General features: G+C 58.6%; 50 protein-coding genes and 1 pseudogene (1 of these 51 running past the window's edge). 36 read left to right on the top strand and 15 right to left on the bottom strand.

All coding sequences use genetic code 11. The features are described from left to right. Together SMC7_RS01140 and SMC7_RS01135 are read right to left on the bottom strand one after the other, a co-directional pair. A protein-coding gene (locus SMC7_RS01140; RefSeq protein ID WP_119088545.1) for an SLC13 family permease crosses the window boundary here: on the bottom strand, window positions 1-1,054 show its 5' portion. 218 nt of this gene lie to the left of the window's left edge; only the first 1,054 of its 1,272 coding nucleotides appear in the window; the start codon lies at window positions 1,052-1,054; the stop codon falls past the left edge of the window. A gap of 23 nt (window positions 1,055-1,077) precedes the next feature. After that, entirely contained in the window at window positions 1,078-1,881 is an 804-nt protein-coding gene (locus tag SMC7_RS01135) for a universal stress protein (protein WP_119088544.1), read from the bottom strand. Between the two features lie 378 nt (window positions 1,882-2,259). On the opposite strand from SMC7_RS01135, the gene SMC7_RS01130 reads away from it, so the two are divergent. Continuing rightward, window positions 2,260-3,387: a winged helix DNA-binding domain-containing protein gene (locus SMC7_RS01130; protein WP_119088543.1), complete on the top strand. Its 1,128-nt coding sequence runs from the start codon at window positions 2,260-2,262 to the stop codon at window positions 3,385-3,387. A 1-nt stretch (window position 3,388) separates the two neighbouring features. Here the strand turns inward: SMC7_RS01130 and SMC7_RS01125 are convergent. Beyond that, window positions 3,389-4,660: pseudogene (locus tag SMC7_RS01125) on the bottom strand (PTS ascorbate transporter subunit IIC). Window positions 4,661-4,849: 189 nt separating this feature from the next. Between SMC7_RS01125 and SMC7_RS01120 the strand changes: the two are divergent. From SMC7_RS01120 to SMC7_RS01025, 20 genes are all read left to right on the top strand, one after another. Then, window positions 4,850-6,322 carry an RNB domain-containing ribonuclease gene (locus SMC7_RS01120; protein WP_119088542.1) on the top strand — a complete coding sequence of 491 codons (1,473 nt, stop codon included), beginning with the start codon at window positions 4,850-4,852 and terminating at the stop codon, window positions 6,320-6,322. A 190-nt stretch (window positions 6,323-6,512) separates the two neighbouring features. Further along, window positions 6,513-7,433, top strand: coding sequence for an aspartate carbamoyltransferase (gene pyrB / locus SMC7_RS01115; protein WP_119088541.1), 921 nt, complete (start codon window positions 6,513-6,515; stop codon window positions 7,431-7,433). A 1-nt stretch (window position 7,434) separates the two neighbouring features. Then, a complete protein-coding gene (locus tag SMC7_RS01110) occupies window positions 7,435-7,866 on the top strand; it encodes an aspartate carbamoyltransferase regulatory subunit (protein WP_119088540.1) in 432 nt (143 codons plus the stop codon). Window positions 7,867-7,941: 75 nt separating this feature from the next. After that, window positions 7,942-9,099 (top strand): dihydroorotase, encoded by a 1,158-nt coding sequence (locus SMC7_RS01105; protein ID WP_207798680.1) that lies wholly within the window; start codon window positions 7,942-7,944, stop codon window positions 9,097-9,099. Continuing rightward, the gene (gene pyrF / locus SMC7_RS01100; protein WP_119088538.1) at window positions 9,096-9,971 is read left to right on the top strand and encodes an orotidine-5'-phosphate decarboxylase; all 876 of its coding nucleotides are present in this window, start codon (window positions 9,096-9,098) and stop codon (window positions 9,969-9,971) included. The genes SMC7_RS01105 and pyrF overlap by 4 nt, the downstream gene beginning before the upstream one ends. Continuing rightward, window positions 9,968-10,720, top strand: coding sequence for a dihydroorotate dehydrogenase electron transfer subunit (locus tag SMC7_RS01095; protein WP_119088537.1), 753 nt, complete (start codon window positions 9,968-9,970; stop codon window positions 10,718-10,720). The genes pyrF and SMC7_RS01095 overlap by 4 nt, the downstream gene beginning before the upstream one ends. Continuing rightward, window positions 10,713-11,630: a dihydroorotate dehydrogenase gene (locus SMC7_RS01090; protein WP_119088536.1), complete on the top strand. Its 918-nt coding sequence runs from the start codon at window positions 10,713-10,715 to the stop codon at window positions 11,628-11,630. Before SMC7_RS01095 ends, SMC7_RS01090 begins: the two co-directional genes overlap by 8 nt. 18 nt (window positions 11,631-11,648) lie before the next feature. Continuing rightward, window positions 11,649-12,221: an orotate phosphoribosyltransferase gene (gene pyrE, locus SMC7_RS01085; protein WP_119088535.1), complete on the top strand. Its 573-nt coding sequence runs from the start codon at window positions 11,649-11,651 to the stop codon at window positions 12,219-12,221. A gap of 239 nt (window positions 12,222-12,460) precedes the next feature. Continuing rightward, the gene (gene asd, locus SMC7_RS01080; protein WP_119088534.1) at window positions 12,461-13,537 is read left to right on the top strand and encodes an aspartate-semialdehyde dehydrogenase; all 1,077 of its coding nucleotides are present in this window, start codon (window positions 12,461-12,463) and stop codon (window positions 13,535-13,537) included. Then, window positions 13,534-14,946, top strand: a complete 1,413-nt coding sequence (locus SMC7_RS01075; protein ID WP_207798679.1) for an aspartate kinase — start codon at window positions 13,534-13,536, stop codon at window positions 14,944-14,946. Before asd ends, SMC7_RS01075 begins: the two co-directional genes overlap by 4 nt. Window positions 14,947-15,159: 213 nt before the next feature. Next, on the top strand, window positions 15,160-15,549 hold the full coding sequence (locus SMC7_RS01070) for a desulfoferrodoxin (RefSeq protein ID WP_119088628.1): 390 nt from the start codon (window positions 15,160-15,162) through the stop codon (window positions 15,547-15,549). 549 nt (window positions 15,550-16,098) lie between these two features. Further along, window positions 16,099-19,002, top strand: a complete 2,904-nt coding sequence (locus SMC7_RS01065) for an ice-binding family protein (protein ID WP_119088533.1) — start codon at window positions 16,099-16,101, stop codon at window positions 19,000-19,002. A 145-nt stretch (window positions 19,003-19,147) separates the two neighbouring features. Beyond that, entirely contained in the window at window positions 19,148-21,739 is a 2,592-nt protein-coding gene (locus SMC7_RS01060) for a CHASE4 domain-containing protein (RefSeq protein WP_119088532.1), read from the top strand. 178 nt (window positions 21,740-21,917) lie between these two features. Further along, window positions 21,918-22,313 (top strand): hypothetical protein, encoded by a 396-nt coding sequence (locus SMC7_RS01055; RefSeq protein ID WP_119088531.1) that lies wholly within the window; start codon window positions 21,918-21,920, stop codon window positions 22,311-22,313. Window positions 22,314-22,438: 125 nt separating this feature from the next. Next, window positions 22,439-23,272, top strand: coding sequence for a hypothetical protein (locus SMC7_RS01050; protein WP_119088530.1), 834 nt, complete (start codon window positions 22,439-22,441; stop codon window positions 23,270-23,272). Window positions 23,273-23,415: 143 nt separating this feature from the next. Then, window positions 23,416-25,194 (top strand): ATP-binding protein, encoded by a 1,779-nt coding sequence (locus SMC7_RS01045; protein WP_119088529.1) that lies wholly within the window; start codon window positions 23,416-23,418, stop codon window positions 25,192-25,194. Between the two features lies 1 nt (window position 25,195). Further along, entirely contained in the window at window positions 25,196-26,431 is a 1,236-nt protein-coding gene (gene tcmP, locus SMC7_RS01040; protein ID WP_119088528.1) for a three-Cys-motif partner protein TcmP, read from the top strand. 4 nt (window positions 26,432-26,435) lie between these two features. Next, window positions 26,436-27,296: a radical SAM protein gene (locus SMC7_RS01035; protein ID WP_207798677.1), complete on the top strand. Its 861-nt coding sequence runs from the start codon at window positions 26,436-26,438 to the stop codon at window positions 27,294-27,296. A 148-nt stretch (window positions 27,297-27,444) separates the two neighbouring features. After that, window positions 27,445-28,329, top strand: coding sequence for an AbiJ-NTD4 domain-containing protein (locus SMC7_RS01030; RefSeq protein ID WP_119088527.1), 885 nt, complete (start codon window positions 27,445-27,447; stop codon window positions 28,327-28,329). Between the two features lie 31 nt (window positions 28,330-28,360). Then, entirely contained in the window at window positions 28,361-29,080 is a 720-nt protein-coding gene (locus SMC7_RS01025; protein ID WP_119088526.1) for a hypothetical protein, read from the top strand. Between the two features lie 787 nt (window positions 29,081-29,867). On the opposite strand, the gene SMC7_RS01020 is transcribed toward SMC7_RS01025, so the two are convergent. The 5 genes from SMC7_RS01020 to SMC7_RS01000 all read right to left on the bottom strand — a co-directional run bounded on the left by SMC7_RS01020 (window position 29,868) and on the right by SMC7_RS01000 (window position 36,429). Continuing rightward, window positions 29,868-31,385: a HEPN domain-containing protein gene (locus SMC7_RS01020; protein ID WP_119088525.1), complete on the bottom strand. Its 1,518-nt coding sequence runs from the start codon at window positions 31,383-31,385 to the stop codon at window positions 29,868-29,870. Continuing rightward, complete coding sequence (locus tag SMC7_RS01015) at window positions 31,378-34,530, bottom strand: type ISP restriction/modification enzyme (RefSeq protein ID WP_119088524.1); 3,153 nt, start codon at window positions 34,528-34,530, stop codon at window positions 31,378-31,380. The genes SMC7_RS01020 and SMC7_RS01015 overlap by 8 nt, the downstream gene beginning before the upstream one ends. A gap of 81 nt (window positions 34,531-34,611) precedes the next feature. Beyond that, window positions 34,612-35,340, bottom strand: a complete 729-nt coding sequence (locus SMC7_RS01010; RefSeq protein WP_119088523.1) for a nitroreductase family protein — start codon at window positions 35,338-35,340, stop codon at window positions 34,612-34,614. Window positions 35,341-35,381: 41 nt separating this feature from the next. Beyond that, complete coding sequence (locus SMC7_RS01005) at window positions 35,382-36,047, bottom strand: nucleotidyl transferase AbiEii/AbiGii toxin family protein (protein WP_119088522.1); 666 nt, start codon at window positions 36,045-36,047, stop codon at window positions 35,382-35,384. After that, entirely contained in the window at window positions 36,037-36,429 is a 393-nt protein-coding gene (locus SMC7_RS01000) for a DUF6922 domain-containing protein (protein WP_119088521.1), read from the bottom strand. The genes SMC7_RS01005 and SMC7_RS01000 overlap by 11 nt, the downstream gene beginning before the upstream one ends. A 100-nt stretch (window positions 36,430-36,529) precedes the next feature. Between SMC7_RS01000 and SMC7_RS00995 the strand changes: the two genes are divergently transcribed. Then, the gene (locus SMC7_RS00995; RefSeq protein WP_165845029.1) at window positions 36,530-37,069 is read left to right on the top strand and encodes a cysteine hydrolase family protein; all 540 of its coding nucleotides are present in this window, start codon (window positions 36,530-36,532) and stop codon (window positions 37,067-37,069) included. Between the two features lie 135 nt (window positions 37,070-37,204). Here the strand turns inward: SMC7_RS00995 and SMC7_RS00990 are convergent, their stop codons facing one another. After that, on the bottom strand, window positions 37,205-37,900 hold the full coding sequence (locus tag SMC7_RS00990; protein ID WP_119088519.1) for a cysteine hydrolase family protein: 696 nt from the start codon (window positions 37,898-37,900) through the stop codon (window positions 37,205-37,207). 299 nt (window positions 37,901-38,199) lie between these two features. Between SMC7_RS00990 and SMC7_RS00985 the strand changes: the two genes are divergently transcribed. The 3 genes from SMC7_RS00985 (at window position 38,200) to SMC7_RS00975 (ending at window position 40,972) form a co-directional block, all read left to right on the top strand. Next, window positions 38,200-39,249 carry a Fic family protein gene (locus SMC7_RS00985; RefSeq protein WP_119088518.1) on the top strand — a complete coding sequence of 350 codons (1,050 nt, stop codon included), beginning with the start codon at window positions 38,200-38,202 and terminating at the stop codon, window positions 39,247-39,249. 171 nt (window positions 39,250-39,420) lie between these two features. Beyond that, a complete protein-coding gene (locus tag SMC7_RS00980; RefSeq protein ID WP_165845028.1) occupies window positions 39,421-40,527 on the top strand; it encodes an isochorismatase family protein in 1,107 nt (368 codons plus the stop codon). Continuing rightward, window positions 40,505-40,972, top strand: coding sequence for a DUF3795 domain-containing protein (locus SMC7_RS00975; RefSeq protein ID WP_119088516.1), 468 nt, complete (start codon window positions 40,505-40,507; stop codon window positions 40,970-40,972). Before SMC7_RS00980 ends, SMC7_RS00975 begins: the two co-directional genes overlap by 23 nt. 37 nt (window positions 40,973-41,009) lie before the next feature. Here SMC7_RS00975 and SMC7_RS00970 read toward each other — a convergent pair whose 3' ends face one another. Continuing rightward, window positions 41,010-41,414 carry a cupredoxin domain-containing protein gene (locus SMC7_RS00970; RefSeq protein ID WP_119088515.1) on the bottom strand — a complete coding sequence of 135 codons (405 nt, stop codon included), beginning with the start codon at window positions 41,412-41,414 and terminating at the stop codon, window positions 41,010-41,012. A gap of 185 nt (window positions 41,415-41,599) precedes the next feature. Between SMC7_RS00970 and arsM the strand changes: the two genes are divergently transcribed. From arsM to mgtA, 9 genes are all read left to right on the top strand, one after another. Next, complete coding sequence (gene arsM / locus SMC7_RS00965; protein ID WP_207798676.1) at window positions 41,600-42,442, top strand: arsenite methyltransferase; 843 nt, start codon at window positions 41,600-41,602, stop codon at window positions 42,440-42,442. Between the two features lie 147 nt (window positions 42,443-42,589). Continuing rightward, complete coding sequence (locus tag SMC7_RS00960; RefSeq protein WP_119088514.1) at window positions 42,590-43,351, top strand: SIMPL domain-containing protein; 762 nt, start codon at window positions 42,590-42,592, stop codon at window positions 43,349-43,351. 305 nt (window positions 43,352-43,656) lie between these two features. Then, entirely contained in the window at window positions 43,657-44,406 is a 750-nt protein-coding gene (locus SMC7_RS00955) for an SIMPL domain-containing protein (RefSeq protein WP_165845027.1), read from the top strand. A gap of 191 nt (window positions 44,407-44,597) precedes the next feature. Further along, window positions 44,598-45,065: a hypothetical protein gene (locus tag SMC7_RS00950; RefSeq protein WP_119088512.1), complete on the top strand. Its 468-nt coding sequence runs from the start codon at window positions 44,598-44,600 to the stop codon at window positions 45,063-45,065. Window positions 45,066-45,177: 112 nt separating this feature from the next. Next, on the top strand, window positions 45,178-45,639 hold the full coding sequence (locus SMC7_RS00945; RefSeq protein ID WP_119088511.1) for an EVE domain-containing protein: 462 nt from the start codon (window positions 45,178-45,180) through the stop codon (window positions 45,637-45,639). A 50-nt stretch (window positions 45,640-45,689) separates the two neighbouring features. Next, a complete protein-coding gene (locus tag SMC7_RS00940) occupies window positions 45,690-46,313 on the top strand; it encodes a hypothetical protein (protein ID WP_119088510.1) in 624 nt (207 codons plus the stop codon). A gap of 116 nt (window positions 46,314-46,429) precedes the next feature. Further along, entirely contained in the window at window positions 46,430-46,822 is a 393-nt protein-coding gene (locus tag SMC7_RS00935; RefSeq protein WP_119088509.1) for a hypothetical protein, read from the top strand. Between the two features lie 99 nt (window positions 46,823-46,921). Beyond that, entirely contained in the window at window positions 46,922-47,272 is a 351-nt protein-coding gene (locus SMC7_RS00930; protein WP_126850685.1) for a hypothetical protein, read from the top strand. Window positions 47,273-47,335: 63 nt separating this feature from the next. Next, window positions 47,336-49,966 (top strand): magnesium-translocating P-type ATPase, encoded by a 2,631-nt coding sequence (mgtA, locus tag SMC7_RS00925; protein ID WP_207798675.1) that lies wholly within the window; start codon window positions 47,336-47,338, stop codon window positions 49,964-49,966. A gap of 113 nt (window positions 49,967-50,079) precedes the next feature. On the opposite strand, the gene SMC7_RS00920 is transcribed toward mgtA, so the two are convergent. After that, window positions 50,080-50,730 (bottom strand): phosphoribosyltransferase, encoded by a 651-nt coding sequence (locus tag SMC7_RS00920; RefSeq protein WP_119088506.1) that lies wholly within the window; start codon window positions 50,728-50,730, stop codon window positions 50,080-50,082. Window positions 50,731-50,861: 131 nt separating this feature from the next. Beyond that, complete coding sequence (locus SMC7_RS00915; RefSeq protein WP_165845026.1) at window positions 50,862-51,410, bottom strand: GNAT family N-acetyltransferase; 549 nt, start codon at window positions 51,408-51,410, stop codon at window positions 50,862-50,864. 477 nt (window positions 51,411-51,887) lie between these two features. On the opposite strand from SMC7_RS00915, the gene SMC7_RS00910 reads away from it, so the two are divergent. Then, on the top strand, window positions 51,888-52,352 hold the full coding sequence (locus SMC7_RS00910; protein WP_119088504.1) for a YbhB/YbcL family Raf kinase inhibitor-like protein: 465 nt from the start codon (window positions 51,888-51,890) through the stop codon (window positions 52,350-52,352). Window positions 52,353-52,428: 76 nt separating this feature from the next. Here SMC7_RS00910 and SMC7_RS00905 read toward each other — a convergent pair whose 3' ends face one another. After that, complete coding sequence (locus SMC7_RS00905) at window positions 52,429-54,684, bottom strand: GH25 family lysozyme (RefSeq protein ID WP_119088503.1); 2,256 nt, start codon at window positions 54,682-54,684, stop codon at window positions 52,429-52,431. Window positions 54,685-54,840: 156 nt separating this feature from the next. Next, window positions 54,841-55,347, bottom strand: a complete 507-nt coding sequence (locus SMC7_RS00900; RefSeq protein ID WP_119088502.1) for an AAA family ATPase — start codon at window positions 55,345-55,347, stop codon at window positions 54,841-54,843. Between the two features lie 180 nt (window positions 55,348-55,527). Between SMC7_RS00900 and SMC7_RS07245 the strand changes: the two genes are divergently transcribed. Next, window positions 55,528-56,775: an HAD family hydrolase gene (locus SMC7_RS07245; RefSeq protein ID WP_165845025.1), complete on the top strand. Its 1,248-nt coding sequence runs from the start codon at window positions 55,528-55,530 to the stop codon at window positions 56,773-56,775. Between the two features lie 144 nt (window positions 56,776-56,919). On the opposite strand, the gene SMC7_RS00885 is transcribed toward SMC7_RS07245, so the two are convergent. Then, on the bottom strand, window positions 56,920-57,369 hold the full coding sequence (locus tag SMC7_RS00885) for an OsmC family protein (RefSeq protein ID WP_119088500.1): 450 nt from the start codon (window positions 57,367-57,369) through the stop codon (window positions 56,920-56,922). Between the last annotated feature and the right edge of the window lie 302 nt (window positions 57,370-57,671).

Below are 57,671 nucleotides of genomic sequence, written 5' to 3'. Positions count from 1 at the left end.
TGCTTGCTGGAGCAAGAAGCTTTACTACGGGCACCATAGATGCTGCAAAGGGAACGTTATCGATAAATCCAGAAAGTATACCTGACATCCAAAGAAGGATTCCTTTCGTAAGTAGGCTGCTTCCCTTTGAAACGTCTACGATACCTTTACTAATTGATGCAATAACGCCGGTCTTTTCCAACGAACCTATTATTATGAAGAGCGTGGTGAAGAACATAAGCACTTCCCAGTCAATAGACTCCCAGATATTTGCAACCTTCTTCCCGTTGAGCACAAGCCCCAGAGAAGCGCCTATGAGTCCTGCGTATGCTACTGGCAGGTTGATCTTTTCATGCAGTATCAGCAAAACTATTGCCACAAGGAAACTGACAATCGACGCTATCATCATATAGAGGTCTTTTACATGCTCCCTGGGGTTCAGATTCTTTAAGTAATCTGTATCAACATTTTCCGACTGTTTAAACATTTTCTTGTAGAAGAGAACAAAGTACAACGTATTCAACACTAGAATTAGAATTGAAATTGGCGCAAGGTACTTAACAAACTGAACAAGAGTAATCCCAAGGCCTGTCCCAAGGATAATGTTTGGAGGGTCTCCCATGAGCGTTGCGCTCCCTCCGATATTTGCCGCAGTAATCTGTGAGAGTACAAATGGGATTGCACTCATCTTCAGTTTCTTGGCAATTGTTATTGACAAAGCGGTCATAAAGAGAAGGACTGTAATGCTATCCATAAATGCTGCAAGCAATCCAGTAAGAAGAGCAAACGCAATCAATATATTGATGGGTACGCCCTTCGTAAGCTTTAGAACTTTGACGCTCAGGAAATCAAAGAAACCGCTATCTGTTAACATTCTTACCAGAATAAACATTCCAAAGATAAGCCCAATTGCGTCCCAGTTAACTAGAGTAACAATTTCTCGTGGCTCAAGAACACCAAGTATGACAAGCAAGAAGGCTCCCACCAGCGAAACGCTTGAGCGTGGCAGGACGTTAAAAATGATGAAAGCATAAACAACAACGAATATGCTCAGAGAAATAATTTGAGGAGCCATAGGTATAGGTTATCTCCTTTGGATCAATCGCAAACCAACAGGAAAGGCTTTGGAAGAAACGCAACTACAAGTCTGATATGGGGATCAAGCGCAAGAGGACGGAATATGAATCTCAACTTATAACTCTTTCTTGGAGAACCTCTGCTTCCGATAATTATATCGGCGTTTGAGGCTTGAGAGATAACTGAAGAGACTTCTTTCCCGCGCTCAGCGAAACTGAAGTTCCCCTTTGCTTTCGAATTTGCCAAGATTCCCTGAACCCTTGTCTTGACGCTCTCTTTATCATCGCTCAATACAAGGACGTCAATAGTGCTCTTCCATTTGGCAGCAACTTCGCCTGTTATCCGGGTTGCAAGTTCAGAATATTTACTCCCAGTAGTAGGATGCAGAATTCTTGGACTAGGGTTGGACTTCAGATCTTCTCCAAGAAGCAAAACGGGAATACCGGAGTGCATGATCATGGAGAATGTCGTCTTGCCAAGCTTAATCTTGTTGGCAGTTATTCCTGCATGGGTTTCCATGACAATGAGATCAACCCCATTGTCTCGGACAAAAGAAAGGACCTCACTTACGGGATCTCCGACCTCAGTCCTTGTTGTGAATTGAATCGACTTCTTTTCGAGAAGACCTTCAAGCATCAAAAGCGTTTCCTGGCTCAATTGGTTCATTTCCTTGTAGACCGCCTTTGTATAGTAACCTGAAAACGAGCCGAGGTTAATAATACTAAAAAGGTAGAAAAAGGCATCAGGGAACAGTGTCGTAGTGTACTCAACTACATCCTTCATAACTTCGGAGTTATCAACCACTATGAGGATCTTCTTAAACATACTATCTGCCTCCTTACCTAATCAATACCTGGAACGAGCGATTCTTCAAAATGCGCGTAAATTCTAGACTTTTCCGGGCAAGTTGCAAGCTTCTCGAGTATGCTCTTCCTGGTTCCACTTCTGCTATGTCTAGGATTGCTTTGCTCCTCTATATTCGTCCTCCTTGTTTCTTATGAATCACTCCTCTGCAACCCACGCTCCACTTTAGAGAGCCTATTCCGGGTAATGGCATGAGAATTCGTAATGTCGTTTGCAGCCGTCCGCGCGATGGGATATACTGACAAGATATCGTGTGACTGGAGGAGAAATGCCACATCCAGAGCAGCCGAACACCTGCAGTAAATGTGAGCCGAGCCGTGTCCGGCTCCTAGTGGTCTCGTGAAGCCCGCAGCACTGCACATCACTGCACGGCAGGCAACCGATTTCGCGCTGGCACGGGGCGGCATCTCGCAGCCGTTCGGTGAGCCGCTTACGGCTGTCCGCGCCATGGTCGCCGTCCAGGCACAATATGCCGCCTCCGTCCCATTTGCCGTCCACGCACGCTGCCCATCAGCCCCGCACACATGGACCGACCATGCGCTTGCACGCGAGCGCTCGCTGGTCAAGACGTGGTGTCTCCGTGGCACCCTGCATGTGCTGGCAGCCGAGGACCTCGCCCTCATGGTTGGTTCATTCGGCGAACGGTACCATCTGGCGATCGAGCGGGTGATGCTGCGCATGTGTGACATGGATACAGCTGCGTGGTATCGTGTCGAGCAGGACGTCCTGCATGCGCTCGCAGGGGGACCGCTGGACCGTACGGCGCTCCACGCGGCCGTTCCACGACTTCGGGACGTGCCGTGGGTGGGCTGGGGCGAAGACGTGAAAGGGCTTGCCTACCAGGGAGATCTCCTCATGGTCGGCAGCAAGAGCACGCGACCCGTCTTCGCCCGCCGCGACACGTGGCTCCCCCACCTGCACTTCCGTCCACGCACGCGCATCAAGTCCCTCGAGGAATTGCTGCTCCGCTACCTGCGGACGTTTGCCCCGGCGACCCTCACTGACTTCGCGCACTGGACAGGTCTGCCCATAGCAACGGTGCGAGAGACGGCCACCCGGGCGGGCGGGCTCCTAGCGCCCGTGACGGTCGAGGGCCGCAGTTCGCCCCTGTTGGCCCTGGTAGAGGACGTCGACGTCCTCCAGAAGCCCCTGCCCGACGTTCCACCGGTCACGCTCCTGCCCAAGTTCGACGCCATGCTACTCGCCTGGAAGGATCCGTCTCGCGTACTGGACGGCGGAGACCGTGGCGCCGTGTTCCGCCCGGCAGGCCAGATCGAGGCCGTCATTCTTCTGCACGGACACGCGGCGGCAACCTGGCGCGTGAAGCAGACGCCGAGCAGCATGCACGTCACCATCACGCGTGTCCAGCGCGTGGGCGTCGTCCCTCGGCGACAGATCGAAGCCGCGTTCGAGCATCTGGGCGCCTGGACAGGAGCGCACAGCACAACGGTGACCTGGCAGGATTGACTTAGTGGAAGAGGCGCGCGATGTTTCCGACCACGACGCCGACCCAGAGGAAGTCGGCATCGCTCCAGGTCGTATTCAGCGTGCTCAGCTCTGGCCCAAGCAACGGCAACAACAATGCAGGCAGGATGCTGATGATGACGCCGTTGGCGAATCCACCTATGACCGCGCCTTTGCGCCCGCCGGTCGCATTGCCGAAAATGGCAGCCGTCGCACCGGTAAAGAAGTGCGGAACAAGGTTCGGGATGATAACCGGCAGGTGCAGCACCTGCAAAAGAAACATACACAGAACGCCGGCGGTCAGTGACGACAGGAACCCGATCATCATCGCCGTTGGCGCTTTTGGGAACGTAATAGCAACGTCGAGTGCAGGTTTAGCGTTGGGAACGATCTTCTCGCCGATCCCCCGGAAGGCGGGCGTGATCTCGGCCAGTGTCATGTTGACGCCGATGACGATGATAGCCATGCCGGCGGCGAACGTCATCGCCTGGACAAACGCAAAGACCAGCGGATGCTGGGTGACCCCCAGCGTATCCCGCACGAAGGTGGAGCCTGCTTTCAGCGTGACCGCCATGAACAGGACCGTCATGACCAGTCCCGAGGAGATCAGCGAATCGCGCAGGAAGTCGAACCCTTTGGGCAGCCTGATGTTCTCGGTCGACTGAATCCTGTCGCCGAACCACTTGCCCAGCAGCCCAGCCACGACATACGACAGTGACCCGAAATGGCCCACGGCGACCTCGTCACTTCCCATCACCTGCCGCATGAACGGTTGAGCCAGTGCAGGCATCAGCGTCATGACCGTGCCCAGGAGAATGGAAGCCACAACCGTGACCCAGATACCGGCCATCCCGGCGGCTGTCAGCACGGCGACCAGCAGGATCGCCATATAGAGCGTGTGATGACCGGTGAGAAAGATGTACTTCCACTTCGTCACACGCGCCAGAAAGGTATTGAACAGGAAACCGAAGATCATCACCCATCAGGGCTGCGAACCCAGAATCTTGAGCGCGACCGCAATGACGGCTTCGTTGTTCGGCAGGACGCCTCGGATGTGAAACCCGAATTGCAGCATCTGCCCCAGATAGCTCAGTGAGCTGCTGAGCGTGGCCGCGCCGACGCCGAGCACCAGAAAGCCGACAATCGTCTTGACAGTGCCCATCAGCACCTCACTGAACGATTTGTGCAGCACGACCAGGCCGACGAGTGCGACCATGCTCACCAGTACCGCCGGTGTGCCCATGAAGTCTCTGATGAACGTGAATACTGACTGCATTCCTGTCTCCTCCACTCGTCAACGTCTATAGATTGTCACCGATACTCCCTCATTGTACAGGCGCTGCCGCGCGCGGCAACCCATGCCCTGTTCGTGGGACACGCAACCATGAAGTGATTTGCGTCGACGTTGCTATACTGACAGCAAGACTCAGGCAGAGTCTCACTCTGGAATAAAGGAGCTCCTGCGATGATAAACGAAACCAAACACCGTAGTATTCTAGAAAGCATCGCTCACCGTGCGATGCTCGAGCGAGGATTGCTTCCCGACTTCTCGCCCGAGGTACTGGCCGAAGTGGACAAGATCCAGGAACCCACCCTGACCGGCGACGCACCCGCGCATGACCTCCGGACCCTGCCGTGGTGCTCTATCGACAACGACGACTCCATGGACCTCGACCAGCTGACGGTCGCGGAGGCCATGCAGGATGGAACCACCAGGATTCTTGTCGCCGTGGCGAATGTCGATGCTCTTGTCAAGATTGGGTCCGCAATCGACGACCACGCGCGCACCAACACCACGTCGGTGTACACCGCTGCCGAGAAGTTCCCCATGCTTCCCGACAAGCTGTCTACCGACCTCACCTCGCTGAACCAGGACCAGGACCGTCTTGCCATCGTCGTCGACATGGTCGTTGCCGCCGACGGCACCGTGACAGTATCCGACGTCTACGAGGCCATCGTCCGCAGTCATGCCAAACTGGCGTATAGCAGTGTCGCAGCATGGCTGGAGAAAACCGGACCAATGCCGCAACCCGTCGCCGCCGTGCCCGGCCTGGCCGAAAATCTGTCGCTCCAGGACAAGGCTGCCCAACTCCTGAAGGGTCACCGCCATGTCCTTGGAGCACTCAGTCTGCAGACCATCGAGGCAAGACCGCTGTTTGAGGGCGACACGATCAGCAATCTCCAAGTACAGGAGAAAAACCGCGCCACGGAACTCATCGAGGACTTCATGATCGCAGCCAACGGCGTTACGGTGCGGTTTCTCAGCGCTCAAGGGTTTCCCTCGGTCCGCCGCGTCGTACACACGCCAAAGCGCTGGGACCGCATCGTCGAAGTGGCCACCGAGCATGGATCCAAGCTTCCCGAGACTCCCAATTCGAAGGCACTCGAGGACTTCCTGACCAGCGCGAAGGCCGCTGATCCGGTGACGTTCCCTGATCTGTCCCTCACGATCATCAAGCTCCTGGGGCCCGGTGAATATGCTGCAGAACTGCCGGGAGCGAATGCCGAGGGACACTTCGGTCTTGCGGTCCGGGACTACACGCATTCCACTGCTCCGAACCGCCGGTACCCCGACCTCATCACCCAGCGCCTGGCGAAAGCGGCGATCGCGAAAAAGCCCGTGCCATACAGCATGGACGACCTGACAGCCCTTGCGAAGCACTGTACGGATCAGGAAGACGCCGCCAACAAGGTCGAACGGCAAGTCGAAAAGTCCGCCGCGGCACTCCTCCTCGAATCCCGGATCGGGGAACAGTTCGACGCCATCGTCACTGGCGCTGCCGACAAGGGAACGTGGGCACGGCTACTGACCGTACCGGTTGAAGGCAGGGTGGTCAAAGGCTTCGAAGGGCTGGATGTCGGCCAGCGCACGCGGGTCCAGCTTCTCTCGGTAGACGTCGACAGGGGATTCATCGATCTCAAGAGAGTTCGTGGCTAGGAACGGGGGTTGAACCATCGGCTGGCGGGTGACGGTCTGGCATCGGATCGTCGTCCGTCAGCAGCGGCCGTGCCTTCTTGCCGGCAGGACCATCTCATCATCTGTGAAGGAAAACGCTTGCACGAAAAGACGACCTTCGTATACTTTCAAAGGGTCACGTGCCCCGTTACTCAGACAATGGGGGAACAGTATGCTCAAAGGCAGGCACCTGCTTGACCCGACGGACTTCAGTCCTGGGGAGCTCGACGAGATTTTCGACTTCGCTGACCAGATCATTCAATCTCCCGCTCAATTCAATCACCTGTGTGACTCTTCCATTCTCGCAACACTCTTCTACGAACCCTCCACCCGCACCCGTTTCAGCTTTGAGGCTGCCATGCTCCGTCTCGGCGGCAACGTGGTCGGCTTCTCCGAACCCACCTCCAGTTCAGTCGCCAAGGGCGAAAGTGTTGCCGACACCATCCGCACGGTGGCGTGCTACGCTGACATCATCGTCATGCGTCACCCCAAGGAGGGGGCACCGCGCATCGCGAGCCAGTACTCGCCCGTCCCTGTCATCAACGCGGGCGACGGCGGCCATCTGCACCCGACGCAGACGCTGACAGACCTCCTGACCATTCGCTCGGTAAAGCACCAGCTGACGGGGCTGACCATCGGCTGCTGCGGGGACCTCAAGTTCGGCCGCACGGTTCACTCGCTCATCAAGGCCGCCTCACGTTACCCGGACAACCGGTTCGTGCTCATCTCGCCCAAAGAGCTGCGCGTCCCCGACTACGTCACCGCAGACCTGGCCACCAAAGGCATCGCATACCAGGAGGTCGAACGCCTCGACGATGTCATCGGCAACCTGGACATCCTGTACATGACTCGCGTCCAGAAGGAGCGCTTCTTCAACGAAGACGACTACGTCCGCCTCAAGGACGTCTACGTCCTGAACGCAGAGAAGATGCGGCTGGCACGTCAGGACATGATCGTCATGCACCCGCTGCCCCGTGTCGGGGAGATCTCCTACGACATCGACGACGACCCGCGCGCCTACTACTTCAAGCAGGCCAAGTTCGGCATGTTCGTGCGCATGGCCCTGATTTCGAAACTGCTGGGGGTGAGCTGAGATGTTGACCATCACGAGCATCAAGAACGGCATCGTCATCGATCACATCCATGCAGGCCTGGGCATCCGCATGTTCTATCAGCTGGGCCTGGACAAGGCCGACTATTCGGTCGCCCTCATCATGAACGCGGCCAGCACACACATGGGACGCAAGGACATCATCAAGATCGAAAACAACGTCGACTTCGATGTCACGATGCTGGCGCTCATCGATCCGAACGTCACCGTCAACGTTATCGAAGACGAACACATCGTGCGCAAGGTGAAGCCCGAGTTGCCCGAGCGCGTCGAGGACATCATCAAGTGCAAGAACCCGCGCTGCATCACCTCCGTCGAGAAGTACATACCGCAGGTCTTCACACTGGTGAACCGTGAACTCGGCCAGTACCGCTGCCAGTACTGCGACGAAATCTACACGGTCGGCAAGGACTGAGGAACAATGACTTCTGACACCAAATCACTGCTGATACGCGGGGCACATGTGGTCGATTCCGTCCAGGACGGAGTAATGGATATCCTTGTCCGGAGTGGTGTCACCACCGCCGTTGGGAGGGGACTCTCCTCTGATGGTGCCGCACTCGAAGCGGGCGGGCTTACGTGCCTGCCTGCTTTTTGCGATCTGCACGCGCATTTCCGCGACCCGGGACTGACGCACAAGGAAGACCTGGCAAGCGGAAGCCATGCAGCCGTGCGTGGTGGCTATACGGCCGTCAACCTCATGGCGAACACGAAGCCTGTCATCAGCAGCAGACTTCAGGTGCAGGACGTGTTGGACCGCGCGGCTTCCATCGGCCTCGTGAACGTGCACCAGTGCGCCTCCATCACGAAGAACATGGACGGCGTGACAGTCGACCACCTCGAGGCCCTGGGTCATTCCGTGCGCATCATCAGTGATGACGGACATGACGTCATGGACGCCCGCGTCATGCTGCAGGCGATGACAGCCGCCGCAAGGCTGGGCCTGACGGTCATGTGCCACTGCGAAGACATGAATCTCTCTGGCACCGACTATCGTCTGGCCGAAGATCTGATGACGCACCGCAACATCGAGCTGGCGCGCGCAGCCGGCTGTCGTCTGCACATCGCACACGTGAGCACCGAAGGCTCCATGCGCGCCGTCATCGCAGCCAAGGAACGAGGGCAGGCGGTGACCTGCGAGGTGACCCCGCACCATCTGGCACTGACCAGCGCAACCAACTACCGCGTCAACCCCCCACTGCGGACACAGCAGGATGTAGACGTCCTGATCCATGCCGTGGAACAGGGGTGGGTCGATGCCATCGCCACCGACCACGCACCCCACACGGCGGATGACAAAGCTGCCGGCGCTCCCGGCATGGTAGGTCTGGAGACCGCCTTCGGCGTCTGCACCACGGCGCTGGTCCGCCCAGGACACATCACGCTCGCACGGCTTACTGAGCTCATGAGCAGGAATCCGGCACGCATCCTGGGCCTGAACAAGGGCTGCATCGCCCCCGGCTACGATGGGGACCTCGTGCTCGTCGACCTCAACACGCCGTGGACAGTCGACGCAACGACATTCGCAAGCAAGGGGCACAACACCCCATTCAACGGCCAGACGCTAATCGGCCGCGTGATCATGACCATCAAGGCGGGGGAAATCGTCTATGATGACACCACATCGAACCAGGAGGCACGCCAATGATCGTCGACAAGCTGTTTGATGCCGTGGCGACGCGCGGCCCCGTCTGCGTCGGCCTGGATACGTCGCTCGACTATCTGCCGTCGGAGTTCCGCGCAGGGTTCGCGGGTCCCGGCGAGGCCCTGTTTCAGTTCAACCGGCGTATCGTGGACGCCACGATACCAAGCTGCGCATGCTTCAAGCTGCAGATCGCCTACTACGAGGCACTGGGGCTGGAGGGGCTGCGCGCCTATGCCAGGACGCTGCAATACATCCGCGGCAAGGGCTGCATCGCTGTCGCGGACATCAAACGCGGCGACATCGCCGCCACCGCCCAGATGTATGCCAAGGCTCACTTCGAGGGCGAGTTCGAGGCCGACTATGTGACCCTCTCGCCGTATATGGGCATGGACAGCATCGAACCCTGGCTGCCCTGGGTCCAGGACCACGACAAGGGCCTCTTTGTCCTCATCCGCACCAGCAATCCGGGGGCCGTCGACATCCAGTATCTCGAACAGAAGTCCGGCGCCCGCGTCTACACCGAGGTCGGCCGGCGCGTCGCCGAGCTTGGGGCACACACCATCGGCACCTGCGGCTACAGCAGTGTCGGAGGCGTTGTCGGCTGTACCCACGTGGAGGAGGCACAGGTTCTGCGACAGCAGCTGAGCACTGTCTTCTTCCTCGTCCCCGGCTACGGCGCTCAAGGCGGCACGGCTGCAGACGTTGCGCTATATCTCACAAATGGCAATGGCGGTATCGTCAACTCCAGTCGCGGCATCCTGCTGGCGTGGAAGAAGCAGGAGGCTGGTGCTGCACACTTCGACGACTGTGCTGGGGCCGAAGCGGAACGCATGCGGGATGATATCCGCGCGGCCGTGGCCAAGTTGCAGACGTGACCGTCCCGTCGCCTGCACACGTGGAAGGGGTGACGGTCCTCTCGCAGGAACACCTGACCGACGACGTCTACCGTCTGACTGTCGCGACCACGACCGGCGGCACCCCCGGTCAATTCTACATGGTCCGCGCCTGGGAACGTGAACCGCTGCTGGCACGCCCCATCAGCGTCCACAGCGTAGACGAGGACACCGTCAGCTTCCTCTACCAGGTGCGCGGAAGGGGAACCGAACTGCTGTCGCACCTCCAGCAAGGAGGCACGGTGGCACTGACCGGACCGCTCGGACACGGCTTCCACACCGAGGAACTGCGCGGAAGGATAGCCATTGTGACCGGCGGCATCGGCATTGCCCCCATGTTCTGCCTTGCACGCACGCTGCCTCCCGGTGACGTCACCGTCATCGCGGGCTTCAAGAGCACCCCCTACGCGGTTGCCCAATTCACGGACCTCGGCATGGACGTACGAATCGCAACGGAAGATGGGTGTGACGGCACCAGGGGATTCTGTACCGAGATCTTTGACCCACATATATATGACATGGTGGTGACATGTGGACCCATGCCCATGATGGCGCGCGTGGCACACCTGTGCGCTGAAGCCGGCGCCCCCTGCCAGGCTTCTCTCGAAGCACATATGGCGTGCGGCGTCGGCGCTTGCCTGGTCTGTTCGTGTGCGACGGTCCTCGGCAACAAGCGCGTCTGTGCCGACGGTCCGGTGTTTGACGCAGCGGAGGTGATCTGGCATGCTTGAGACAACCCTGTGCGGCGTCACGCTCAAGAATCCTGTCATCGCAGCGTCCGGCACTTTTGGCTTTGGCGCCGAGTACAGCGAGTTTTTCGACGTCAGCAGGCTGGGAGGCATCTGCACCAAAGGTCTGACCCTTCATCCACGCGAGGGCAACCCTGGTCTGCGCGTCTGGGAGACGCCCGCCGGCATGATGAACTCGGTGGGGCTCCAGAACCCGGGCATCCCCGTCTTCCTGGAGCGCGAGCTGCCGCGCATGCGTACGCTGGGCACAGCCATCATTGCCAACGTGGGCGGCGGCGACCTGGAGGAATACGTCGAAGGTGTCCGTCTGGTCTCGGGTGCCGATGGCGTCGACATCATCGAACTCAACATCAGCTGTCCCAATGTGCGCGAAGGCGGCATGGCCTTCGGCATCAAGTGTGACGTAGCCGCCAGTGTTGTAGCCGCTGTCCGGCCTGTCTGCGCCAAGCCGCTCATGGTCAAACTGTCTCCCAACGCCGAAGACATCACGGCAATGGCCGTTGCCTGCGAACGGGCGGGAGCCGATGCCGTCTCGCTGGTCAACACATTCAAGGCCCTGGCAATCGATATTCACACTCGCAAGGCTGTCTTCGACAATGTGACTGCCGGTCTGTCCGGTCCGTGCATCAAGCCCATCGCCCTGCGCATGGTCTGGGAGGTAGCCAACGCCGTCCACATCCCGGTCGTCGGCATCGGTGGCATCGCGACCTGGCAGGACGCGCTCGAGTTCATCATGGCAGGCGCCACCGCGGTGCAGGTCGGCACCGCAACCTTTGTCAAACCGACCGCCATGCTCGACATCGTGGACGGTCTGGAACGCTACCGCGCAGACGAGCACCTGACCAGCCTCGCTACCGTCTGTAACATTCTCGGGACGGTTCCAAAACTGTAACACTCTCAGGAGGAGAATATGACAACTGACGAACTGGTTCTGAACGAACTCAAGGAAACCGGAGCCCTGCTCCAGGGGCATTTCCTGCTCTCGTCCGGCAGGCACAGCGATCGCTACGTCCAATGCGCGAGACTCCTGCAGTACCCAGACCGTGCGGCCCGCGTTCTGGCAGTCGCGGCCGAGCAGTTTCGCCCGGTACCCTTCGACCTCATCGTAGGGCCCGCCATGGGTGGCATCATCGTTGCGTATGAGCTGGCGCGTCAGCTGGGCAAGCCCGGCATCTTCGTGGAACGCGAGAACAGCGTCATGTCCCTGCGCCGTGGGTTCGCCATCGCCGAAGGAACGCGGTGCATCATCAGCGAAGACGTCGTCACGACCGGCAAGTCTTCGGAGGAAACCGCGAAGGTCATCCGTGAATGTGGCGGCGAGGTCGTCGGCATCGCGTGCATCGTCAACCGCAGCGCCGAACTCATCCAGTATCCTGTCTGGAGCGCCGTCCGCCTCACCATCGAGACCTGGCCCGCAGATGACTGCCCGCTCTGCAAACAGGGTATCCCTTGGGTGAAACCCGGCAGCAGGGGGAATGCCTGACCTGCCGCGAAATCCAGACATGCTTCTCCTGAACGCATTTGTCTGAGAGTGTTACACTTTGGAACCCCCCGAGCCCTTTTGTTCAAGGCAAGGGGGTCTCTGTCCCGAAGTGTAACAGACTCGGAGAATGAGAGACAGTTGACGCAGTTTGCGCTTGACAGAAACGTCCGCTCCGCTACGCTACCTCTCAACTCCTCGGCGGCGCAAGCCCTGGGGGATTCGTAAACGAGGGGACAACGATGGAACGAACGAAAGCAGTTGTGTGTGGAGCAACAGGGATGGTCGGTCAGATCTACGTCGCGATGCTGTCGGACCACCCCTGGTTCGAGCTGGTCGGCGTCGCTGCCAGTGAACGGTCGGCCGGCAAGCAGTACAGGGACGTCGCACGCTGGTACATCCAGGGAGACATTCCGGCCCGCGCGCGCAGCATGACCATCCTTGCCTGTACGGCCGAGGCCATCGCCGCAACCGGCGCCACACTGGCTTTCTCCGCGCTGCCCAGCGACGTTGCCGGCCCCGTCGAGCGGTCGCTTGCGGACGCAGGGATGGCGGTCGTCGCCGACTCTGCATCACACCGCATGGACGGGGACGTCCCACTCATCGTACCCGAGGTCAACGCCGACCATCTGGAAGCATTGTCCGTACAGCGTAAGGGGGGCAAGCGAGGATTCATCGTCACCGGCCCCAACTGCAGCACCGCAGGACTGGTCCTCTCGCTCAAGCCTCTCCAGCTGGCGTTCGGTATTCGACGGGTCGTCGTCGTGACGATGCAGGCCCTGTCGGGCGCCGGGTATGCCGGGGTGCCTTCGATGGCCATCGTCGACAACCTCATCCCATACATCAAAGGCGAAGAGGAAAAGATGGAGTGTGAGACCCGGAAGATGCTGGGCTCCTGGCTGGACGGGACCTTCCAGCCGGCGGACATCCCCGTGAGCGCTTCGTGCAATCGCGTCGCGGTGCTGGAGGGACACACCGAGTCCGTTCTGGTGGAACTCGACCGCCCCGCTTCCCCCGAAGAGGTTGAGAGCGTCATGCGCAGCTTCCAGGGAGAACCCCAGCGCCTGCACCTCCCCACGGCTCCCGACCACCCCATCATCGTGCGCTCCGAGTCTGACCGTCCCCAGCCGCGCCTCGACCGTCTGGCGGGCGAACCGGCACGAGCCCATGGCATGGCGGCCGTGGTCGGGCGCGTCCGCAGCGATCCCGCATTCGCAACGGGGATCAAGTACACGGTCCTGTCCCACAACACCATCCGCGGCGCCGCGGGCAACGCCGTCCTGACCGCCGAACTACTGGCGGCGAAGAGTCTTCTGTGAAGACCATCGTGATGAAATTTGGCGGCGTCCTCGTGCAGGACGCCGCGGCCATCATGCACTCGGCCCAGCTGGTCGTGCAGACGGCACACAAGAACACCCGTGCCGTCGTCGTGGTCTCCGCCATGGCCGACGTCACCGACGGACTCCTCGACCTGGCCGAGCAGGCTCGCCAGGGCCATGGCGACGAGGTCGCTCAGGCAGTGGACCTCCTCGAGAGACGGCACGAGGACGCGATCCAGACGGTCTTCAGCTCGTCCCCTGCGATGGCCGTTCAGCCGGTCGTGGACGAAGAACATGCACTGTTTGTGTCACTCAGGCAGGCACTGGCGGGCGTCGCCATGCTGCACGAACTCACGCCCCGTTCGCGTGATCTCATCGTCTCGTTTGGCGAGCGTTGCTCCGCCCCCATCATGTCTGCGGCCCTTCGTGCGGCGGGCCTGACGTCCAGGTCGCTGACCGGCGGTGAGGCGGGGATCGTGACCGACGACACGTTCGGTAGCGCCGTGCCTCTGCTGGACATCGCCCGGAAAACCATTCCACGCGCGCTGACGCCTCTGCTGGACCGTGGACTCACCCCTGTCGTCACCGGGTTTGTCGGAGCCAACGAGGAAGGCGTCATCACGACGCTCGGCAGAGGCGGATCGGACTACACTGCCACCATCCTGGGCGCATGCCTGCTCGCCGACGAGGTGTGGATCTGGAAGGAAGTCGACGGCGTTATGACCGCCGATCCGAAGCTCGTCCCGGACGCCGTCCGCGTACAGGCCCTTTCGTATCGCGAGGTCATGGAACTGGCCTGGTTTGGCGCCAAAGTCCTCCACCCCATGACGGTCGCGCCCGTCCAGGAGGCCGGCATCCCAATTCGCATCCGAAGCGCCTTCCTGCCGGCGTCTCCCGGCACCATCGTATGTGCCGACGCGCCCGAAGCGGGTCCCGTCAAGGCGGTGACCTCGATCCGGAAACTCACGGCGTTGACGATCGGTGGAGCAGCGATGATCGGCACGTCAGATGTCGTCAGCAGAGTCTTCAGCCTCCTTGCAGCTGCTCAGCTCCCCGTCCTGATGATCTCGCAGAGCTCATCGATGGCCAATGTCTCACTGGTCATGACCCAGACCGACGCCGAACGCGCGACAAGGCTGCTGCGCAAGGAGTTCGCCGGCAGCATGGTCATCCGGGACATCACCGCCACGCCGCATGTCGCCATCGTCGCCATAGTGGGTGACGGCATGCGCGGCACACCCGGCGTCGCCGCCCGTCTGTTCACCTGCCTGGCGTCCGAAAACATCAACCTGCTCATGATCGCCCAGGGCTCCAGTGAAGTCAACATCTCAGTCCTCATCACCGAGAAAGAGGCTCAGCGGGCCGTGCGCACGGTTCACGCCGCATTCGGCCTGGCGGGGGCGACGTAGCCAAACGGCGGCCCGCACATGCCGCTGCAACCCCCTGGTACTTGACACCAAAGGAGGCGAATTCCCGGACAATAGTGATACACTGGGCACTGGACGGATTGAGCGATCCCACGATTCGTCCGAAGACAAGGAGGTAACGGAATGATGCAGAAGTACAAGTTTTGTTGTGGTGAATGGAGAGGGAAGGATGGCCTCAACCAAGGAGGTAACGGAATGACACAGAAATATGAGATCTACAAGTGCGAAATCTGCGGCAACATAGTTGAAGTGACCCATGAGGGTGGGGGCGAACTCGTCTGCTGCGGACAACCAATGACAAAGATGGTCGCAAAATCCACTGAGGAAGGAAACGAGAAGCACCTGCCGGTTGTCGAAAAGGCAGAGCGTGGAACTGTAATCAAAATCGGATCTGTTCCACACCCGATGGAAGAGAAACACTACATCGAGTGGATCGAAGTATTCATGAAAGACGGTAAAGTCATGAGAATACCGCTGCATCCGGGAGACAAGCCCGAACTGCATATCGGCCACGCCATCGAGGACTTGCTTGAGGTAAGGGAATACTGCAACGTCCATGGGCTCTGGTCCAAAAAGCTGGTGTAGAGCCCAACAAATCCTTAGGGTAGGCATTCTACAAGCAATTCAGGAACAGACGGCAGAAGGTTCTGTTCCATATACCATCGTGCAGTGGCCAGCCCCTTGAGACACAAACCTCAGCAGGCTGGCCATACGCATGTCTGCGCAGTGCAACCAAGCGGCTTCATGTGCAGGCGATTTCGAGCCGCCCGCATGAGGCACTTGATATTATTGTTGCAAGTTTCATAATTGTTGTGTAGTGATCTCGAGTGGTCAACGTGAAACTGCTTTGTCGCATGCTTCGTAAAGGAGGGAACGCATGGTAAGCAATGATCGAAGGTTTGCTGGAGTGTTCCTTCACTGGTCACGCCTTCTCTGTCGTCACGGCGGACAGTCTGTTCGTCGTGGGGAGCCCATCCCGCTTCAGTTGTCCAGAATCTGCGGTAGGCCCTCTATAGCCGGCGACATTGGATAATCGTCACAGGTTCGGCGTATATCAGAGTCTGGGTGGGCCTATGTCCACGAGTGTCGCCATCATTCTCGATGCTGGCGGCGCATCCTAGAGGGGAGGAAAGTATGAGGAGAGTTCTCGCAACACTTGTCGCACTAGCCTTGGTCATGTCCATGTTCACCGGGGTCTTCGCACCGATGCCCGCAACCAGGGCAGCCTCAGTCGTGAATCTCGGCACGGCCGGTGACTTCGTGATTCTGGCCAAGACAGCCATCACAACCACTGGAGCCACTTCGATCAGTGGGGACATTGGTATCAGCCCGGCGGCGGCGAGCTCCATAGCCGGCTTCGGACTGGTCATGGACAGCACGAATACCTTCTCCACGTCATCCCTGGTGAATGGAAGGGTATACGCGTCCGACTATGCGTCGCCCACTCCGACGAATATGTCCACGGCCGTATCCGACATGGAAGCAGCATACACGGCTGCCCATGGACAGCCATCCACCGTTACTGAGCTGGGTGGTGGGACGGTCGCCCTTCAGACTCTGGTTCCCGGCGTCTACAAGTGGTCTACACCAGTGACGATAACCACGGACCTCATACTGGCAGGTGGGCCAGACGATGTCTGGGTCTTCCAGATGGCCCAGACTCTCGACCTTGCTGCCGGCATGAAGATCCTCCTGAGCGGTGGAGCTCAGGCCAAGAACATCTTCTGGCAAGTCGCGGGGACTGTGAACCTCCTGGCGGGCTCGCACTTTGAGGGGATCATACTTGCCCAAACCAATATTGCCATGAGAGCAGGCGCAACGTTCAACGGCAGGCTGCTGGCACAGTCCGCAGTCACATTCATCAGCACCACGGGCGATGCTCCTGCGGCCACTGGGGCACCCGGCACCATCACCATCATCAAGAACACGGTCCCGAACGGGCCACAGGACTTCAACTTCGCTATTGTGGGCCCCACTCTGAATACTTCCTTTGCTTTGGACGACGACGCTGATCCCACCCTTCCCAACTGGGAACTCTTCGGTGGTCTCGTGCCCGGCACCTACACCATAACGGAGCAAGCAGTTGTCGGCTACAGCCTTATCGGCATCGCCGGCGCCACAACGTTCGACCTCAGTACGAGCACGGCCACCGTCATGCTGGTCGAGGGAGCCGCGGTCTCGTCGGCCACGGTTACCTTCACCAACATGCAGAGAAGCGGGACCATCAGGATCACCAAGGACACGGTTCCAGACGGGCCACAGGTCTTCAGCTTCACGATGACACACGACCCGTATCAAACGGCCTTCAGTCTTGACGATGATCCTGTTTCCCCCCTCCTCAACTGGACGCTATTCGGTGGTCTGCTCCCCGACACGTACACGATAACCGAAGCGCCTGCTGTCGACTACGTCCTCACCGGTATTGCCGGCGCCACGTCGTCTAACCTGGGCACGAGGACTGCCACCGTCACGCTGACCCTGGACACGCCCTCGGCTGCGGTCACTTTCACCAACACGCTGGGCGTCCCCGACATTCACCTGGTCAAGTCCGTGAGCCCTGTGGGAGCAGTCTTCCCCGGTACTCGCCTGACGTATACGCTCAGCTTTACCAATACGGGGACGGCGGCGACTTCGCCCGACACTCGTGTCACGGACGTCCTAGACGGCTGGCTGGATGAAACGACCCTCAGCAATATCAGTGGCTGGGGCGGATCATACAACAACACCAACAGGACCATCACTTGGACCGTCGGGTCGATTGCGGCTGGAGGCAGCTGGGGCGTCACCTTCGCTGCGAACGTCCGGTCAATCCAGAACGTATTCCTGCTCATCCACAACACCGGCTTGTACAGCGCGACGCTGGGAGGCACGGGCCAGTCCAATACCGTCGAGACGCCTGTCCTGCCGATTGTCCTGACACCTGAGGAACCACCCGTGATCCCGCCTCCCCCTCCCTCCATCGCTATCACCGTGACGGCTCCGGAGCCTCTGTGCGTGGAAGCCTACCTGCCGTACCAAATCTGCTTCACCAACGGGGTCCCGCCCTACAAGTACACTGTGGACTTCGGTGACGGCACGCCGATCGTCACCGGGACGACGTCGTCCTCGTGCGTGACGCTTGAACACGCGTATCTGGCAATCAAGCCATATGCCTTCTCTGTCGTAGTCCACGACAGCAAGGGCATGGAGAGCACGCACACCGAGACCTTCACACCCATGGATTGCACCAAGAAGGTCGTCGTGTATCACCACAACTTCTTCATCGGGTATCCGGACGGCACGTTCCAGCCGGATGGTAACATCACAAGAGCTGAGGTTGCCGCTGCCATGTCACGCGCACTAGGCCTCGGCTGGACTACTGACCCATCCGGCTTCTCCGATCTGAAGGCCACCCACTGGGCAGCTGGATTCATCACGCTCATGACACAGGAAGGCTTCATGACGGGCGACCCTGCCGGGACGTTCCGGCCGGACGACCCGATGACGCGTGCAGAAGCTGCTGCCGCTTTCCTGCGCATCGCAGGCATGTCGCCGGTCCTCAACCCCAGCTCGTCATCCTTCAAGGATGTGCAGCCGTTGTCCTGGGCTGCTGGGTACATCGAGGCGGCCCGTCAAGCAGGACTCCTGGCCGGCTATCCTGACAACACGTTCAGGCCTGCTGACCTCCTGTCCCGCGCCGAGTTCGCAACACTCGCATGCAACGCGCTCGGTCGAGTACTGACCACCACGAACACACGGGAAAACGCGCAGTACGAGGTGAAGTGGCCGGACGTGACTCCTGACTTCTGGGCATACAACTACATCCTCGAAGTGTCGACACCGCACACAGTCACCAACCCTGCACGTCTGACACGTATCATCACGCTGAAGGACCGCAAGATCCCGCTCTTTTCCGAAGGAGACAACGGCATCATCACGTTCCTGCAGCTGGGCAACACGATCACCGCCATCGTCCCGGTCGACGGTCTTCAGGCGGACGGCTCCGATCCTGCTCCACGCGAAGTAAAGGTGCGCATCATCAATCACGAGCGGCCATAAGGGACAAGCACAAGATCTGACCAGCCGGTCTGCCCTTCGGGCAGACCGGCTTTCCTATTGAACGGAAGTCTCCGTGTCGTGGTCGGACAGCAGCTGATTCGGCTCAAGCGTTTGTACGTCGCGCCTTCACTTCTATACTGATCCTGTGAAGCTGCGCACCAGACTGCTCATAGTTACTCTGATTGCTTTGACCGTCTTCGTCGCGGCGTTCTACGTCTTAACTAGTGTGACCATCGACAGAACGTATGCCCGCCTCGACAGTCAGAACGTCGAACGCCAGGTCCTGCGAGCACATTCGTACTTGAGCTACTCTCTTGACACGCTGGGGCGCACCTGCTCCGACTGGGCGTATTGGGATGACACATACCAGTTCGTCGTCGACCGTAACGCCACGTACATAGACTCCAACCTCACTCCCGACAGTCTCACCACTATAGGTGTAGATATCATGGTGTTTCTCGACACAAGCGGCAAGGTCGTCTATGTCGGCTCCGCCAAGACCACAAGCCAGACGCTGGATGACGTTCCACCGGACTTCATCGCGCAGTTCGGACCCGGGACTACGGTGTTGACGCAGGCACTGCGTTCTCCTGGCCTTACTGGCTACACGCTTGTCGGCGGACACGTGGCGTTCGTGGCTGGGCGCCCTATCCTGACAAGTGCAGTGACCGGCCCGGCACGGGGAGTGCTGATCTTCGTGCGATATCTCAATGACGCGTTCTTTGCCAGCATGGCTGAGACGGTCGGCGGCAACGTGACCTTCCAGCCTGCCGATCAAGTCCAGCCAGAAACTGTCGAGTCGCAGGCGCTCGCCCTGCTCGCGGCCGGACAGCCCACCGTTGGTCTGCCAGCAGGAACAGATGACGTCCGCGGATTCACGAAGCTCACTGATCTCTCTGGAAGTACTACTCTCCTCCTCTCGACCACCGCAAAGCGCACTCAGTCTGCCGAGATCGCCCGGCTGAAGAGCATGCTTGTTACAATCACCAGCATGATAGTTGTTCTGCTGTTGGGCCTCGGCCTGCTCGTCCTGAACCGTACCTTCATGAGAAGAATCGCTTCGCTGGGTCGTCAGGTGGCAGACGTCGGACACACCAGCGACCTTGCACTGCGCGTGCGCCTGCCCGGATCGGACGAACTCTCGCAGCTGGCCACGGATGTCAACACAACCCTGGAATCGCTGCAACAGACTCAGCGCGACAAGGACCGGATGGCTGAGGAATTGGAGCGGGATCGGAAACGATTGCATGACTACTTCGATCATGCACACGACCTCATCTTCGCGCTGGATACAAGTGGCAAGGTAACCCTGGTCAACCAGTCCGCATGCTCGGTTCTTGGGTACGAAGAGAAGGACCTGCTTGGTCGCAGTATGCTCGACATCGTCAGCCCGGACAGCCGCGAATTCATGCTCAGGGCCAACGATGAAATCGGAAGCGGGGACAGTGTGGCAAGGACCATCGACGTTCTGACACGTGACGGGAACCGCCGAACCCTCGATCTGAGCGGCCAGCGCCTCTGGTACAACGGACAGCCGACAGGCACTTTCTACATTGCCCGGGACGTCACCGATCGGATTCGCATGGAACACGAGTTGCTGCACAATGAGGCCCTGGCATCGCTGGGCACGCTGGCCGCTGGTATCGCCCACGACTTCAACAACGTTCTGACAGTCGTCAAGGGAAGCATCTCCCTGGCAGACTCGTCTCTGGAGAAACCTGCTGAGTCGCAGCACCACCTGGAGGTTGCGCGCGAAGCAGTGGACCGCGCTCAGGCTCTAGCCGGCCAGTTGTTGACCTTCTCCCGTGGTGGCGCTCCAGTCAAGGAGAACGTCGACGTCGAGTCTATCGTCCAGGAAGTGGCGAGATTCGTCCTCAGCGGCTCGGGTATCGCACTACAAGTGAGCCTCGATGGAATCATACCTGCCGTAGAAGCAGATCGCAACCAGTTGTTTCAGGTGGTGCAGAACATCATCCTGAACGCGCGGGACGCGATGGTATCCGGGGGCACGCTGGACATTGCTCTTCGCTGTCAGACGGTGTCGGAGGAGCATCCCTTCGGCATCGCCGCACCCGGAGACTACGTCGTCATCCGCATAGCAGATAGCGGTTCCGGCATCGCCCCGGAAGATATGAAGCTCCTGTTCGACCCCTTCTTCACGACAAAGCCATCAGGACATGGGGTCGGTCTCTCAACAGCACGGTCCATCGCCAGGCGACACGGGGGAGACCTGCTCATCGAGTCGGTTGCAGACAAGGGAACGATGGTCTGGTTATGCGTACCGGTCGCCCATGGACCTGTGACCCAGACCCAGCTCGCGAAGTCGGAGGGGAAACCTGTCTCTGCCACCGGCCGCCTCCTGGTCATGGATGACGAGCAGACCGTAGCTGACGTAACATGCGCCATGGCCCGGCATCTTGGCTACGAGACGACCGCCGTACCAGACGGGGAAGCCGCACTCACAGCCTATGCGCAAGCAGTGACCGAACAACACCCCTTCGACCTGGTCATCATGGACCTGACGGTCCCTGGCGGCATGGGGGGTCGAGAAGCGGTCCAGAGACTGCACGAACTCTATCCCGATGCTCGCGTCATAGTCTCCAGCGGCTACTCCGACGACGCTTCGATCGCCGAGTACGCCCAGCGCGGCTTCATCGCATCCCTCGCCAAACCCTACACGATGGAGCAACTGGAGCACGTCCTGCGCAAATCATCCAGGCCCCCGCTGAGTTCATAGCAGTCAGAGCCTGCCTTCGTCCAGTCACGTCCGGGCTGGTTTGTCTCCGTTGTTCCCGCGAAGGTGGAAACCCACCCTTCTCCTTGCGGCACCTGAGACCGTACCATACGCGCCCTTCTTGTAACGAGATTGGGAACACGGCATACTGAGACAACTCATTGTGATCCAGGAGGTTTCCATGACACAGAACGTTCTGTTCCACATCATCCTGATGGCCCTGGGCATCGTTGTCCTGCTTGGCGCTGGATTCGTCGGCAAGACAGACAAGGGCGGCAAGAAACTAAGCACGCACAAGGCATTAGCCGGCATCGGCGTGATCCTCGTTCTGGCTGGGGCTATTGGACTGGTCGTAACGAGAGCCCTCATACCGACACTGCCGCACTTCTACATTGCTGTAGTGGCAATCGTCTTCATGCTCCTGACACTGATCGGAGGATTGCTCTATGTGAAAGCCGTCCCGGCGAAGAAGGCGGCCCTGCGCAAGTCACACCGGTTTGATGCGATGATCTTCTTTGGACTGGCCGGACTCGCAGCCATCTTCGGGATCATCACCCTTCTGGCGATGAGAAGGTAGCCCAGCACAAGTGGTTTCATCGTTCGTGGCGTGGTTCAGGGGGGCAGCAGACGACTCGTCCACCTGTACATGACATCAGCTCGCCAGGCACTTGGACCCAAGGGCTCCTGGCCCGGTTGAGTATCGTGACGGTATGCTTTGCCGTCATCTATGGCTGCTTCTTCTTCCTCTGCAAACGGGGTGCCGTCCTGCCTGCGCTGTGCGCCTATACAGCGGACCCCTACGATGCTGTCGGATCCTTCGGGATCCAGCTTGCGGCCATTGTCTGCTTTGTCGCGTTTGTGCGCGCCATGCGCATGCGCCAGTCTGCAAACGATGGGGAGGTGCTGTTCTTTGCCCGCAGTCTTGCCGTCGTGGATCTTACCGTGCTCGCGACGATGGTCTCCGATGTCATCGCAATGTTGCGAACGGTACCGTCATGGGGTCATGCGGTCCTGGGCTGGTCCATATTTGCCGACAACCTCGTGATGGCCGCAGCTTCCGCCATGCTGTGTGCGCTGGCCGCGCGGGCGGGGAGGGCTCCGGCGCCCGGAGTTCACCTCTTGCCCTGGCGCACAACGCTCCTCGTGTGGGTTGTCGTAGCAGGCATGCTGGCTGTGTATCCCAGCACGTGGGAGAGCGGCATGCTCGGAGGAGTCCTGACGGCGCTTGTTGGCATGCTTGCGTTGTTTGCCCTGGTCGCGACGGGCGCGCGGTCACTTCTGGGCTATGCACAGAGTATGGATGCCGGGTATGGCACGACCATCCTGGGATGGCCCGGACGGTCCGTCCCCTGGCGGCGACTGGCGCCCGTCACGTTCGCCTTGCTGGCTGCAGCAGGTTTTGCCACGTGGACTCTGGTTGCCGAGGCAGTACCATCCTCCAGGGTCGTAACGGTGCTGGGTGTCTACGCTCTCCTCGAGTTCTGCGGTGTCCTGACCGGCCATGTCACACTCACTCGGTTCCTCGAGCTGATATGAACTGACTGGAGTCCCTCGCGTCCGTCCACGGTGGACAGACCCCCAGTACGCGGGGTATCGCGCCGCCCTCGTTTGTACATCCTACCGGCTCGTCCGTTTCGGGCTATACTGAACGCATTGACAAACGAACTGGAGGAGTTGGCATGGCTGAAGCAGCACCGATTGGGTTCGTCCTGGGCACCAAGCCCGCATCGTCGCTGGAGTTTTATGTCCTCGTCGACCAGCACAACTACCTGGAGATGGATGATGTCGTCTTCGTGCGGTCGGCCGTCGAGGGGTATGCCGGCGTCGAGGCCGTCACCTTCTATGGCACCGTCATCGAGGTCCAGCAGTACCATGAGGGCATCCAGTTCGACAGCGACACCACCATCGTGCGCCAAGGCATCATGCCCGCAGGCGTCGCCTACGTGGGCAAGGTGCAGGTCACCAAGCTGGAACCCGAGGTCTTTGTCGCCCCGCACCCCGCCGACTTCGTTTACCGCGCCACCGGCGCCGACCTGGACAAGGCGCTCAGCTTCGACGTCATGAAGCAGCGCGTGCCCGTGGGCATCATGCGCAACAAGGAGCCCTTCTACGTCAACTTCGAGTTCCTCAACGGCGCCAAGGGTGCGCACGTCAGCATCAGCGGCGTCAGCGGCGTGGCTACCAAGACGTCGTTCGCCCTTTTCCTCCTGTACTCTATCTTCCACTTCGAGGGCACGAAACAGGGTGACCAGCAGGTGCAGGACGGTATGCCCTTCGCCGACAAGGCCGCCGCACGCAGCATCGTCTTCAACGTCAAGGGCGAGGACATGCTGTTCCTCGACAAACCCAACAAGGGCCTGACCGACGACCACCGCGCCGTCTACGCGAAGATGGGCCTGCCCACCACACCCTTCACCGACCTGCGCTTCTTCACGTCCCCCAAGTCCGACAGCGAGGTCCCCTCACCCAGCACCGAGCAGCGCCAGGAGGGCGTCACCCCCTACGTCTGGACCATGCGGCAGTTTGCGCAGGACCGCCTGCTCCCCTTCCTCTTCGCCGAGGGCGACCAGGAGACGACCAACCTCTACGGCCTCATCCAGCACCTCACCAACCGGCTGGACTACCTGGCCTCCGACCGCAACATGGAGAACGACACCCACAGCGGGGCCCTCGTGTACCAGGGCCAGACCATCGGCGACCTGCACGACCTCATCACCATCCTGGAGACCGACATCATGGGACCGGCCGATTCCGAGGACGAGGGCAAGAAGGGCAAGCGCCCGTCATCCGGCGGCTGGTTCACCTCCTTCGACAACCAGGGCACCCAGCTGGCCTTCCTGCGCCGTCTGCGCGTGGCGGCCGACGCCATGAAGGGCGTGATCCGCAGCGACGTGGACCACCCCGACAAGTACCGCTTCGAGTTCAACCAGCACCGCGTCACCGTGGTGGACATCAGCAAGCTCAAGCCCGTGGCGCAGAAGTTCATCGTGGGCAGCACCCTCAAGATGCTGATGACGCAGAAGGAGGCCCAGGGCCGCAAGCCCTACGTCTTCGTCGTCCTCGACGAGCTCAACAAGTATGCCCCGCGCGAGGGACACAGCCCGATCCAGGACATCCTACTCGACATCGCCGAGCGTGGCCGCTCCCTGGGTGTCATCCTCATCGGTGCCCAGCAGTCCGCCAGCCGGGTCGAGAAGCGCATCACCGGCAACGCCAGCATCCGCGTCAACGGGCGCCTCGACTTTGCCGAGAGCCAGAGCCCCGAGTACGACTACCTGCCCGAGTCCTTCCGCCTGCGCAGCACCATCATCAAGCCCGGCACGATGATCGTGCACCAGCCCGACATCCCCGCCCCCGTCCTCATCAACTTCCCCTTCCCCGCCTGGGCCACCCGTGGTGAAGAGGTCGACGACCAGGACCTGGACAAGGCAGCAAGAGAGTTCGCAGGAAAGTTCTGAGATGCATCGAAAGGCCGAGATTCTGACACCAAGAGTCGAAGGGAAACCTACAATCTGTGTCACAGCAGTCGACGTCTTTGGCTTCGAGAGCGTTGCAGAGCAGGGGTTGGCCACAGTGTCAGTAGTCTGTGAGCCCGACGAGAATCTCAGTTTTCATGTGAACTCTCAGCTCAAACACTACATTCTCCAGGACTATCTCTCGGCTTGGCTGCCCATTATGGGCAGTTTCGCAGACACCCTCACCTATGTGGATTGCTTCGCTGGAACGGGCATATGTGATTTCAACGGAACCCTGGCCGATGGCTCCCCGCTCGTTGCATTACGAACAATCAACCGTTTTCTTCGTGAAGCCCCGCCGACTGTTCGCAGGCCAAGTAAGGTCAATGTCGTGTTCGTTGAGGTCAAACCAGAACGACATGGACAACTTGAAGCTGCAATACACAAGTTTGCCGAAGCTGAGCAGTTGGATAACAGAATTTCCTGTTCCGTGCTGAGAGATGATGCTCAAAGCGCCCTGTCACAGATCCTGCCGCAGACTTCGCCAACGGCCCCAGCATTCTACTTCATCGATCCAAACTATCGACTGCCCGACATGAAACTCATGCGCCAACTCATATCACGCAAGAAGACAGAGGTCTTCGCCAATTTCATGTTCTACGAGATAGTTCGCAATATGGCAAACCCGCTTGACAACGAAAACATGATTGCCCTATTTGGAGACGACCAGTATCAGACAATCGACTTTGGTGCTGGTTCTGATCACTATGCATGGAGCAAGGTAATTGACTTCTATGCCATGAGAACTGGTGCGCAGTACTACATTCCGTTTCAGGTCTGTTTTGGTCCCGACGAAAATGCCCGGCTTCAAGGCAGAATCAAGTATGCGCTCATTCATCTCTCAAATCATTTTACTGCATTTGACAAGATGCTGACCGCCATGCATAAGAACAGTGAACCAGGCAACTCGCTGAGGGTAAGTCTGGGGCCAACACTCTTCCCAACCCTCGACGACAACGAACTGACCAACAGAGTAGAAACCAAGTACCAACGAACAGGCATAAGAATCCCGTTTGATGTGCTCAGAAAAGAGAACTGGCGCTTCTATGCAAGCGAGAAGTCGTGGCGACATTGTCTGAAGGACCTAATGAAGAAGAAGCTCGTTCAGTTTCATCCAGTGTCAAGCAAGAGGCACGGGGCCGTTAGTGGCGATGACATTGTTGAGTTTCTCAAGGAGTAACATCATGCAGACGATCACACGCAAGTCTCTCCTTTACAAGACCGGCGTCGAGTACGGCGACTATACGATCAATCATGTAGAGGGGTGTGCTCACGGATGCAAATACCCTTGCTATGCGATGCTGATGGCTCGCAGATTCGGGCGGATTGCATCTTATGAGGAATGGACACAGCCCAAGCTGGTGAGCAATGCCCTGGAACTGCTGGATGCTGAGTTGCCCCGACTGCAGTCGCGTATCAACTTCGTGCAACTGTGCTTTACAACAGATCCGTTCATGTATGGCTACCCCGAGATCGATGCAATGACACTCCACATCATCGAACGCATCAATCGTGCAGGAATCAAAGTGACGGCACTTACGAAGGGGCTGCTGCCTCATGAGTTGATAGAAACGTCTCACGACAATGAGTTCGGGATCACACTCATATCGCTGGATGAGAATTTCCGCAAGCAGTACGAGCCAGGCGCAGCTCCCTACCTTGATCGCATAGCACATTTACGTTTTCTGCACAACAAGGGCTTCAAGACCTGGGTCAGTATCGAGCCGTATCCAACGCCCAATATCATCACGCAAGATCTGAAGGTCGTCCTGCGTCGTGTTGCTTTTGCAGACAAGATCATCTTCGGACGGCTCAACTACAATCGCCTTGTCACCCAGTATCCTGACTATCTGACGTTTTACGACCAGATGGCTCAACTGGTATCAGATTACTGTGAGAAGCATGGACAGGAGTATCACATCAAGAAGGGCACATGGAGCAATGGACATGCCAAGCGACCGGCGGGCAAAGACGGCGACTCGATCCGCTTGCTTTACAATCGGGTTGATCCACGTGTCGCGGCTGGGCCTCGAGTAGGGGACTAGTCATGCCCGTGAACGGAACGCCAGAACTCAAATACCCTCCTCGCGGCGGGTGGCCCAAGTAAAGAGGCCGACGACCAGGACCTAGACAAACAGGCACGATAGTTCGCGGAGAAGTTCGAGTATTTCGACCTGACCGAGGAGAGCAACTATGACTGACCAACTACCATTTGAGCAGAAGCTCCTATTCACCCAGCGGTATGGCCTCGCTCCTGTTCCCGCTCTGCTGTCTTTCAGCGATGTCTCAAAGGATCTCTGGAACGATCTGTTCAACACCCTGCAGATTGCCTGCTCCAAGGAGGCAGAACAGGGGAACCTAGGTCAGGACATCTGGACGCATTTCCTCCATGAACCACTCGGTAGGATTCCGAGAAGCGATTTCTCGTACAAGGTCTCGACTACAATGGTGATCGAGCATGTCAGATATGACTGGGAGAGCCAGCAACGGGGGTACCTATACTGCCCGCGTCACCGAGTTTATGATCTTGTTGAATTCGTGTATGCAAGCCAACACTCGGACTCCATACGAGAAGCGCTGCAGACAGCAGTCAACCTTGACCTCAAGAGAGACTTCGCCTCAGTTAGTATGATTGACGGCCTCATCGTGCCTATATCGGATGATGAGCAGCGTCACACGCTGGAGATAGCCATGCAGGGACCCCTGCCGGAAGTGTATGCCCAGTTGCACAATGCCTTGGCTTTCTTGGCAGACCGTGAGAAGCCCGCCTATGGGGACTCGATCAAGAATGCCATCAGTGCCGTCGAATCGTTATGCAAGCGTGTTGTCAAGAACCAGAAAGCCACCCTGGGCGATGCACTCAAGGAACTGAAGAAGGCTGGAGTGACAATCCACCCTTCGTTGGAAAGAGCGTTTGGAGAGCTGTATGGCTATACAAGTGATAAGCCGGGTATCCGGCATGCCCTGATGGGATCTGATGATACTGACCAGGAGGACGCAAGGTACATGCTGGTAACCTGTTCAGCTTTCATCAACTATCTCATGGTCAAGGCCGGCAAGGTCAAAATAAGGCTCTGACAGCACATAACGCATTCAGCAGAGACACAGGATGGAAGGAGGAGTTACATGGAAAGTCGAAGCGGCGAAGGCGTTGGACATAGAAATCGTTCAATTACGTCGGGGGCCGCCGCGGGTTCTGGTCGTCGGCTGGGCTGAAACAGATAGGATAGAGCGATACTTGATGACCAAGGAGGACCAGTACATGAGCCATTGTGCAGATAATATCAGCGCACGCGATTCCGAGAACGAGGTCGATTCCAAGGGATTTCCTCTACTCAACCAGTTGCGGCAGCAGAACGCCGAAACTGGGTTTCAGGTAGCCTGTGACAAGACTAATCGGTTGAACCAAGCATTTCAGGCTCTTGAATCAAAGGCGGGAACCCTCGCTGGGTTTCTTGGAGCCATCTTGGCAACCATCTTTGGATTCGTGATCTCCAGGCCAACATCAACACGGCTCGACGGGATAGCTGCAGTCTTCTTGACTGGAATATGTCTGTTCATGGTGAGCCTGCTGTTCCTGACTCTGTGTCTGACCACCCGACGGTGGTCAGACGCCCCAGGTTGGCAACAATTCGACGATACGGATGAATACGGGAGAGACCCTGCGCGATACCGCTGCCAGCAAATCGCCGGCATGGGCAAGTCATGGCAAACCAACAGCTCCACGCTTACTGCAAAGGCAGGGTTGTTCGCACACGCTCTATGGTTCATGTTTGCGGGCATGCTGTGTCTTGCCGCTGCCGCACTATTAGCGATATTCACGCACTAACTTAGGAGGAGAGACAATGATCCTACAACAATGCTCCACGTACTGTGAGAAACAACCACCCTTTCCGGATGACCCAGACAGCATTATCTGGCGACAACCGACACCGACACCTCCACCTAACAGGGATCCTGCCAGACCAAGTGTCCCGCCAGAGACGACAACCGTCCCTGACACTCATCCCACCAAGGGGGCCAAGCCCGTACCAAGCCACCAGAAACTCCACAAGCTGAAATGAGCTGGTCCAGAACCTGAACAACAGCCTTGTTTGTGGTTGACGAAAGCGACGATACTGAGACGACGGCCGCGGAGGATGGAAGTCGAGCGATCTGAAGCCTAGTTCATCGTCCTTGCTTGTCGTAAAGCGTCACTGTCGGCTGGCCACGGATCGGACGATCACCGCGACTCGGTGCATGTCGTCGACTGTCTATGCCAGGCGAGAGACATCCAGAGCGCGAGCAGATGGCGTTTCCTGCCACAAAGAATTGACTGCAAGCTGAATGTACCTATCCGCACGTGACTCCTTCGCAACCTCTCCACGGGGGCGCTTCCCGGCGAGATCCTCGTGATTATGAGGTTGGCGATCTGGACCACCATTCGAGGACAGCTACAAAACCGTTCTCAGAAATCGGCACTGGCCCGAGGGTTCATCGACCACTGTGGGATTGCAGTTCCGGGGCAAGTTTCTCGCATTTGTCGGGCTGCCCCCCGTACCGTGCAGAGTCTCCCCCAGCATGACACGCGTGACCCAAACCAGAATCGCATCAGGTTTCCGATTAGGTGAAAGAAATCATTTACTGGTCGAAGTGTCGTCCGCTTGTCTCGCCTCATTGACGTTCGTCGCGGCGGTTGACGGGTGAAATATATCTTTGACGCCCTGAATGTACTGTCGCTCATTATGACTAAACAGCCTCTCAAGATCGCCCTCAGAGAATCCGATCACTCGCAGGAACGAAATTCGAGCAAGAGCTTCTACCTTATTTGTGAGATCGACCAGTCTGGCATCGAGAACTGCCCCCTTTCTCGCCGCACTATCAAGATGCACCAAGTAATTGCGAGTCCTTACAACATTGTCAACGAACCCCTTTTGGTCATCCAAAGTAGTCTGCAATAATTCTGCATTCTGTCGGGCAATGTTCTTGACTCTGTTCCTCAAATTCGGCTCATTGGCGTATTCCAGATGCAGGTTGTCGTCTATCCATTTTCGGGTTGGAGCTTGAACTGACTCAAGCATGTCTGTTTTGAGTGCTTCAAAGACGTCGACGGGTAAGACAGCGTCGTCGCCTAGCATTCTATCAACGTACTCGAGCGATTGTGCATCATTCAGAAAACGTTGTCCAGTATACAAATGGAAATCGCCTGATTCAGGAACAAGAAGAGGAAGGAGGTGGTCGAATTCATCGTATCGGACAAGAGTTTTCACAAGGGCGTCCAAGGTACTTGACTCTTTCAAGTCGGAATACGTGAAGAATGTGTTTGTATCCGATAAGCCGTCATAAGATAGATCTTGCGGTAATCCGCGATACCACACAGTGATCGGATGGTAGTAAGGTCTTTCTCCGTTATCTGTAGGCATCATTCGCTTCGCTGAATCGCTTTCGCAAGAGAAAGACGAAACGCGGACGGCACTGAGCGTCGCAAGGGAGAAGAAGTTCAGAATCAGGGGTATAAGCCGCGTGACAGACTCGAACAGCGGCTGGTCAGAAAACGCAACTTCGATCTCCGCGCGTGGCGTTACGGATGGCACTTGTGATCGCATTCCACTCATGGAACACAGTGCATTGATGTGAATACTTGCAGCGAAATTCCCATAGTCTCCAAACGGGAGTGTTTGGCGGTATTGTGCCTCCATGAGGAACTTCTCTTGTTGAAATGATGCAGAACAGCAGGCGACATTGCTCCAATCCATGAGGACTGGAAGTGAAACAGAGACGTCCCGAACCCTAAACTCGGCAAGATTGTCTATCTGTGCTCCAAAGAAAGCGTATTGCACGGAGAATACTGGTGACAGTACTTGTGCAGAGAAGCTGTATGGAAGCGTGGAGGTCTGAACTAGTCCTTTCAGTGTACTGGGGGTGCCTTCATTGAGCAGGCCAATGAGGAGAGGTATGGATTCACTGCGGAACGAGAATATAGAACCAAGACTTTCAACGGGGTTGACATCTCGGTCAATCGTCAGCTCCATGCGCCCATCGCCGGTCAGCAACAACGTACCGCGGATTGTCTCGTCTGGGGTCTCAGGAGACCGCCATTTTCCCCTTATGCCGCCAGCTTGGCGAAGCTGATGAAGGATGCCTTCGTCAGACATGAGCTGTCTCTCCTAGCGTCCTTCCGAGGATTCGGTTAATCTGTTCCTGCAGTTTCACAGTATCGGAAAGTGCAGTGGCGATGCGAGAGTAGTGGATGGTGTCGGCGCTGGTGAGGAAGCGACCTTTGCGATCTTTGAGCCATTTGGCGAGGGCTTGGTAACCGCCGATCTGGTAGGTCCAGAGCTCTGGGGTGACGCTGTCGAAGTACTGGGTGGGGTTAATGGCGACGCGCCCACGGTCCGCGTCGTACTCGACCTTGGTGACAGCACTATCGCCCTTGCCGCAGAAGCGGCTGATGGGGTTGTCAAGCTCGGGCGAACGCATCAGGTGCAGGTCAATGAGCTGCTGACCAAGCCCAGCCAACTTGAGGAAGGTGTCACGATCCTTGGTGAACGGGATGCGCGGGAAGTCCGCCTTGAGGAACTCGGCGTAGCGTGTGCGGTAGGCAGGCGAATACAGCACCGCATAGATGTACGCGAACAGGTCTTCGGGTCCCATCGAACCGTGAGCCAAATCGCCGTGGCCATCTGAAGTCATGATGAACCCCAGATCCTTAGCTACATTCGCTGCAACAGCTGGACCCAGGTTAGCGAGACGATGGGTGCCAGTTGCACTGATGTTCTCGATCGCGTCGATGTCGGCAGACAACGATGTATCATAGCAGTACAGAGGAAACAAGTAGTTGATGTCATATGCATCCACAGTCTTGTGTCCAGCTATAGACGAACAAGCGAAAGCTCCCGGTTGTTCCTTGCATTGACGCGGCACTACGAGGGCAGTATTCGGCCGCAGCATGTTTCTCATCACTTCTGCACGTGGCCTACAGATGAACCCACGAGATTGTCCTGTGTAGTAGGTGTACCGGATATCCAGGGGACGGTAGAGGACCGGCACGACATTCTCTAGCTTTGGACCGCTCCGCCGGATGTCGTCCTGTGCAAGTTGTACCTTCCAGTCTTGGGCGTCTTTGCCCAAGTGAAATGCTTCCCGTGCTTCTTCGGGTGGCATGCTGATGAACCTGTTGACCGTCTGCCACACCTGCTCGGGCGTAAACTGGATCGTCAATTCGTCGCGGGCGGTGACAATCCCAACACTTGATACAGGGAAAATCTCGGTCACTTTAGGCCATTGTTCGTATTCTGCCGCCAGTGTGGCATCCTGCGGAACAAAGAGGTACATATCGCCACGCGGTGTCAGCTCCTGCCATGCCGTCTGCGTCATCTGATCATTGCTCAGGACGGTATATTTGGCATCACGGCTGCCCCACAGATCGCTGTACCAGATACCTTTTGGAACACCATTTCGTTTCACTGCAAGAATAATCGCGACTCCCTGCATGATGTCGAATACGTTTTCGTCTTTGCTACCGTCGGGGCACTGCTCCTTCTTGAGCGAATTGCCATGCAGATTGAGGATGTGCAACTGGTCGAAGGATGCCATCAGCGACTGACGCATGCCACGGAACGTCGGGTTGTCCAGGTAGCTGTGGTTGGTGATGAACCCGAGGACGCCCTCACCTGCCTGGTCGATCTTCCACTGCGCAAAGCGGATGAACTTGACGTAGTCGTCTTGTAACCACTTGGGGTTCTTCTCGTCCAGGGGCTTGCCGTCCACCTTCTTGTAGTCGTCGATGAGGGCTGAGATCCACGCGCCCTTGTTGCTGCTGGTGCCCGAGTACGGCGGATTGCCCATGATCACCAGGACCGGCTGAGTGGTCTTCACGGCCTCGGCCATGTGGGATTCGTCCGCCAGGGGCGATAGGCCGGGGATGGGGTTCTGCTCGGCCGTGCTGACGTCCAGCGTATTGGTGAGGTACAGCTTGAAGCGGTCGTCGGTGCTCATGGTGTAGCCCAGTTCAGTGAGCAGGGTGCCCATGCGCAGATGACCGATGGCATACGGGGCCATCATCAGCTCAAAGGCATAGAAGTCGCGCAGCACATGCCCCTTGATCCAGCTGTCCAGACTGCCGTCACCGTACTTGGCCTTGTAGGTCTCGGCAGCCAGGCGCACGGCAGTGGCAGGGAAGGTCATGGTACCCGCTGCAGGATCGAGGACGGTGACGCTGGGGTCGGCCAGGCCGTCGGGCTTGCCAAAGGAGTCGCGCAGGATCTGGTCTACGCTGCGGACGATGTAGCTGACCACGGGCTGAGGCGTGTAGTAGACACCGTGCTGCTTCCTCTTGGCAGGGTCATATTCGCCGAGGAAGGTCTCATAGAAGTCGGCCACCGGGTCACGACCGTTCTTGCCGTAGCCCTTGAACACCGTATCCGTATCGGCAACTGCCAGCACATCCGCGATGTCGTCGATGATGACGCGCAGGCGTTCGGGAGTATCGCCAATGGAGATGTACTTGAACAACTTGCGCAGGATGCCGATGGTCGCCGGGATGCCATTGAGCGCAGTCTCGCGGGTAAAGGTGCCGGTCACGCGCATGCGCGCCGCGAACAGGCCGTAGGTGATGGTCTGTGCGTAGAGGTCGGCAAAAGTATCGCTGGTCAGGTCGGACATGAGGACTTGCTTGAATTCTGCCAGCAGGTTGACGAGTTCGCTGTTAAGCTTGTGGTCCTCATCGTCCACCAGCTGTGCCAGCACCTGCTGCTGCAGGAAGCGCGTGCGATCGGCCAGCGCCACTGCCAGCGTCTGGGCTGTGTAGGCGCGGGGCAGCTGGAAGTCGAAGAAACGTTCCACGAGTTCGCGGAACTGCTCCTCGTGCTGCAAGGGTACCTTCATGCCCGCTTGCAGCGCCTGCAGGGACCCGATGGTCACGGGTTGACCCATCGGCTGTCCAAAGCGGTAGAGGCGGAACTCCAGGAAGTTGGTGACGATGACGTTGGGGAAGGCGGCGCGGTACCGCTTGAGCTGCTCGCTGACTTCGACGTGGTCCAGGTTGGTGACGCCCGGCTCCTTGGCCTCGATGTAGCCGGTGATGTGCTGCTGCCCACTCCAGACACGCATGTCGGGGTTGCCTGCCTCAGTCTGACGAGGGAGGACGGTCAGCGTCGCGTGCGCGCTGCTGAGCTGCGACCCCAGCTCCTCCCAGAGCTGCTTGAGCACGTCATAATATGACTCCTCGCGCGCGTCGCCGCGGTGATACTGCTGCGCGACCGCCCCCAGATACCTTTCCACCGATGCCCTGAACGTCATGATCCCTCCCTGGGTCCACCGAACGTCTCTATGTCAAGCATTGTAGCGCAAAATGAAACAAACTGGACTCCCGCCTGAGGGTTACCGGTCGCTGAAGTTCCTCAGATACTCCGCCACTGACCGGGTCATCTCGGCGCTGAAATCGGACATGTACTTCCGTTTGCAGAGCGCTTCGATGCTCTCCTTGTCGCCCCGCTCGCTGTGCATCCCAAGGAGCTCATCGGCTTCCATTTTCCGGTAGCCGTTCTCATGGACGATATGGCTCTTGCCAAAACGCGCGGGCTTCTTGCGATCAAGCTGCTGTTTTGTCGGATAACCATACACAACCACGGCCGCAGGCATCACGAATTCGGGCAGCGAGAGCAGTGCCCTCACTTGTTCGCAGTTCTCGAGGACGTCGCCGATGTAGCAGGAACCGAGCCCCAGTGACTGGGCGGCCACCACGCTGTTCTGTGCAGCGATGAACGCGTCCGCACAAGCGAGCATCAAGTCGCCAACGGCTGGCTTGCGCACGATAAGTCCGGCCGCCCGGTAGGTCTCGTACCACCGCTGATAATCGGCAAGGAACACGAGAACGAGCGGGGCCTTGGCGATGAAGGGCTGATGGTCGCACAGCACCGACAGTTGATCCTTGACCTTCTGATCGGTCACGTCGATGATCGTATAGAACATCATGTTGCCGGCAGTCGGCGCTTCGAAGGCCGCCGCGATCACCTCGTTCTTGACAGCATCGGGCATGACTTTGTCCTCAAAGACGCGTACCGACTTTCTCTCCCGGAGCTGCCTGATAACCTCGTTTACGTCATTCATGGGTGTGCACTCCCTCTCGTTCTGGAATATCGTCTTGACGTCTACAGTTGCCCGCGCACTGAGTCTACCCGTTCTGCCTCAAGGTCAAGGACAAACTGCGACACACTGGAGCGGAAGAACCGCTTGATGGCCGACCACTGCAGGGGCTTTCCGAGATACATGGGGTCTGGTTGCGCGTCTGCGTCGGCAAACCAGGCGAGCGCCTTGCCGATGACGACCGGTTCGATGAGGGTTGGACCAAAGCGTTGGACGGCGTTGTGCGCGACGACGCGAAATGGTGTCGTCTTGAGCACTGTGTAGAGATCCACGAAGTCGCGCCTGGCCCCACGCTGCATGATAGCGATGAGCTTCATCCCGGTAATGTCGACGATGCCTGCAACCTTCGTTCCGTTGAACAACTCCATGGGCTCGGCAAAGGGGTACGGATACTGGAACAGTGATACCTTGACCCCGTCCACGATCATCACCGCCGTCCCCGGTTCCAACTTCAGCGACTGGACCTCTGCTGAGGTTGCCTGCACAACCCGAAGGATGGCAGCAGGGTCGAATTCGTTCCCGGTGAAGAAGTCAAAGTCGACGGACACACGGTGGCCCACCTGCAATGCAAGAGCAGTACCCCCTGCCAGGATTGGGTTAAACGGTTGGAGAGCCTTGGCGACGACGGGCAGGAGGCGTGCGGCTTCGGGCCGCAGACATTCAGGGTGCACAGGGCTCCTCCCTGCCGAACCACAGGTTCCAGAATACCCGCGAGCGTGGTGAGAGTCCTTTGGAAAGCGTCAGGACCTGCGCGATCGTGGTGCCGGTATAACGATGCTGCAGCCATCGCACGTCCTGCAGGTCTCCCATCTCGAGGACGCGTTCAATGATGGCGGTCGCATGCCGGGAGAGATCCAGCGATTCGGGATCTGTGTCCCAAAACAGACGGCGCAGGCGCTCAGGGATCCCCTTCTCTTCGAACAAGCCGTCGACAGCAGCCTGAACGTCCGGCCTGCTCATGGGACCAAGGTAGGTCTGAATCATGCGCTTGCCCTCGCGTCGAGAGACATACGCATACTGTCTTCCATGAATCGTGCGAACGACGATACTCATCTTCTGGACCTCCTGTAGACATTTTACACAGCATGCGGTGTAAATCAAGAGTCTGATGACCCAGGAAGGGGAACGTGTTACAATATGTAAGAGGCGCGACGTGAAAGAACTCGGTACGAAAACGGCATTGCTCATCATCGACGTGCAATGTGACTTGTTTGAGAAGTCGACGCCCGTCTACCAGGGAGATCTGGTGCTAAAGAATATCAACACGCTCGTCGACCGCGCTCATGCCGCTGGCGCCCCGGTGTTCTACGTCCAGCACTCAACCAAGACCACACTGATAGAGGGCAGTATTGGATGGCAGCTGCATCCGGCGTTGAAGCCGCGGAAGACCGACCACTTCATCCGCAAGCACCGCGGCAATGCCTTCGAGGACACACGCCTCAAGAGTGACCTGGACGCCCTGCGCGTCAGCAGGATCATCGTCGTGGGGTTGGTGACGGACGGCTGCGTGCAAGCGACCTGCAAGGGCGCCCATGCCCTGAGCTACGACGTGACCTTGGTGCAGGATGCCCACAGTACCAATAGCGCGGGCAGCGGGCAGATCATCGACAAGTGGAACACGAAGCTCAGCCGAGGTATCGTTCGCCTTCAGGCTACCGCCGACGTGGACTTTGGAGCGGCTGACTCAAAGTGATCACGAGAGCATAAGCAACAAGCTGGACTCCCGCCTGCGCCGAATGCACCCCTCAGAAGCACCCCTCGTATTAAGAAGAAATACTCGGGGGCATTGGAAAGAAGTGCTCGGGAGGAGTGACGGATTGGCAGCCTCCTATTGTGCCGCCAGGTCCTGGAGTACTTCTTCCGTTGAGACCACCTTGCAGTAGATCTGGTTGAGCATCCTAGTCTCCCAGACCTGAAGGTCGGCGTTGATGGCCGACGTGGCATCCTCCACCAGGAAGACGGTATAGCCCCAGTCCGACAAGTCGCGCACGGTGCTGGAAACGCACTGATCCGTGAACAAACCACCGACCACCACGTACTCGATGCCCATCCATCTCAGGATGTGACCGTACTGAGTGCCCATCACCGTGCTGTCCGTGGTCTTGCAGACGACGACCTCGCCTTCTCTCGGCTTCAGATCATCGACAACCTCCTGTTCCGTCGAGCCAATCTTGAGCAGGGTATAGTTCCAGCCCGGTCTGGCCTGGGTAGGCGAACGGTCACGGCCGTCTGCGCGCTGATTGCCCAGCGTTGCGAATGTGACGACCATCTGCTGGTCGCGGAAGAACGTGAGGAGTCGCTTGGCATTTGGAATGACCATCCCGTTCAGTCGGTCGTACAGGTAACTGTTGCCTGCATTCCTGAGCTCGACAGCCAGGTCCTGATCGTGGTTCTGAACGTCGATGATCAGCAGCGCCGTCTTGGCCTTCAGCAGTTTGAACTTCTCCCAGTAATCACCTTCGGGATACACTTCAAAGTTGGGGTTCAGGAACTTCCTGAATGTCGGAGTCTTCTCATCTTCCATCTTTTCCTCCCATCATGAATATTGGACTTGCAAGAAGATCGATCTCACAGATTTCTGCTGCATCGATCTCACAGATATCTACTATATCGCTTGCCGTCCTTTTTGCTCGGATTGTTGTTATTGTTACCGACAATATGGAGTGCAAATCGACGTCTTATTATCGGATATGGGCACTTCACGATAATAACGAGGGACAAAAGGGCTCGGGGGAGTGAAGGATAAGCCACCTGCGCGGGCATGACGAACCAGCAAGCTGGCACCAGTCCGCCACTTGACTATACTGGACAAAGGAGGCCTCTATGTTTGACCCAAAATTCTCGATCAACAATGCAATTGTTGCAGGTCTGACGCGCATCGAGCGCGCCGTTGGCTTTATGTCGGCTGCACGGCTCTCGGACGACTGGATCCGCGACATGCAGGCAAACGCCCTGACTCTGGAAGCACACCATACGACGCATATTGAGGGTACACAGCTGACACTTGAGCAGTCCACACAGCTGCTGGCTGGGCAGACGATACCAGAAGCCAATCCGAACGATGTGCGTGAACTGCTCAACTACCGCACCGCATTTGAGTTGGTTGCTGGATATATCGGCAGCGTCGAGCCTATGAGCGAGGTGTTAATCCGCGAGATCCACAAACGGTTGGTCACAGATGTGCGTGGAGGCTCGGCGGCGCCTGGCCAGTATCGGCTGGGACAGAATCTGGTCGTCGATTCCGTGACCAAGGAAACCGTGTACACTCCTCCGCCTGCTGATGAAGTCCAATCGTTGATGACCGATCTCGTGGAATGGCTCAACGCAGACACGGGCATCAACACGGTCCTGGTAAGTGGCATAGCGCAATTCCAGCTCGTGCACATCCACCCCTTCATCGATGGCAATGGCCGCACGGCTCGGTTGCTGGCCACGTTGGTGATGTATCGTGACAACTACGACTTCAAGCGCCTGTTCACCATGAGCGAACTCTATGACCGGGATAGCTCGGCATACTTTGGAGCCCTGCAACGTGTGCGTGAACACGACATGGATATGACCGGCTGGCTCGAATATTACGTGGGCGGTCTGGCCGCACAGATGCAGGAGGTACAGAGCAAGGGCGAACAAGTCATCAAGACTGGCGTCCTGCAGATCAAAGCAGGAGCTGTGGGGTTCTCGGGGACCGCTCTGAGCGTGTTTTCGGCCATCCTCAGGGATGGCATCAACACGCCATCGGCCCTCACAGTCAAGCTTCATATCAGTCGCAGCACCCTGCAACGGCATCTGAAAAGCCTCATTGGAGCTGGTCTCATACGAGTCGTGCAGTCGAGTGCTCACGACCCCACTGCTCACTACGAAGCCAACATGTAGCTACTGCGTCACCTTACTGTGTCACGACGTGCGAGGGGAATAGCGGGCAGCCCAACAGGCAAGACCCGGGTAGCTCTACGCCGCCGCGCGATGATGAGGAACGTGCGATAGGGTGTATCATGAAATAGACAGCCATGACAGATACACAGAGCAATGTGCAAGGAGGCAGCGATGCCAAAACCGATCAACAAACAGCAACTGCTGGATGAGGCTCAGAAGAAGTACGAGGCATTGGAGCGGCAGTTTGCATCGCTCACACCGGAGGAGATGGTCCGACCAGGAGTCATCGACACCTGGTCCATCAAGGATATCCTGGCACACCTGTTGGAATGGCAGAGGATGTTGATGGACTGGTATGAGGCGGGATTGCGCGGCGAGACGCCAGCCGTCCCGGCCGAGGGGTACAACTGGAGTCAGCTGCCTGCGCTGAACCAGGCCATCTACGAGCGGTGCCGGGACGCGGCGCTGGACGACGTCAGGAGCCAGCTGGACGCATCACACAGGCACATGCTGGAGGTGGTCGCATCACTGTCTGAGGAGGAGCTGTTCACGCCCGGGCGGTACGCCTGGATCAGTATCAACACGCTGGCTTCTTACGTCGATTCGTGCGCCGGTGACCACTACCGATGGGCCCTGACAGGCATCCGCAGGGGGACAAAGGTCTGGTCCGGTGAGACGCCAGCAGCGAAACCAGCACATCGTACGGCTGCGGGTACGAGCAAACGCGTGAGAGCGAAGGTGCCGAAGAACGCGGGCGGGACCGCCCTTCTGATCATCGACGTCCAGAGGGAGCTGTTCGAGAAGACCACTCCCATCTACGAGGCTGAGAAGATCCTCGCAAACATCCGGCTCCTCGTGGACAAGGCTCGTGTGGCGAAGGTCCCGGTGTTCTATGTCCAGCACTCCAGTGACAAGGGGCTGGTGGAGGGGACGGACGGCTGGAAACTGCATCCAGCCCTGAATCCGCTGATCACGGACCACTTCATCCACAAGCACCATGGCAACGCGTTCGAGGACACGACGCTCAAGGCAGAGCTGGATGCCCTGCACGTGCACCGCGTCGTCGTGGCGGGCCTGGTGACCAACGGCTGTGTCCAGGCCACCTGCAAGGGCGCGCACGAGCTGGGGTACGACGTCATACTGGTGAAGGATGCCCACAGCAACTACGATGCGAAGGCCCGTGATGTCATCGACGAGTGGAACGAGAAGTTGAGCCACGGCATCGTGCAGCTGCAGGCAACTGCCGAGGTGAACTTTGGAGAGCCCGGCACCAAGTGACGATCATCTGAAGCGCACAACCGGCATTTCTGCCTCCATGATGGCGCCATGCGGCATGAACTGCGGGGTCTGTGCCGCCCACCTGCGTGACAGGAATCGCTGCGCCGGGTGTCTGGCCGAAGAGGGCCCGAAGCAGAAGCACTGCCTGGTCTGCAGTATCAAGATGTGCGCCGAGAGAACCGGGGGCGCTACCTTCTGTTTCGACTGCACCAAGTACCCATGCCGCAGACTGCGACAGCTGGACCTGCGCTATCGCACCAAGTACGGCATGAGCATGCTGGAGAACCTGGACCGCATCCGTGAGCTGGGACTCGACCGGTTCATGGTCATCGAGAATACCCACTGGGTCTGCCCGTCGTGCGGCAGTCCCGTCTGCGTCCACGACCGGCGCTGCTACACGTGCGGCGCCCAGTACGAGCGCACGACCAACAGGGTTGGCCAATAGCCGGCGCAGGCCGTGTGCCTGCGCGCGTTCCTGCCTCCTACTGGACGATGAATTCTCCTGTCATCGTGCTGGGGTGCACGTCACAGCGGAAGAAGTAGGTCCCGGGCGTGGTCGGCGCATCGAACGTATAGGTGAGGGTCGACACACCGGTCGTCATTCCTCCTATGTTGATGACGGTTGTCGCCGCCGCCGACGTGTAGAATGCAACATTGTGTCTGACGCCGCTGTCGTTGTTGATGAACGTGATTGTCACATGCGCGCCCGCAGACACAGTAATGGTGCTGGTGTCAAATGCCATCCCCGCTGCCGTTACTGTGATCGTATTGCCACCCGTCGACGGCCCGGGTATTGTGCCTGGTGTCGTCTTGGAAGCACAGCCAGCGACGAGCGTGAGGAGTACGGTCAGAACAATGAGCGCGGAAAAACTTCGTCTATGGCACATGAGGTACCTCCTATGGTCCACCAACTTTCGTGCGACTCAAGAATCAGTCGTGTCCTCAAGTAATCTGTATATAGTATACTTGTCATACCGGCTACGTCCAAGAACGTACGGCATGCGGCACGAATATCAAGGGGTTTCCTGGGACCAGTCATGCGCGCGGTATGGACGGACAACAAGGAGGAGGAGTGAATGATTCGGTGACAGACAAGAAGATGAAGGAGATCGTCAAAGACAAGTACGGGAGAATCGCCGCAGGCGCTGCTTCGGGATGCGGATGCGGATGCCGCCCCATGCCGGAGGAAGCCGTCAGCAGTATCAGCAAGGGTGTCGGGTACTCGGACGCGGACCTCGCAGCGGTCCCGGAGGGCGCAAACCTGGGCCTCGGCTGTGGCAACCCCCTGGCGTTCTCGGCCCTGAAGGAGGGCGACGTGGTCCTCGACCTGGGGTCCGGCGCAGGGTTCGACAGCTTCCTGGCCGCCCGCAAGGTCGGGAAGACCGGCAAGGTCATCGGCGTGGACATGACGCCGGAAATGATCGCCAAGGCAAGAGCCAACGCGATGGCGGGCAACTTCGAGAACGTCGAGTTCCTGCTGGGAGACATCGAGGCTCTGCCCCTCCCCGACAACTCGGTCGACGCCGCCATCTCGAACTGTGTGATCAACCTCGTGCCGGACAAGCAGAAAGTGTTTCAGGAACTGAACAGGGTCCTGCGACCTGAGGGCCGGTTCATGATCTCTGACGTGGTGCTCCTGAAGGAACTGCCCGAAGAGGTGCGGACGTCGGTCGAGGCCTACGTCGGGTGTGTCGCAGGGGCTATCCTGAAGGACCAGTACCTGGCGATCATACGGGGTGCCGGATTCGAAGACGTGCGTGTCGTCGACGAGTCTTATGCCGCGGTCGACCTGGATGACCCGGAGGTGCATGAAGTGGCCAAGCAGTGTGTCGGCGCGGACGAATCCCGTATCGACGACCTGGTCCACTCAGTCGCAAGCATCAAGGTCCACGGCGTCAAGAAAGCGACAGGCTGAACGGGAAAACACTGCCGCTCCAGGACGTGGTTTCATAGAAATCGGGAACTTCCCGGGAATGCACGTCGTCCTAGCAGTGAACATGAAACGCGACTTGCCGAACGAAGGCAGGCACACATTCTGATTTTGCACTACAGGAGGTATACCATGAAGAAGAGATTTGCGTTTGTTGCTCTGCAGTCCATTGCGATCCTAGCCATTGCGGCCCTCATCGCCTTTTCGCCGGCCCTTGGCGCCAGACAGCCTGTCAAAGCTGACACAACGCTGACCGTTCCGACACCGACCGTCAGCGTGCTTGGCACCGGCAAGATCACGGTCAAACCCACCATCGCGCGCATCAGCTTCGGCGTCTTCACCCACAAGGACACGGCGAGTGCCGCTCAGACTGAGAACGACGCCACGATGAGCAAGATTACTGCTGCCCTCAAGGCCGCGGGCATCAAGGAAGAAGACATCCAGACTACCGGATACAGCCTTCAGCCCAGCTACGTGTGGGATAAGGACACCGAGAAGAACGTCCTCAACGGCTATGATATGAACCATAACATGACGGCCGTCGTCCGCGCCATCCAGGACGCCGGCAAGACCGTCAGCCTCATCGCTGACAATGGCGCCAACACGGTCAGCGGCATCTCCTTCGACGTCGACGATGCAACCCTTGAACAGACCAAGCTCGCCGCCCTCAACCTTGCCATGGCCGGCGCCCGCAAGAGAGCGGATGTCGTCGCCAAGGCAGCCGGCAAGACCATCCTGTCGGTCCAGACGGTCGTCGTGAATGAGAACACCTATACTCCGTACCCGATGTACAAGGCGGCCGACACGGCAGTCGGTTCAGGCAGCGCGCCCGCCCCTGTCGAAGCTGGGACCCTGGACGTCGAGATCAGCGTCAACGTCACCTACGTGTTCTAGAATCTGCAGGCATATGTCCTGAGCAAAACCCCCGCACGAGGCGGGGGTTTTGCATTGCGCGAGGGCATGGATCCGACCCGCGGGCTCGTTCCGCGACTGTTCGCATCACGACAACACTGAACCCGTAGCGGCACAGGCATCATTTGCGCGTCTGCATGCGCCCCAGCGGACAACCGACGGGCCGCAAGACTTCACCGACAATGGGAACTTTGACCCAACCGCAACGTCCTAGCAGTGAACATGAAACGCGACTCACCGAACGAAGGCAGGCACACACTCTGTTTGTGTACTACAGGAGGTATTCCATGAAGAGATTTGCTTTTGTTGCACTGCAGTCCATCGCTATCGTGGCCATTGCGGCCGCCATCGCCTTGTCACCGGCCGTTGGTGCCAGACAGCTCGTCAAAGCTGACACGTCGACCGTCCCTCCCACTGTCAGCGTGACCGGCACCGGCAAGGTCACGGTCAAGCCGACCATCGCGCGCATCAACTTCGGTGTCTTCACTCACAATGACACGGCAAATGCCGCCCAAACCGCGAACGACGCCATCATGATCAAGATCACCGCAGCCCTCAAGGCCGCAGGCATCAAGGAAGAAGACATCCAGACCACTGGATACAGCCTTCAGCCCAGGTATGTCTGGGACAAGACCACTGAGAAGAACTCTATCGACGGCTATGACATGAACCACAACATGACCGTCATCGTCCGCGCCATCCAGGACGCTGGCAAGACCGTCAGCCTCATCGCTGACAACGGAGCCAACACGGTCGACGGCATCTCTTTCGAAGTCGATGATGCGACACTCGAGCAGACCAAGCTCGCCGCCCTCGACCTCGCCATGACTAGCGCCCGCAAGAGAGCGGATGTCGTCGCCAAGGCAGCCGGCAAGACCATCCTGTCCGTCCAGACGGTCGTCGTGAACGAGAACACCTATACTCCGTACCCGATGTACAGAGCTGACGCGGCGGTCAACACAACAAGCGCTGCAGCTCCTGTCGAAGCCGGGACCACAGACATTGTGATGAGCGTCAGCGTCACCTACCTGTTCTAGAATCTGCACCATACCGTCCTGAAGAAAACCCCCGCACGAGGCGGGGGTTTTGGCTATGAACCAGTCTGCCGGACACGCACAAACCCACGACAAGCTCAAACGGTACCTGTCGCAATGCAGACTGTTCTGTCTTGTACAGAACACTTCACGACATAGACTGTGCAACAGAAGGAGCGGCGAGGAGGTGGCAAATGGCGACATGGCTTTTCCGGGGCAACCCGAGGGACTTTGACGTCAACGCGTACTTGCAGGCGCACCGCGACATCCGATGGTTCGTCCACCAGCAGCTACTGATTCCCGAGATGCACCTGGGCGACCCCGTTTACATCTGGCGATCGGACGGCGGTTTCCCCGGAACGGGAGGGATCGTGGCCCATGGGTTCCTATCCGGCCCGGCCGTCGTCCGCCTTGACAGGAACTTCGTCACCTGGCTGCGCAAGGAGCCCAACATCTCCATCCCAACCGTCCTCATCAGGCTGGACGACATCCGCCTCACCCCGCGCTCCGGTTGTCTCCTCAGGACGGAGATCCTGCAGGACGCTACCTTGCGGAACCTGCACGCCATCAGTATGCCCAGCGTGACCAACTACAAGCTGACCGCGGTCGAAGACGCGCGCCTGGCCCAGGTATGGGAGGCGAGGAGGTTGCGCGACCTGTAGCGACTCCTGGCGGGTCAGCCTGTCAACCACACTGACAGGAATTTGACTCCTCTCTTGATGAACGAGGACACTGGCGTACAGTACTATCAGGCACAGACACGGGAGGTACGATATGCCGACTTGGCTGTTTCAGGGGAGTCCCAAGGACTTTCCCTCCTTCGATAACTATCTTCGCAACTATGCCGAGATCTCGTGGCATGTGCGGCAGAAGCGCGCCGCGGAAGAGATGTACCCGGACGATGAGGTCTACATCTGGCGCTTGGACGGCAACCGGCCGGGAACAGGAGGCATCGTCGCGCACGGGATTCTGACGACCGAGGCTCGCATCATCCCGGACGAGGGCAGGAAACGGTGGGTGAGACACCAGCCGGGCCCGACGGTCCCTTCGATCGACATCACCCTTGACGATGTTCGTCTGACCCCTGAGGAAGGATGCGTGACACGGACGGCTCTGTTGCAAGACGCAGAGCTGTGGAACATGCATGTTGTCCAGTCACCACACCTCACCAACTACAAGCTGACCTCCGAAGAAGAGGAACGGATCGCCAGGCTCTGGCGCGCTGCGAAACGGTAGGAACTTCCATGGCCTGAGATGATGGCAGCACATCTCGATGAGGGGAAACCATGAACCAGCAACCATCATCCGTACTGGACAGTATGACGACGCCCCAACCGACAGAGGTCCGGCTGAAGCCGCCCACAGTGCAACTGCAGGAGAGGCCTGCAGCATTCGATCCCACGCAGATCGCAGGCGCCGCCGCGTATGCCATCTTGCTGTACCTTGGCATCCTCTACGGACTTAGTCTGTTGTCCGGGGCCGCTGGCATGGTTCCTCGTCTGCAGAGTGCTATCGCACTAATCGGCAGCCTGTTGCTGACGGGCGCCGTCTTCGGGGTGATGGCCGTCCTGCGTGACCGTCTGGCACGCCGTCCAGCAGGGCCAATCCCCGAACAGATCATCAGGCTGGATGACGCTCTCCGCTGGCTGGTTCCTGCCGACCTTATGGTGTCCTATACGGACCCCATGACCATGTTTCGCCTCAACCTGCTGGACCTGCTAGCCACGGCAGACAACGCGCAGCAGCGGGTACCCGCAGCTGCGTATGCAGCATGGCCCGTCCCACTCGACCACCTGGCGGCGGCCGTGTTCACCGCCTACTATGGCATCCCGAACCCTGACGTCGACCCATTCGTCTCCCAGGATACCGTAGAGCTCGGGCGGTATCTGGCAGAGCGCCACCAGGCCTGATCGAACAGAGTCCACAGGGTAACGGACCAGATGACGACGAACCCACAACGTGCTAGAATAAGAAAGCAATACTGTTTCGGTGCCAACGGATCGACGTGACAAAGGAGATGACAGCTATGGAACTCAACAAGGAACGAGGACCGATCTACTCGAGATATGACCGTGACCGGCCGGAAAACTATAGTGCGGTCATCGACTATGCCGCGCCACCGCGAACCACCGAGGAGATCCAGTTCATGTTGGCGCACAAGATCACGCCAAACCAGGCCGATCCGAACGACATGCGGCCCGGCGTCAGCCAGAGGTATCAGGAAGCTGAGGCACCACTTCCTTCCTTCTTGCAACTACTGTCGAACTCCATGGCCCAGCGCACTTCAGGCCAGGCCGGGAATCTCCAGAACCAGAATGCGCGCAAGAAGCAGGCACAGAGCAAAGCAGCCTTGATCGGCATCATCATCTGGGTCCTGTTCATACTCGCTTCCTTGCTGTTTAACGTTCTGGGACGCTAGCGGGCAGGCAGTCCCGGGAACGTCACCATGCTGCTCTCCTGGCTGCTCTCCGATACCTGGCTGATGTCCGTGCCCGCACGGGTGGCGGAGGTCCTGCTGATGGCAACTATGCTATGGCTGGCGTCACTGTGGTGCCGCAGCAAACAGCGGACCTTTGGCAAGGCCCTCCTCGTCTCGATCGTGAATGGCGTTCTTGGCATAGGGCTGTATGCACTCTTCGTATGGGTGCGCGATACGGGCGCACTGCCGTGGCGTAATCCGCTGTGGCTCGTGGAGATGTTCCTCATCGCTCAGACTGTGCTGTTTGCCATCCTCGTCCTCGTCGCCTACCGACGTGATCGGTGGCGTTCCATCAACGTGACTCTCGTTGCAGTCCTGTTGACGGCCATCGTCGAAGCAAAACTCATCTTCCTCGTGTCTGTCCTGGCACTCCACGCTGGAGGCAAGTAGCGCTGACAGCGGCCTGACGAGTATGTCTCCTGTTCTATCATTCCTTTGCTGGAGGTCAGTGCCGTGAGCACTCCTATTGCCCCAACCGAAGTTACAAAACGCAAGCGTGACGAGGTCCCGGCTCAGATGTCGAAGCTTCTCGCGTCTTTTGCCTCCATGGATGCAGATGCCGTGATGAAGCAGCTTGGCACAAGCCCCACAGGACTCACCACCCGGGTGGTTGGAACACGTCTGGTCCAGTATGGTCACAATGAGGTCGCACGCGAAAAGCGCGTTTCCCCACTCAAACGACTGATCGCCATTTTGTCGAACCCGCTATCCATCCTGCTGATCGTCCTGGCAATTATCACCGCCGTTACTGGTGGCGGTCCCGGCGTCTATATGATTCTTATCATGGTCATCCTTGGCGCCGCTCTGCGCTTCTTTCAGGAGCAGCGATCAGACAACGCCGCCGAGGCCCTTCAGAAGATGGTCACGACGACAGCGACGGTCATCCGAAACGGCGACACGAAAGAAGTTGCCCTCCAGGACATCGTCCCCGGCGACATGGTCTCTCTCTCCGCAGGGGACATGGTGCCCGCCGATGTGCGCCTCGTCACCGCCAAGGACCTGTTCGTGAACCAGGCATCCCTCACCGGAGAATCGTTGCCCGCCGAGAAGAACGTCGACGTTGTGGATTCGTCTCAGACGGATGTGCTGAGTATGCCGAATCTCTGCTTCCTGGGCACGAACGTCGAAACCGGCTCTGCAACGGCGGTTGTCGTGCAGACAGGCAAGGAGACCTACTTCGGGTCCCTCGCCAGCAGCATCGTCGGTCACCGCGAGCTGACCAGCTTCGACAAAGGTGTCAACAACTTCACCTGGCTGATGATCAAGCTGATGCTCGTTATGGCACCTGCCGTGTTCCTCATCAACGGCCTGGTGCGGCACAACTGGATGGAGGCCTTTCTCTTTGGCCTCGCTGTCGCTGTTGGGCTCACCCCCGAAATGCTCCCAATGATCGTTACCGTCAACATGAGCAAGGGCGCTGTCGTCATGTCGCGCAAGAAGGTCATCGTCAAGCGCCTGAACGCCATTCAGAACTTCGGGGCCATGGATATCCTATGTACCGACAAGACGGGCACCATCACCCAGGGCCGCGTCGAGCTGGAAAAACATGTGAATGTTCTGGGGCACGAGGATGGTCATATCCTGGACATGGGATTCCTCAACAGCTACTATCAGACCGGCCTGAAGAACCTCATGGACGTTGCCATCCTGGCTCACCTTGACAAGGCCCGCGAGCTTGTCGAGGAGGCAAAGTACCACAAAGTGGACGAGATCCCATTCGACTTCACGCGCAAGCGCATGTCCGTTGCCGTGACAGACGGCGGCGGGACCGATCTCATCATTTGCAAGGGAGCCGTCGAAGAGGTCCTGGCGCTGAGCACCAGCGTTGCCCTTGACAACACGGCGTCTCCCCTGGACGATGCCCGGCGTGCAGCAGCCCTGCAGCTGGTGGCTGACCTCAACGGACAGGGATTCCGAGTCCTGGCCCTCGCCACGTCCAGCTCCGATCACGGTGCCTCAGACCGCGTCTACACGGTGAATGACGAACATGACCTTACCCTGCTGGGGTTTCTTGCCTTCCTGGACCCGCCCAAAACCACAGCAGGGGAAGCCATCGCGACACTTCATTCCAATAGCGTCGACGTCAAGATCCTGACCGGCGACAGCGACCTGGTCACCGTGAACATCTGCCACCAGGTTGGCATAGCCGAGCCGCACGTCCTCCTGGGACCGGCCATAGAAGAGATGTCTGACGACGATCTGGCAGGAGTGGTGGAAGATACCGTCGTCTTCGCCCGGCTTTCGCCACACCACAAGGAACGGATCATTCGCGCGCTGCAATCCCGCGGCCACGTAGTCGGTTTTCTCGGCGACGGCATCAACGACGCACCCGCTCTCCGCACCGCGGACGTAGGGATCTCCGTCGACTCGGCAGTCGATATTGCGAAAGAATCATCAGACATCATCCTGCTGGAAAACTCGCTTCTGGTCCTGAAAGACGGTGTCATCGAAGGCCGCAAGGTCTTTGGGAACGTCATCAAATATATCAAGATGGCTGCCAGCTCCAATTTCGGCAACATGTTCAGTGTCGTGGGCGCCAGCGCATTCCTGCCGTTCCTGCCCATGCTGCCACTACAAATATTGACCAACAACCTGCTGTACGATTTGAGCCAGACCACCATCCCGACAGATACAGTCGACGAAGAATGGCTTACCAAGCCACGGAAGTGGGAGCTTGGCAACCTGCGGCGCTTCATTGTGATCATCGGGCCCATCAGCTCCGTCTTTGACTACATGACCTTCTTCATCATGCTGGTCGTGTTCAAGTGCTGGAACAACCCAGCGCTGTTTCACTCCGGCTGGTTCGTGGAATCGCTGTTCACCCAGACGCTTATCGTGCACGTTATCCGCACCAACAAGATCCCGTTTATCCAGAGTCTGGCCAGCAAACCGCTGCTCATCAGTTCGGTGGCGGTCGTCGCCACGGGCGCACTGATGACGATCATTGGACCCATCGCACGCATCCTGGGCTTTGTCACGTTGCCGCCCCTCTACTGGCTGCTCCTGCTGGGCATGCTGTTGATCTACGTCGTTCTCACTCAGATCGTCAAGACCTGGTTCATCCGCCGTTTTGGTGACGTCTGACAGATAGTCTCACTCCTCTCTTCGCACTTAAAGACCTGCTGTCCGTCAAGATGGCGGGTCATTCGCTTTCATGACGTGCCCTAGGATGATAGCGTTCGTCCGACAGTCCCGCCCTATCGGATCCGCCGCGGACGGAACGCCCTATTGGCCCAGCACAGGGCTTCGCGGTCAGTGACCTCGTGGAAATCCTGGTAGAACTGCCCGACAGCCATGAGCCATTCAGCGGCATGAACTGCAACGACACGGTACCCCCGCTCAGCCAACTGGCGCATCACTTCTTTGTCCACGACCGGCGTTCCGACCGTGGGGACGCACCCCATGCTGGCGACGACATCCGCAGCGGCGATCATCGTCGCTCCGGTTGCGATCCCGTCGTCCACAACCAGCACACGGGCGCCGCGTTCCCATGTCTGGGGGATGTAGCGCTCGAACAGCTCTGCGTACAGAACAAGACGTTCCTTCTCGAAGCCAATCTCGGCGTCGAGGTGCTCGCGCGGTTCGTGTGCGGATTCGGGTGACAGGATGGTGGCGAAACTGCCATCTCCGGCATAGCCGAGAGCCCCCACGGCAAGTTCGCGATTGGCGTCAGCACGGATCTTGCGGATGAGCAGAACACCAAACGGCAAGCCGAGCTCCTGGGCGACAACAGATCCGACGATGACCCCGCCGCGTGGAATCCCACAACAAAGGTCGAAGGTCAACCCCTGGTCACGGACCTCACTTGCCAGCTTGGCTCCCGCTTCTTCCCGCGACAGGAAGACCATAGCATTCCTCCCTTTAGGTCATGCTCGATCGTATCGGAATCTCCGCTGACATCAGCATGACAGAACAGGGAATTTGGTCAACACCCTGAGCCCGGCGACAACCGGACTCTCAGAAATCGTGTTGGAGGGCTTTAGACCTCGAAATACCAGACGATGGCGGTCTCGTCCTCGCTGCCCGGGGTGGCCTGCAGGTATAGACGGTCGAACCCACCAATGACGAACCCATAGTCACGGTAGAACATGCATGCTGTCACGTGAATATCCTGCGTTTCCGCGCGCAGCCAGCGCAGTCCTCTGGCAACAGCCCATGCCTTGACAGTGTTCATAAGCGACGTCGCGATACCATGATAGTGGTGGCCATGCTCAACGCGCAGGCCCCAGACACGTGCCATGTTGTTGTGGTCTTCCTGGACACACACCTGTCCTACCAGTTGCTCTTCGACAAACGCGAGATAGATGGCCGCGTCATCTCTGCCGAGATAGGCACGGTCGGGACAGCAGACCTCTGCCTTCTTATATGGCAGTTGGACGGAATCGACGTCAAAGTCATAGTTGTCACCGCACATGGATACCTTGACACGCGCCTTCACGACCAAGTTGTTGCGGAGCCCGTCCACGTAACCGACCATGTCCGGTGTCGCCCGCACGATCCGTATGTCGAGACCAGTCATGTCATCCATGTTTACATCATATACGAACGGCGCGCCGAAGCGGGAAGCCGGCATTCACAACCGGATACTCTTTCCTGAGGACACGCATGGAGGCTCTCCTCCGGGGTTCATCCCCACCTTCGCGGGGAGGACGCACAAAACTCCTGGTCTGTCGTTCCCGCGCATGCGGGAATCCATGTGTTTTGTCGAAGGCACGGCAAAGGTGTAACAGTCTCGAAGGAAATGGAACCGTCCCGAGAGTGTTACACTTCCACGACGCATAGTTCCCCACATCCTCTCCACCCGCGATGAATTGAGATGATGCAACTCGGCCCGTTGCCCTTAGCATCCCCTGAGATATACTGCAGGCAGGAACCTGGATCCTTGTTGTGAGGCGAGTAGTTGAGACAGCAACTGTTCCGGTTGATCCTGACATGCACGCTCGTCATCCTGACTGCATGGAGCGCGGGATGCCGAGCAAGTACGACGGACATTCAGGAGGCACCTATGGGAATCACGGTCACCAGCACGGCATTCACACCCGGCAAGCCCATCCCGATCAAGTACACCGGGCAGGGCGAGAACATTTCGCCGGACCTTTCCTGGAAGGACGCGCCGGACGGCGTCGTCAGCTTCGCCCTTGTCTGTGACGATCCTGATGCCCCTGCCGGAACCTGGGTACACTGGATCATATGGAACATCCCTGCCACATCGACGGGGCTGGCACAGGGCGTACCCGCGAATACGTCCTTGTCTGACGGCTCGGTGCAGGGCACCACCAGCGCCGGCACGTCCGGGTACCACGGCCCGATGCCGCCACGGGGCAACGCCCACCGGTACTATTTTCGGGTCTACACTCTGGACACGATGCTGTCTCTCCCGGCGTCGGCGAATCGGCCACAGCTCGACGCAGCCATGAGAGGGCACGTCCTGTCACAAGGGCAGCTGATGGGAACGTACCAGCGGCAGTAGCAGAGGCTCTCGAGGCTGACAGACATCCCGCAGACTGACAGCGGAACTCTGCAGTGTGGTTGCCCTACGCAGGCGCCTACTGCGGGGTCGGTGTTCCCCCGGAGACGGTCGCACTGCTGACGGTGATGGTGACAGTCTTCGTGAGCTCCTCCCACTGGACGTCCGCGCCAAGGTTCTCACTAACAAAGCGCACCGGCAGCATGGTTCTGCCATTCATGATGGTAGCGGGAACGTTCATCTGCACCGCCTTGCCGTTGACGACAGCCGTGCGATTGCCGATCTGAAGCAGCAGGGTCGTGCCGTTGAACTCCACTTCGACACTGCGCGTTTCGGAGACCCAGGTGATTCCGCCGCCCAGACCTTCAATGATGGGCCGCAAGGGAACCAGCGTTCGACCGCTTACGATGACGGGAGGAGTGTCCAGGGTCACGACCTGGCCGTCCAGATGGGCGACCATGCTGCCCACCGAAAGTGTGATGATGTGCTGGTTCGGGTCGACGGACTTCTCGAACGTCGCCAGAACGGACTTGTTGTCATCCATTGTGAGCGCCAGCGGATTGGCTGCGCCAGTGGCACTGCCGCTCCACCCGGCGAACTCCCATCCGGGAGCCGGCCTTGCGGTGAACGTCACTGTACTCCCTGCAGGATACGATTTCGTCTGCGGCTCTATGCTCAGCAAGCCGTTGCCCATGACGGCAGAAAGCAGGCTATAGCTCGTCGCCGACGATTCCCCGATGACGTACTGCGCAAGACTCTGTTCATTCCCGTTGAACCAGTCTAGGTCGACGCTGTGCCCTTCGATGCCCGGAACGGTCCCATTATCAGCGTACTGCCAGAACGCCCACGAGCCCCACCCACCCGTGTTTGGCTGGGCGGCAGGAGCATAGCCCGCTAGCCAGAGATGATAGCGCCCATCGATGGTCGGGTCGGCTTTGTGGAGGTCTGCAGCAACAGAAGCGCTGCAGTAGATTACCGGGTTGACCCCCTTGGCCGCTCGCACGGCACCCGCCCATTCGTCGATCCAGCGCACCATCGCCGCTCCATGGATATTGTACCGAGGCTCGATGTCCAGGACCGGGACGAGAAAGCCGGGGACGATATACTGTCCCGCGGCCTGGAGAAAGTAGGCCGCCTCGTCTTCCGCAGTGTGGTCAGCCGGCCAGCAGATGTGATAGACACCCGTCAACAGGCCTGCCGACCGGGCGCCGGGGGCCAGGACGTTCAGGAAGGCATCCGTAATGTTCAGTCCTTCGGTCGCTTTGACATAGGCAAACTGAAAGCCGGTATCGCGCACGGCAGCCCAGTTGAGGGGGTTTCCCGCCTGATCACTGCTCTGCCACCGTGACACGTCGATGCCCTGGATCATCCCGACTCGCATCTGCACGGGGATATTGATACTGCCCGTGGGACAGGTGACGCGGACGAGACTCTCATAGGTCCCAGCCGGCACGCCGGTCCGCTCTACCCCAATGTTGATGCGCTGGATTCCGCTGACAGGCACGCTCCCTGTCGCGGGCGAAACCCCGACCAGCCATGAAGCGCCAAGGATGATGTTGAACGTCACCGGCGTACTCCCCCCATTCTGCAGAGTCAGGATGAGAGACGTCTGCTCGCCTCCGAAATCGAGCTCCGGAGGAAGAAAGAAGACACCAATCGGCATCGGTGCCACCTGTGGAACCACCTGGACATCCTCGCAGAGGTCGCTCACGCCGTTCGCATTGACAGCGCTGACGGCATACCAGTAGGTCCTGCCACCGATGAGCATGGGGCCGTCCGTCCAGGTGCGCGTGTCGAAGCCCTGATCGCCGACATTCAGTGTGGCAACGAGCGTCGACGGATCCGCATGATGGTCACGGTAGATGCGCCAAGCAGTAATCGGTGCGGTTCCGAGTTCCTCGGGAAGACTCCATGAGAGTGCAACGGACTCGATCCCGGCTGTCGCCCCAAGGGCCGTCGGCGCACTGGGAATCGGATTGGGCACAGCCACCTTGAGATACGTGTCGACAGACCAGCCCATCACGCCACTTTCCCACTGGACGCGCCACCAGATGAAGCTGCCGCTCGCAACAGGACCCTCCTGGATGACCCCGCGGGCCCCGTCCTTTTCGGCCCCGACAACGGTTCCCGAAGTGGCAGCCGACGATCGCACGTTGAGGCCGTCCCCCCCTGTGCCGGTGACTTGGACAGCAGACCCTACAGTCAGTGTCTCGGCAAGAGCTGAAAACGGCATAGACACGAGAGAGGTCAACAGGACCAGACACAGCATGATGGCAACAGGCCCCCCGAGCGCCGTCCTCTTCTCACCACCGTGCCTGCCTTCTGGACGCCTCATATCAACGGTCGTGCCTCCCGTACGGTGGTGTTTCCGGATGCAGTCTGCCGGCTCTTGTCGTCGCCACCTCTATCCATATTGTAGCAGCGTTCAGGCACCTGTTCCGCGCAGGTCTTCACAGAACCTGCGAAGGCCTGCTTTTGCCGAGGACGACCCTCAGGAGTGCTTGCTTCCCGTGCGGATCATCTCCTGCACCCGGTCCACAACCTGTGACACCGTCAGACCGGTCGTATCCAGGCATGGGGCGTCAAGTGCCTGGTACAGAGGGAGGCGCAGGACACCTTCGTCAAGAGCGGACGGGGGGCGTGCATCAGCGATGAGACGAGCGCGCAGCTCTTCGGGGGTGCAGACCAGCGAGACGCGCGTCAACCTGCATTCCAGGTCCTGCAGCCCTGAGAGGATCGTGCGGACGATGAGTTCACTGTGCAGTACCCAGTCGAAGATTATGGTCTCGTACGCAGAACAGGCCAGATAGTTGCGCAGCAAGACGATGATGTTGCGCTCTACCATCGCCTGGGTCTCGTTCGTCACCTGCCACGGATGCATCAGCCAGCACCAGTCGCCGTCGAGCCACACCGCCTTGTCGATACGACTCAGCAACTCCCTGCACACCGCGCTCTTGCCAACTCCCTTTGGCCCACCAATGACGACAAGGTTCTTCATGTGACTCCTCTCACTTTGCCAAGCGGCACTCCGGCGCCCACTCCAAGTATCCTATGCGGTCAGCGTCGCACTGCAACCCCCAGCCACCGTCCGTATTGCACGACAGGGCCCATGGCCCTACAATTCATGTGTTGCAGTTCCTGCAGGAGCAGGCGCGCAACGCAGGACAGGAGGCCAGTAATGAACCTGATCATGTTCGACATGGATGGTACGCTCTTTCGGACAGAGACGTCCTTCTTTCCTTCTGTACGGGAGTTTGCCGGCCATCATGCCTTCCCAGTGCCTGATGAGGAGTTCCTTCGAAGCTTCATCGGCAAGAGTGGCAGCGAATGGCGAGCTTGGCTGGAACAGCTGCAGCTCGGCCAATCAACCAAGGAACTGGCCTTTGAGTTCGACCTCTTGGAACAGAAATATGTCAAGACGCAGGGTGAACTGTACGCTGGTGCCGCAGATGTCCTCAGGGCCCTGGCACTGGACGGATGGAAGCTCGGTATATGCAGCAACGCCTCCGGGTGGTATCCCGAGATGATCCTGACCCGGGCAGGCGTCCGCGACCTGTTCATGGTGATCCGCGTACCCAGTCGCCCTGACCAGACGAAGGCAATGATGCTCTGCGAAGTTTGGAATGAGCTTCGTCCGGAGCGGTGCGCGATGGTGGGGGACCGAGCCGACGACATGCAGGCCGCCTATGCGGGAGGCTACTTTGCGATAGGCGCGGTCTACGGTTGGGCTCCCGAGGAACTGGAGCTCGCAGACGTCCGCATCCACGACATTGCCGAGATACCGATGGCACTGGCCCGCCACTGGTCTCAAGAGGGTGAGACCGAGAGTGTGAGCGCTCCCATGACCGTGGCGTCTGCTCCAGTTGTCTCCGAAGCGCCAGCTCTTGTTGTTCCTGAAGCCCCCGCTCCAGAGCCATCCGTTTCCCTGACACCAGCCGCTACGCCCAAGGATCAGGAGCCCCTGTCTACCAAGCCGAAGGTATCCGTCCCCCAGCCTGAAGAGACTCCATCCAAGGCAATCGAAACGCCCCTTGAGACAGCCCTCGAGCGCATGGTGGAGACACCTGCCACCGCATGGGCCGTCGAAGCGGCGACGCCTAAAGAGGTTGTGGAACCTGAACTGGAGACGCCTGCCGTCGTGATGCCGGTCGAGCCGACAACGCCCGACCAGGTTGCGGACAACGTGGCGGAACCTCTCTCTCCCGTGCAACCCGTCGAGCCGCCGATCCCGACGTCCCCGGAGCCCCCGGCGAAAGCACTTGCCGTCGTGATGCCGGTCGAGCCAGTGGTCACGCCGCCTGCCCCTGCAACGCCGCTCCGCTCGACCCCAGAGGCTGTCATCCCCCCTCCCGCTGAGCCGGAACCGGCGGCTGTAACCAGAAGGTCCTGGAACCCCTTCCGCAGGCACGAGGACAAGCCACGGTAGGAGTGGAGCCACATGCCGTAGCATCAACTCCGTCACATGGCCCTGGCTCTGTGGCGACGAACACTGAGCAGCATATCCATGAACGAAAGAAACCCCGCCTGATAGCGGGGTTTCTGCAAACCTGCTATCTGATAGGACGGGCGACTACTTGTCGATAACGATGGTCGCAGGCTTGATGGTGACGCCCTTTCCAAGTGAGTCGCCGACCGGGCAGCGGCTTTGGATGAACTTCTGGAATGCTTCGACCTTATCCTGGGGCGCATCCGTCTTGATGTGCATGGTGAACCGGATTTCCTGATAGCCGGGACGCACGTTCGGATCTCCCTTGAGGAACCCGTCAGTGTCCAGATCTCCCTCGAGCTCGACCCAGAATTCCTTGAGATCGATGCCCTGAGATTTAGCAAACGCAGCAGCGACGATACACTGGCAGGAACCCAGAGATACCAGTAGACCTTCAACCGGGTTCATGCCAGTATCGGTGCCGCCAAGCGACGGCGGTTCATCGATAATCACCTTGAAGCCGCGGGACTCGCTCTCGACTGCAAGACCCCCTGGGAGCTTACGCGAAATAGCCTTGAATGTTGTCATTGCCATGTTGACGCCTCCATTTCTATTTGAGACGGGCGAGATTTCTCGTCCAATCGTAGTTTAGTTGAACGACTTGGCATCTTCAACCAGTCCTCGGTACGAAATGCTTCACGAAGACGGTCCCCCTGAGTGCCACAATCAGGATCAACACATAACCTTCGTTGACAGTGCCCTGTTCGGACCCATACTATATTGTTTTGCAGGTCCGTGCACAGGGAAACAGACGGCCGGGACTAATCCGACCGAACGCTCACTGTCGATGTCTCATAGCATGGGTCCAATAGCACTCGCCACACCCGTGCGGCGAC

Source organism: Candidatus Cryosericum terrychapinii (assembly GCF_003570925.1).
Classification (GTDB): domain Bacteria; phylum Caldisericota; class Caldisericia; order Cryosericales; family Cryosericaceae; genus Cryosericum; species Cryosericum terrychapinii.
The sequence above is the reverse complement of the archived record's forward strand: the minus strand, read 5'-3'. Positions and strand labels throughout refer to the sequence as shown.

Bases quoted from the DNA above. Each gene is read 5' to 3' on its own strand.
- SMC7_RS01135 (WP_119088544.1), bottom strand. From the start codon at position 1,881: ATGTTTAAGAAGATCCTCATAGTGGTTGATAACTCCGAAGTTATGAAG.
- SMC7_RS01120 (WP_119088542.1), top strand. From the start codon at position 4,850: ATGATAAACGAAACCAAACACCGTAGTATTCTAGAAAGCATCGCTCAC.
- pyrB (WP_119088541.1), top strand. From the start codon at position 6,513: ATGCTCAAAGGCAGGCACCTGCTTGACCCGACGGACTTCAGTCCTGGG.
- SMC7_RS01110 (WP_119088540.1), top strand. From the start codon at position 7,435: ATGTTGACCATCACGAGCATCAAGAACGGCATCGTCATCGATCACATC.
- SMC7_RS01105 (WP_207798680.1), top strand. From the start codon at position 7,942: ATGGATATCCTTGTCCGGAGTGGTGTCACCACCGCCGTTGGGAGGGGA.
- pyrF (WP_119088538.1), top strand. From the start codon at position 9,096: ATGATCGTCGACAAGCTGTTTGATGCCGTGGCGACGCGCGGCCCCGTC.
- SMC7_RS01090 (WP_119088536.1), top strand. From the start codon at position 10,713: ATGCTTGAGACAACCCTGTGCGGCGTCACGCTCAAGAATCCTGTCATC.
- pyrE (WP_119088535.1), top strand. From the start codon at position 11,649: ATGACAACTGACGAACTGGTTCTGAACGAACTCAAGGAAACCGGAGCC.
- asd (WP_119088534.1), top strand. From the start codon at position 12,461: ATGGAACGAACGAAAGCAGTTGTGTGTGGAGCAACAGGGATGGTCGGT.
- SMC7_RS01070 (WP_119088628.1), top strand. From the start codon at position 15,160: ATGACACAGAAATATGAGATCTACAAGTGCGAAATCTGCGGCAACATA.
- SMC7_RS01065 (WP_119088533.1), top strand. From the start codon at position 16,099: ATGAGGAGAGTTCTCGCAACACTTGTCGCACTAGCCTTGGTCATGTCC.
- SMC7_RS01055 (WP_119088531.1), top strand. From the start codon at position 21,918: ATGACACAGAACGTTCTGTTCCACATCATCCTGATGGCCCTGGGCATC.
- SMC7_RS01045 (WP_119088529.1), top strand. From the start codon at position 23,416: ATGGCTGAAGCAGCACCGATTGGGTTCGTCCTGGGCACCAAGCCCGCA.
- tcmP (WP_119088528.1), top strand. From the start codon at position 25,196: ATGCATCGAAAGGCCGAGATTCTGACACCAAGAGTCGAAGGGAAACCT.
- SMC7_RS01035 (WP_207798677.1), top strand. From the start codon at position 26,436: ATGCAGACGATCACACGCAAGTCTCTCCTTTACAAGACCGGCGTCGAG.
- SMC7_RS01030 (WP_119088527.1), top strand. From the start codon at position 27,445: ATGACTGACCAACTACCATTTGAGCAGAAGCTCCTATTCACCCAGCGG.
- SMC7_RS01025 (WP_119088526.1), top strand. From the start codon at position 28,361: ATGGAAGGAGGAGTTACATGGAAAGTCGAAGCGGCGAAGGCGTTGGAC.
- SMC7_RS01020 (WP_119088525.1), bottom strand. From the start codon at position 31,385: ATGTCTGACGAAGGCATCCTTCATCAGCTTCGCCAAGCTGGCGGCATA.
- SMC7_RS01015 (WP_119088524.1), bottom strand. From the start codon at position 34,530: ATGACGTTCAGGGCATCGGTGGAAAGGTATCTGGGGGCGGTCGCGCAG.
- SMC7_RS01010 (WP_119088523.1), bottom strand. From the start codon at position 35,340: ATGAATGACGTAAACGAGGTTATCAGGCAGCTCCGGGAGAGAAAGTCG.
- SMC7_RS01000 (WP_119088521.1), bottom strand. From the start codon at position 36,429: ATGAGTATCGTCGTTCGCACGATTCATGGAAGACAGTATGCGTATGTC.
- SMC7_RS00990 (WP_119088519.1), bottom strand. From the start codon at position 37,900: ATGGAAGATGAGAAGACTCCGACATTCAGGAAGTTCCTGAACCCCAAC.
- SMC7_RS00985 (WP_119088518.1), top strand. From the start codon at position 38,200: ATGTTTGACCCAAAATTCTCGATCAACAATGCAATTGTTGCAGGTCTG.
- SMC7_RS00980 (WP_165845028.1), top strand. From the start codon at position 39,421: ATGCCAAAACCGATCAACAAACAGCAACTGCTGGATGAGGCTCAGAAG.
- SMC7_RS00970 (WP_119088515.1), bottom strand. From the start codon at position 41,414: ATGTGCCATAGACGAAGTTTTTCCGCGCTCATTGTTCTGACCGTACTC.
- SMC7_RS00960 (WP_119088514.1), top strand. From the start codon at position 42,590: ATGAAGAAGAGATTTGCGTTTGTTGCTCTGCAGTCCATTGCGATCCTA.
- SMC7_RS00955 (WP_165845027.1), top strand. From the start codon at position 43,657: ATGAAGAGATTTGCTTTTGTTGCACTGCAGTCCATCGCTATCGTGGCC.
- SMC7_RS00950 (WP_119088512.1), top strand. From the start codon at position 44,598: ATGGCGACATGGCTTTTCCGGGGCAACCCGAGGGACTTTGACGTCAAC.
- SMC7_RS00945 (WP_119088511.1), top strand. From the start codon at position 45,178: ATGCCGACTTGGCTGTTTCAGGGGAGTCCCAAGGACTTTCCCTCCTTC.
- SMC7_RS00940 (WP_119088510.1), top strand. From the start codon at position 45,690: ATGAACCAGCAACCATCATCCGTACTGGACAGTATGACGACGCCCCAA.
- SMC7_RS00935 (WP_119088509.1), top strand. From the start codon at position 46,430: ATGGAACTCAACAAGGAACGAGGACCGATCTACTCGAGATATGACCGT.
- SMC7_RS00930 (WP_126850685.1), top strand. From the start codon at position 46,922: ATGGCAACTATGCTATGGCTGGCGTCACTGTGGTGCCGCAGCAAACAG.
- SMC7_RS00920 (WP_119088506.1), bottom strand. From the start codon at position 50,730: ATGGTCTTCCTGTCGCGGGAAGAAGCGGGAGCCAAGCTGGCAAGTGAG.
- SMC7_RS00915 (WP_165845026.1), bottom strand. From the start codon at position 51,410: ATGGATGACATGACTGGTCTCGACATACGGATCGTGCGGGCGACACCG.
- SMC7_RS00910 (WP_119088504.1), top strand. From the start codon at position 51,888: ATGGGAATCACGGTCACCAGCACGGCATTCACACCCGGCAAGCCCATC.
- SMC7_RS00905 (WP_119088503.1), bottom strand. From the start codon at position 54,684: ATGAGGCGTCCAGAAGGCAGGCACGGTGGTGAGAAGAGGACGGCGCTC.
- SMC7_RS00900 (WP_119088502.1), bottom strand. From the start codon at position 55,347: ATGAAGAACCTTGTCGTCATTGGTGGGCCAAAGGGAGTTGGCAAGAGC.
- SMC7_RS07245 (WP_165845025.1), top strand. From the start codon at position 55,528: ATGAACCTGATCATGTTCGACATGGATGGTACGCTCTTTCGGACAGAG.
- SMC7_RS00885 (WP_119088500.1), bottom strand. From the start codon at position 57,369: ATGGCAATGACAACATTCAAGGCTATTTCGCGTAAGCTCCCAGGGGGT.